Annotated in this window: 51 protein-coding genes (2 of these 51 running past the window's edge); 24 read left to right on the top strand and 27 right to left on the bottom strand. The window is 67.9% G+C overall.

Going from position 1 to position 57,336, the window contains the following annotated elements; translation table 11 throughout:
• Together RCO27_RS09845 and RCO27_RS09850 are read right to left on the bottom strand one after the other, a co-directional pair.
• Positions 1-133, bottom strand: the beginning of a protein-coding gene (locus RCO27_RS09845; RefSeq protein WP_309002502.1) for a protocatechuate 3,4-dioxygenase. It extends 896 nt beyond the left edge of the window; 133 of the gene's 1,029 nt are visible here — the first part of the coding sequence; it begins with the start codon at positions 131-133; its stop codon lies beyond the left edge, outside the window.
• A 12-nt stretch (positions 134-145) separates the two neighbouring features.
• Positions 146-1,153, bottom strand: a complete 1,008-nt coding sequence (locus tag RCO27_RS09850) for an amidohydrolase family protein (protein ID WP_309002503.1) — start codon at positions 1,151-1,153, stop codon at positions 146-148.
• 303 nt (positions 1,154-1,456) lie between these two features.
• Here RCO27_RS09850 and RCO27_RS09855 point away from each other — a divergent pair, with 303 nt between their 5' ends.
• The 4 genes from RCO27_RS09855 (at position 1,457) to RCO27_RS09870 (ending at position 4,916) form a co-directional block, all read left to right on the top strand.
• Entirely contained in the window at positions 1,457-2,131 is a 675-nt protein-coding gene (locus tag RCO27_RS09855; RefSeq protein ID WP_309003195.1) for a fumarylacetoacetate hydrolase family protein, read from the top strand.
• Between the two features lie 24 nt (positions 2,132-2,155).
• The gene (locus RCO27_RS09860) at positions 2,156-3,379 is read left to right on the top strand and encodes a flavin-dependent oxidoreductase (protein ID WP_309002504.1); all 1,224 of its coding nucleotides are present in this window, start codon (positions 2,156-2,158) and stop codon (positions 3,377-3,379) included.
• 207 nt (positions 3,380-3,586) lie between these two features.
• Positions 3,587-4,444, top strand: coding sequence for a hypothetical protein (locus RCO27_RS09865; protein WP_309002505.1), 858 nt, complete (start codon positions 3,587-3,589; stop codon positions 4,442-4,444).
• Positions 4,445-4,487: 43 nt separating this feature from the next.
• Positions 4,488-4,916 carry a MarR family transcriptional regulator gene (locus RCO27_RS09870; protein WP_309002506.1) on the top strand — a complete coding sequence of 143 codons (429 nt, stop codon included), beginning with the start codon at positions 4,488-4,490 and terminating at the stop codon, positions 4,914-4,916.
• Here RCO27_RS09870 and maiA read toward each other — a convergent pair.
• Complete coding sequence (gene maiA, locus RCO27_RS09875; protein ID WP_309002507.1) at positions 4,913-5,557, bottom strand: maleylacetoacetate isomerase; 645 nt, start codon at positions 5,555-5,557, stop codon at positions 4,913-4,915. The two genes, RCO27_RS09870 and maiA, sit on opposite strands and share 4 nt — an antisense overlap.
• 171 nt (positions 5,558-5,728) lie before the next feature.
• On the opposite strand from maiA, the gene RCO27_RS09880 reads away from it, so the two are divergent.
• From RCO27_RS09880 to RCO27_RS09890, 3 genes are read left to right on the top strand one after another with little or no spacing between them, the layout of a single operon-like run.
• The gene (locus RCO27_RS09880; protein ID WP_309002508.1) at positions 5,729-7,462 is read left to right on the top strand and encodes a thiamine pyrophosphate-requiring protein; all 1,734 of its coding nucleotides are present in this window, start codon (positions 5,729-5,731) and stop codon (positions 7,460-7,462) included.
• A gap of 22 nt (positions 7,463-7,484) precedes the next feature.
• Positions 7,485-8,741: an MFS transporter gene (locus RCO27_RS09885; protein WP_309002509.1), complete on the top strand. Its 1,257-nt coding sequence runs from the start codon at positions 7,485-7,487 to the stop codon at positions 8,739-8,741.
• Between the two features lie 22 nt (positions 8,742-8,763).
• A complete protein-coding gene (locus RCO27_RS09890) occupies positions 8,764-9,081 on the top strand; it encodes a 2Fe-2S iron-sulfur cluster-binding protein (protein WP_309002510.1) in 318 nt (105 codons plus the stop codon).
• Between the two features lie 375 nt (positions 9,082-9,456).
• On the opposite strand, the gene RCO27_RS09895 is transcribed toward RCO27_RS09890, so the two are convergent.
• The 4 genes from RCO27_RS09895 to RCO27_RS09910 form a co-directional block, all read right to left on the bottom strand.
• On the bottom strand, positions 9,457-12,354 hold the full coding sequence (locus tag RCO27_RS09895; RefSeq protein ID WP_309002511.1) for a TonB-dependent receptor domain-containing protein: 2,898 nt from the start codon (positions 12,352-12,354) through the stop codon (positions 9,457-9,459).
• Positions 12,355-12,811: 457 nt separating this feature from the next.
• Positions 12,812-13,435, bottom strand: coding sequence for a 3-isopropylmalate dehydratase small subunit (gene leuD / locus RCO27_RS09900; protein ID WP_309002512.1), 624 nt, complete (start codon positions 13,433-13,435; stop codon positions 12,812-12,814).
• Positions 13,435-14,838: a 3-isopropylmalate dehydratase large subunit gene (locus RCO27_RS09905; RefSeq protein ID WP_309002513.1), complete on the bottom strand. Its 1,404-nt coding sequence runs from the start codon at positions 14,836-14,838 to the stop codon at positions 13,435-13,437. Before RCO27_RS09905 ends, leuD begins: the two co-directional genes overlap by 1 nt.
• Positions 14,835-15,971 (bottom strand): CoA transferase, encoded by a 1,137-nt coding sequence (locus tag RCO27_RS09910; RefSeq protein ID WP_309002514.1) that lies wholly within the window; start codon positions 15,969-15,971, stop codon positions 14,835-14,837. Before RCO27_RS09910 ends, RCO27_RS09905 begins: the two co-directional genes overlap by 4 nt.
• Positions 15,972-16,078: 107 nt before the next feature.
• Here RCO27_RS09910 and RCO27_RS09915 point away from each other — a divergent pair, with 107 nt between their 5' ends.
• From RCO27_RS09915 to RCO27_RS09930, 4 genes are read left to right on the top strand one after another with little or no spacing between them, the layout of a single operon-like run.
• A complete protein-coding gene (locus RCO27_RS09915) occupies positions 16,079-17,032 on the top strand; it encodes a hydroxymethylglutaryl-CoA lyase (RefSeq protein WP_309002515.1) in 954 nt (317 codons plus the stop codon).
• Positions 17,032-17,709 carry an isochorismatase family protein gene (locus RCO27_RS09920; RefSeq protein ID WP_309002516.1) on the top strand — a complete coding sequence of 226 codons (678 nt, stop codon included), beginning with the start codon at positions 17,032-17,034 and terminating at the stop codon, positions 17,707-17,709. Before RCO27_RS09915 ends, RCO27_RS09920 begins: the two co-directional genes overlap by 1 nt.
• Complete coding sequence (locus tag RCO27_RS09925; RefSeq protein ID WP_309002517.1) at positions 17,709-18,635, top strand: polysaccharide deacetylase family protein; 927 nt, start codon at positions 17,709-17,711, stop codon at positions 18,633-18,635. Before RCO27_RS09920 ends, RCO27_RS09925 begins: the two co-directional genes overlap by 1 nt.
• Complete coding sequence (locus tag RCO27_RS09930; protein WP_309002518.1) at positions 18,632-19,558, top strand: polysaccharide deacetylase family protein; 927 nt, start codon at positions 18,632-18,634, stop codon at positions 19,556-19,558. Before RCO27_RS09925 ends, RCO27_RS09930 begins: the two co-directional genes overlap by 4 nt.
• A gap of 94 nt (positions 19,559-19,652) precedes the next feature.
• Here RCO27_RS09930 and RCO27_RS09935 read toward each other — a convergent pair whose 3' ends face one another.
• The 4 genes from RCO27_RS09935 to RCO27_RS09950 form a co-directional block, all read right to left on the bottom strand.
• Positions 19,653-19,967 carry a hypothetical protein gene (locus tag RCO27_RS09935; protein ID WP_309002519.1) on the bottom strand — a complete coding sequence of 105 codons (315 nt, stop codon included), beginning with the start codon at positions 19,965-19,967 and terminating at the stop codon, positions 19,653-19,655.
• Positions 19,964-21,088 (bottom strand): class I SAM-dependent methyltransferase, encoded by a 1,125-nt coding sequence (locus RCO27_RS09940; RefSeq protein WP_309002520.1) that lies wholly within the window; start codon positions 21,086-21,088, stop codon positions 19,964-19,966. Before RCO27_RS09940 ends, RCO27_RS09935 begins: the two co-directional genes overlap by 4 nt.
• 86 nt (positions 21,089-21,174) lie before the next feature.
• Positions 21,175-22,107, bottom strand: coding sequence for a hypothetical protein (locus tag RCO27_RS09945; RefSeq protein WP_309002521.1), 933 nt, complete (start codon positions 22,105-22,107; stop codon positions 21,175-21,177).
• An 82-nt stretch (positions 22,108-22,189) separates the two neighbouring features.
• On the bottom strand, positions 22,190-22,966 hold the full coding sequence (locus tag RCO27_RS09950) for a GntR family transcriptional regulator (protein ID WP_309002522.1): 777 nt from the start codon (positions 22,964-22,966) through the stop codon (positions 22,190-22,192).
• 99 nt (positions 22,967-23,065) lie between these two features.
• On the opposite strand from RCO27_RS09950, the gene RCO27_RS09955 reads away from it, so the two are divergent.
• Positions 23,066-23,473, top strand: a complete 408-nt coding sequence (locus tag RCO27_RS09955) for a heme-binding protein (RefSeq protein WP_309002523.1) — start codon at positions 23,066-23,068, stop codon at positions 23,471-23,473.
• An 8-nt stretch (positions 23,474-23,481) separates the two neighbouring features.
• Here RCO27_RS09955 and RCO27_RS09960 read toward each other — a convergent pair whose 3' ends face one another.
• The 8 genes from RCO27_RS09960 to RCO27_RS09995 all read right to left on the bottom strand — a co-directional run bounded on the left by RCO27_RS09960 (position 23,482) and on the right by RCO27_RS09995 (position 34,264).
• Positions 23,482-24,333, bottom strand: a complete 852-nt coding sequence (locus RCO27_RS09960) for an SDR family NAD(P)-dependent oxidoreductase (protein ID WP_309002524.1) — start codon at positions 24,331-24,333, stop codon at positions 23,482-23,484.
• Between the two features lie 17 nt (positions 24,334-24,350).
• Positions 24,351-26,330, bottom strand: coding sequence for an FAD-dependent oxidoreductase (locus tag RCO27_RS09965; protein ID WP_309002525.1), 1,980 nt, complete (start codon positions 26,328-26,330; stop codon positions 24,351-24,353).
• A gap of 2 nt (positions 26,331-26,332) precedes the next feature.
• Positions 26,333-26,629: a hypothetical protein gene (locus tag RCO27_RS09970; protein WP_309002526.1), complete on the bottom strand. Its 297-nt coding sequence runs from the start codon at positions 26,627-26,629 to the stop codon at positions 26,333-26,335.
• 67 nt (positions 26,630-26,696) lie between these two features.
• Positions 26,697-29,030: a TonB-dependent receptor domain-containing protein gene (locus RCO27_RS09975; RefSeq protein ID WP_309002527.1), complete on the bottom strand. Its 2,334-nt coding sequence runs from the start codon at positions 29,028-29,030 to the stop codon at positions 26,697-26,699.
• Positions 29,031-29,248: 218 nt separating this feature from the next.
• Complete coding sequence (locus RCO27_RS09980; protein WP_309002528.1) at positions 29,249-30,070, bottom strand: alpha/beta hydrolase; 822 nt, start codon at positions 30,068-30,070, stop codon at positions 29,249-29,251.
• Positions 30,067-31,518 (bottom strand): FAD-dependent oxidoreductase, encoded by a 1,452-nt coding sequence (locus tag RCO27_RS09985; RefSeq protein WP_309002529.1) that lies wholly within the window; start codon positions 31,516-31,518, stop codon positions 30,067-30,069. Before RCO27_RS09985 ends, RCO27_RS09980 begins: the two co-directional genes overlap by 4 nt.
• A 115-nt stretch (positions 31,519-31,633) precedes the next feature.
• Positions 31,634-32,986 (bottom strand): MFS transporter, encoded by a 1,353-nt coding sequence (locus RCO27_RS09990; protein ID WP_309002530.1) that lies wholly within the window; start codon positions 32,984-32,986, stop codon positions 31,634-31,636.
• Positions 32,987-33,052: 66 nt separating this feature from the next.
• On the bottom strand, positions 33,053-34,264 hold the full coding sequence (locus RCO27_RS09995; protein ID WP_309002531.1) for a class I SAM-dependent methyltransferase: 1,212 nt from the start codon (positions 34,262-34,264) through the stop codon (positions 33,053-33,055).
• Positions 34,265-34,396: 132 nt separating this feature from the next.
• On the opposite strand from RCO27_RS09995, the gene RCO27_RS10000 reads away from it, so the two are divergent.
• From RCO27_RS10000 to RCO27_RS10020, 5 genes are read left to right on the top strand one after another with little or no spacing between them, the layout of a single operon-like run.
• Entirely contained in the window at positions 34,397-35,593 is a 1,197-nt protein-coding gene (locus tag RCO27_RS10000) for an FAD-dependent monooxygenase (RefSeq protein WP_309002532.1), read from the top strand.
• Positions 35,590-36,345 (top strand): aspartate/glutamate racemase family protein, encoded by a 756-nt coding sequence (locus tag RCO27_RS10005; protein ID WP_309002533.1) that lies wholly within the window; start codon positions 35,590-35,592, stop codon positions 36,343-36,345. Before RCO27_RS10000 ends, RCO27_RS10005 begins: the two co-directional genes overlap by 4 nt.
• Entirely contained in the window at positions 36,342-37,817 is a 1,476-nt protein-coding gene (locus tag RCO27_RS10010) for an aldehyde dehydrogenase (RefSeq protein WP_309002534.1), read from the top strand. The genes RCO27_RS10005 and RCO27_RS10010 overlap by 4 nt, the downstream gene beginning before the upstream one ends.
• Positions 37,814-38,305: a nuclear transport factor 2 family protein gene (locus tag RCO27_RS10015; protein WP_309002535.1), complete on the top strand. Its 492-nt coding sequence runs from the start codon at positions 37,814-37,816 to the stop codon at positions 38,303-38,305. Before RCO27_RS10010 ends, RCO27_RS10015 begins: the two co-directional genes overlap by 4 nt.
• Positions 38,306-38,334: 29 nt before the next feature.
• Entirely contained in the window at positions 38,335-38,886 is a 552-nt protein-coding gene (locus tag RCO27_RS10020) for a glutathione peroxidase (protein ID WP_309002536.1), read from the top strand.
• On the opposite strand, the gene mutY is transcribed toward RCO27_RS10020, so the two are convergent.
• On the bottom strand, positions 38,887-39,894 hold the full coding sequence (mutY, locus tag RCO27_RS10025) for an A/G-specific adenine glycosylase (protein WP_309002537.1): 1,008 nt from the start codon (positions 39,892-39,894) through the stop codon (positions 38,887-38,889).
• Positions 39,895-39,920: 26 nt separating this feature from the next.
• Between mutY and RCO27_RS10030 the strand changes: the two genes are divergently transcribed.
• Genes RCO27_RS10030 through RCO27_RS10055 form a run of 6 tightly spaced genes read left to right on the top strand, consistent with a single transcriptional unit; the run spans position 39,921 to position 47,302 of the window.
• Positions 39,921-40,505 (top strand): DciA family protein, encoded by a 585-nt coding sequence (locus tag RCO27_RS10030; protein WP_309002538.1) that lies wholly within the window; start codon positions 39,921-39,923, stop codon positions 40,503-40,505.
• Positions 40,502-41,245, top strand: coding sequence for a thioredoxin domain-containing protein (locus tag RCO27_RS10035; protein ID WP_309002539.1), 744 nt, complete (start codon positions 40,502-40,504; stop codon positions 41,243-41,245). The genes RCO27_RS10030 and RCO27_RS10035 overlap by 4 nt, the downstream gene beginning before the upstream one ends.
• 1 nt (position 41,246) lies before the next feature.
• Positions 41,247-41,933, top strand: a complete 687-nt coding sequence (locus RCO27_RS10040; protein WP_309002540.1) for a thioredoxin domain-containing protein — start codon at positions 41,247-41,249, stop codon at positions 41,931-41,933.
• A 29-nt stretch (positions 41,934-41,962) separates the two neighbouring features.
• Entirely contained in the window at positions 41,963-45,403 is a 3,441-nt protein-coding gene (locus RCO27_RS10045) for an AAA family ATPase (protein ID WP_309002541.1), read from the top strand.
• Between the two features lie 20 nt (positions 45,404-45,423).
• Positions 45,424-45,960, top strand: coding sequence for a hypothetical protein (locus RCO27_RS10050; RefSeq protein ID WP_309002542.1), 537 nt, complete (start codon positions 45,424-45,426; stop codon positions 45,958-45,960).
• The gene (locus tag RCO27_RS10055; RefSeq protein ID WP_309002543.1) at positions 45,953-47,302 is read left to right on the top strand and encodes a cytochrome P450; all 1,350 of its coding nucleotides are present in this window, start codon (positions 45,953-45,955) and stop codon (positions 47,300-47,302) included. Before RCO27_RS10050 ends, RCO27_RS10055 begins: the two co-directional genes overlap by 8 nt.
• Here the strand turns inward: RCO27_RS10055 and RCO27_RS10060 are convergent.
• Complete coding sequence (locus tag RCO27_RS10060; protein ID WP_309002544.1) at positions 47,286-47,999, bottom strand: YafY family protein; 714 nt, start codon at positions 47,997-47,999, stop codon at positions 47,286-47,288. The two genes, RCO27_RS10055 and RCO27_RS10060, sit on opposite strands and share 17 nt — an antisense overlap.
• Before the next feature lie 90 nt (positions 48,000-48,089).
• On the opposite strand from RCO27_RS10060, the gene RCO27_RS10065 reads away from it, so the two are divergent.
• Positions 48,090-48,494 (top strand): GFA family protein, encoded by a 405-nt coding sequence (locus RCO27_RS10065; RefSeq protein ID WP_309002545.1) that lies wholly within the window; start codon positions 48,090-48,092, stop codon positions 48,492-48,494.
• 176 nt (positions 48,495-48,670) lie between these two features.
• Here the strand turns inward: RCO27_RS10065 and RCO27_RS10070 are convergent, their stop codons facing one another.
• The 6 genes from RCO27_RS10070 to RCO27_RS10095 form a co-directional block, all read right to left on the bottom strand.
• Complete coding sequence (locus tag RCO27_RS10070; protein ID WP_309002546.1) at positions 48,671-49,753, bottom strand: PepSY-associated TM helix domain-containing protein; 1,083 nt, start codon at positions 49,751-49,753, stop codon at positions 48,671-48,673.
• Positions 49,750-52,011 (bottom strand): TonB-dependent receptor domain-containing protein, encoded by a 2,262-nt coding sequence (locus RCO27_RS10075; protein ID WP_309002547.1) that lies wholly within the window; start codon positions 52,009-52,011, stop codon positions 49,750-49,752. The genes RCO27_RS10070 and RCO27_RS10075 overlap by 4 nt, the downstream gene beginning before the upstream one ends.
• A gap of 81 nt (positions 52,012-52,092) precedes the next feature.
• Positions 52,093-53,307, bottom strand: a complete 1,215-nt coding sequence (locus tag RCO27_RS10080; protein WP_309002548.1) for a PepSY-associated TM helix domain-containing protein — start codon at positions 53,305-53,307, stop codon at positions 52,093-52,095.
• Positions 53,308-53,407: 100 nt separating this feature from the next.
• Positions 53,408-54,091: a Fe2+-dependent dioxygenase gene (locus RCO27_RS10085; protein WP_309002549.1), complete on the bottom strand. Its 684-nt coding sequence runs from the start codon at positions 54,089-54,091 to the stop codon at positions 53,408-53,410.
• A 132-nt stretch (positions 54,092-54,223) separates the two neighbouring features.
• Complete coding sequence (locus tag RCO27_RS10090) at positions 54,224-56,566, bottom strand: TonB-dependent receptor domain-containing protein (protein ID WP_309002550.1); 2,343 nt, start codon at positions 56,564-56,566, stop codon at positions 54,224-54,226.
• A 393-nt stretch (positions 56,567-56,959) separates the two neighbouring features.
• A protein-coding gene (locus RCO27_RS10095) for a neutral zinc metallopeptidase (RefSeq protein ID WP_309002551.1) crosses the window boundary here: on the bottom strand, positions 56,960-57,336 show its final stretch. Its footprint extends 550 nt past the window's final position; only the last 377 of its 927 coding nucleotides appear in the window; its start codon lies beyond the right edge, outside the window — the gene reads right to left on this strand; its stop codon occupies positions 56,960-56,962.

The following is a 57,336-nucleotide window of genomic DNA, read 5'->3' on the forward strand; positions in this document are numbered from 1 at the left end:
AATCATACTTGCCGCCGCGGAACGGATGGTCCTTGCGGGCGTGATCGGCCGGGAGGCGCAACAGCCACTCCTCCGGCGTGGTCGACAGCGTGGGACCGTGGGTGGTCCACATGCCCAGGACGATCTCGGCCATCGGCGTGCCTCCTTACTGGTCCAGCCGGAACAGGCGGCGGGCATTGTCCTCGAAGATCATCTTCTTCTCCGCATCGCTCAGCCAGTCGAAGCCGGCGATGATCGGGGCGATGTCGTCCATCGTCCTGCCGTCGTCGCCGGCGACCTTGGAGCCGACGCCCGGGCATTCCGAGCCGAACAGGCAGCGATCCGCGCCCACTGTCTCAATGAGCAGACGCAGCGCCCCTTCCGTGTAGAGGACGGTGTCGAAATAGAGGTTGCGCAGCCCTTCCGAGAAGCGCCGCTTCGCGCCCGGGTGGATCGAGCCCGCCTCGAACCGGCCGAGCTGATAGGGAATCGCGCCGCCGCCATGGCTGACGACGATCTTGAGGTCCGGGAAGTCGTCGAACACCGACGAATTGACCAGATTGAAGACCGCGATCGTCTCCTCGTTGATGAAGTGGAGCGAATAAGGCGAGCGGTCGGTGCGCGATCCGGTGGCGTGGATATGCGCGGGCACGTCGAGTTCGCAGAGCTTCTCGTAGAGCGGGTACCAATAGCGGTCGCCGAGGCCCGGCTGGTCGGTGCGGGTGTTCTCGTAGGGATCGGGATTGAGCAGGCAGCCCTTGAAGCCGAGCCCGCCGACGCACCGGTCCAGCTCCGCGAAGGTGTTCTCGATCGGCTCGCCCGCCACCTGGGGCAGGCCGCAGACGCCGACGAACGTGTCCGGGAAGAGCTGCATCTGGCGGTGGATGATCGTGTTCGTCTCCTCGACGAACCAGTGGACCACGCGACCGGGTTCGAAGCTCGACATCATCTGGAACGGCCGCGGCGAGATCAGCTGCAAGTCGGTGCCGTGGCGGTGGAGCATGTCGAGATGCCCGCATGGCGCCATCTCGACCTTGTTGGCGGCGCGGCGGATGTCGTCGTCGCTGACCTTCACCCCGCCACGCCCGTGCGAGCCGCGGTGCGAAAGGATCGACGCCTTGTAGGCCCAGAGCTCGGCCGGCGCGCTCACATGCCCGTGACAGTCGATGATCAAGCCGGCTCTCCTTGCTGATCCGATCCGCGCGGATCGTTAATATACAGACGTCTGTATATTAGCCCGAACCCGGAATGCAAGAGGCCCGGTCCGGCAACATACCCTCAGAAATTCAGGCTGGATCGAACATGATTGACAATCCTTCTCAATGAAAGCCATAAACGCACAGACATCTGATTAACTGCGTACGAACCCGATGCAGATTGCCACGTCCCGCCCTGACGACTCAAGCGCCGACCCCCGCGGCGCGTGTCGCGAGCGGCAGGCGAATCGGGCCGCGACGCAAGGACGAGTGGAGTGACCATGATCGCGATTCCGGCCCCGACCACCGTGCCCGTCACGGGCGGCAACAGTTTCCCGGTCCGCCGCGTCTACTGCGTCGGGCGCAACTACCGCGCCCATGCGATCGAGATGGGTGCCGATCCGGACCGCGAGGCACCCTTCTTTTTCACCAAGCCGGCCGACGCGGTGGTGCCGAGCGGCACCACGATCGCCTATCCGCCGCGCACCGGCGACTATCAGCACGAGATCGAACTGGTGGTGGCGATCGGCCGGCGCGGCCGCGATATCCCGGTCGAGCGCGCGCACGAATTCGTCTTCGGCTATGCGGTCGGCCTCGACATGACTCGCCGCGACCTCCAGATCGAGGCGCGCAAGGCCGGCCGGCCGTGGGACATGGGCAAGGCATTCGACGAGTCCGCGCCCTGCGGCGAGATCAGCCCGGCCGCAACGACCGGCCCCCTGACTGGCGGCGCGATCAGCGTCACCGTCAACGGCGAGACCCGCCAGTCGAGCGATCTCTCGCTTCTCATCTGGAACGTCGCCGAGGTCATCGCGGACCTCTCCACCTATGTCGAGCTCGCGCCGGGCGACCTCATCTACACCGGCACGCCCGAGGGCGTCGGGCCGGTCCAGCCCGGCGACCGGCTGGTCGGCAGGATCGACGGCCTCGCCGACCTCGAAGTCACCATTCGCTGAGCGGCGCGCGTGGACGGGGCGGCCATGAACATCGGAATCGTCGGCGGGGGAATCGCCGGCCTGGCGCTCGCGCTCGGCCTGCACCGGCGCGGCATCGGCTGCACCGTCTACGAAGCCGCGCCCGACGTGCGCGAGATCGGCGTCGGCATCACCCTCCTCCCCCATGCGATGCGCGAAATCGCCGGGCTCGGCCTCGACGACGCGATCCTGGCGGCGGGAATCGAGAACGAGACGAGCGCCTTCTTCAACCGCTTCGGCCAGCGCATCTTCGCCGAGCCGCGCGGCAAGCATGCCGGCTACCCCCATCCCGAAATCGGCATCCATCGCGGCAAGCTGCATGGCATCCTCTATCGCGCGGCGCTGGAGCGGCTGGGGCCGGATCTTGTCCGCACCGATCATCAGCTCGTCGGACACGAACAGGGGGACGACGGCGTCACGCTCCAGTTCCGTCGCCTGTCGACCGGCGAGGCGCTGCCCGACGCCAGCGCCTCCGTCGTCATCGCCTGCGACGGCGTCAACTCGACCGTGCGCCGGGCCTATTATCCGGACGAGCAGGTCGCCTTCACCGGCATCAACACCTGGCGCGGCGTCACCCGCAGCGCGCCGATCCTGGGCGGACGCACCTATATCCGGGTCGGTTCGATCAAGACCGGCAAGATCGTCATCTACCCGATCGTCGACCATGACGACGGCACCCAGCTCATCAACTGGATCGCCGAGATCGAGCGGCCGGGCGAGGCCAAGAACGACTGGAACAAGCCGGGCCGGACCGAGGATTTCCTGCCGATCTACGAGAGCTTCCGCTTCGACTGGCTCGACGTCGGCCAGCTCATCCGCGACGCGGAGATGGTGCTCGAATATCCGATGGTCGACAAGGATCCGGTGGCGCGCTGGACGTTCGGCCGGGTGACGCTGGCGGGCGATGCCGCCCATCCCATGTATCCGCGCGGATCGAATGGATCGGCCCAGGCGCTGATCGACGCGCGCGTGCTCGCCGACCTCCTCGCCACATATGAGCCGCAGGCGGCGCTCGCGGCGTTCGAGGCGGAGCGGCTGCCCGCGACCTCGGCGGTCGTGCGCACCAACCGCACCAGCCCGCCCGACGTGATCAACCTCAAGGTCGAGGAGCTGGTCGGCGACCGCCCTTTCGCCAATCTCGACGACCATATCAGCCAGGACGAGCTCCGTGCCCTGTCCGACCGCTACAAGAGCGTCGCCGGCTTCTCGCAGAGCGAGATGAGCAAGTAGGGCGCCACGCCCTCGCCCAATCAAAAGCAATTCTTGTGTTCCCGCGAAAGCGGGAACACAGCCGCGCCGGGCCTGGGACTGGGCTCCCGCTTTCGCGGGAGCACATCATTGCCGCATGTCGTCATTGATTATGATCATAACTATGATAATAACTCATTCAACCGACCCCGAATCGGCGGGGCGGGCTGAACGATCGAGGATGAGGATATGTCGAAGTTCGTGATCCAGACGCACGGCCGCCTGCAGGAATGGGTGGCGCACGAAAAAGGCTTCTTCGCGGAAGCGGGCCTCACCGACTACGACCTGAGGACCATCGCCCTTCCGCCTGCCGATCCGAACAGGCCGGCCGGTGCCTATCAGAGCTACGAGGAAGGCCGCGAGGCGAGCGTCAGCTGCGCCTGCCACTGGACGGTGAACATGGCCGCCGCCAACGGGCACGGGAAGCTCTGGGCCGGCTGCTATTCGCTCTCGCCCGCCGGCATCTTCGTCGCCGACGAGTCGCCGGTCCGCAAGCTTGCCGATCTGGCCGACGTGCCGGTCGACGTCGGCTACCAGTCGGGCAGCCACTATGCGACCATCCAGGCGCTCGAGACCCGGGTCGAGCGTGATCGGATCAAGCTCGACTTCACCGGCCGCCCCAATGCCCGCCTCGAACGGCTGGTGAATGGCGAGACGCAAGCCGCGACCCTGTTCGGCTGCCAGCTCTATGTCGCCGAGCAGCTGGGCTTCCGCCGCGTCGCCGACACCACCTTCATGATCGCCGGCATGGTTCCCGAAGGCACCGATCCGGCCGACGTCGCGAGATATTACGAGGCGCTGCGCAAGGCGCAGATGGAGATCGACCTCGATCACCAGCGCTTCACCCATTATTTCCTGAACGACGTGCCGGAGGCTTATCGCGACCGCGTCGACACCGCCGCCTTCGGCCCGGGCGAGCGACTGGTGTTCGAGCCCTATTCGCCCGAGATCTTCGACAAGACGCAGGACTGGGTCGCCGAGCGCGACATCTTCACTGCCGACAAGCTCAACCAGCTCGGCTACGCGGAAGCGACCGTTCTCGCCTGATGCATACGTTGCCGGGCTTCGTGGGCGGAGCTAACGAAGCCCGGTGACAGACCAGACCGACAGTTCCGCCGAGCACGGCCTCCAGATCGGGCAGCTGCTGCGGCGGGCCTATGCCCATGCCAAGAAGCACAGCAGTGCCGAACTGGCCGGGATCGGCGACCTGACGCCGGTGCAGGCGAGCGCCCTCCTCGCTCTCGCCCGCCATTCGATGTCGCAGGCCGAGCTTGGCCGCTGGATCGACATGGAACCGGCCAACGTCCATTCCTTCGTCCGCCGCCTCGCCGCGGCGGGCCTTGCGAGCATCGAGCCCGACGGAAACCGCCGCTCGCGCGTGGTCCTGACCGCGGACGGCTGCCGGATCGCAGAGAAGGTGCGCGAGGGCGCCCGCCGATCGGCCGACACCGCCCTTGCGCGTCTTGATGCAGACGAGCGCGAAACCCTCGTCCGGTTGCTCGCTAAGCTCCTGTCCTAGACCGCGTCCGGCTGCCGCTCCGGCGCGGTCTCGGCGAAGGCCGGGAGCGCGGTAAGATGCGCGTCGATCGCCCGCAGCGTCGGATAGGGATTGAGATCGGCGCCGAACCGGCGGGCATTGTACATTTGCGGCACCAGGCAGATGTCGGCGATCGACACGCGATCGCCGTGGCAATGGCGACCGTTACCCTGGGCCCGCGCCAACGCCTCCAGCGCGTCGAAGCCCTGCTTCACCCAGTGGCGATACCAGGCGTTCACGCTGTCCTTGTCTTGTCCGAACTCGGTGCGCAGATACTGGAGCACCCGTAAATTGCCGATCGGGTGGATGTCGCAGGCGACGATCTGCGCCATGGCGCGGACCTGCGCCCGGCCGATCGGATCGTCCGGCAGAAGCGGCGGATCGACATGAATCTCGTCCAGATATTCGATGATCGCGAGCGACTGGCCAAATGGTACCCCGTCGGCGACGAGGGTCGGCACCAGCCCTTGCGGGTTCAGCGCGAGATGGTCCGGCGTGCGCTGTGCCTGTTCACGGAAATTCCGGTACACCGTGCTGTAGGACAGGCCTTTCAGCCGGAGCGCGATCCGCACCCGCCAGGCGGCGGAGCTGCGGAAGAAGGTGTTGAGGACAAGCTCGGTCATAGGAAATTACTCAGACGTCTTTCTATCTGGCCACGCGCTCGGAGAGCTCTATCGACCGGCTTGACCCGGATCGACGTTTTGATGGACGATGCTGATTGGACATGACTCTCCTATTGCCAATTATTCAGACGTCTGTCTATATTCCCGTCGAATGACAGAATGAGGATTCCGATGGCCCAGACTGCCGCGACCGCCGCCTCCCGGAACGCCCCGGCGACCGCCGAATCCGTCGCCGAGGCCTTCCTCGTGCAGATGAAGCAGAAGGGCATCGACTGTCTCTTCATCAACAGCGGCACCGATTCGGCGCCGATGGCGGAGGCCTATGCCCGCCAGCACCTCTCCGGCCTCGATTTCCCGCAGCCGGTGATCGGCACGCACGAGAATCTCGTCGTCGGCATGGCGCACGGCCATACGATGGTGACCGGCAAGCCGCAGGCGGTGATGGTCCATGTCAGCGTCGGCGCGGCCAATGCGGTGTGCGGCGTCATGAACGCGAAGCGGGACGAGGTGCCGATGCTGTTCATCGCCGGCCGCACCCCGCTCTACGAGAAGGGCCCGCTCGGCGCCCGTTCCGGCGCGATCCACTGGGCGCAGGAGATGTATGATCAGGGCGGCATGCTGCGCGAGCTGGTCAAGTGGGACTATGAGCTGCGCGGCGGCATCAATGCGGACGAGGTGCTCGACCGCGCGCTGGCGATCACCCAGGCGCCGCCGGCTGGCCCCGTCTATCTCACCCTGCCGCGCGAGGTGCTGGCCGAGCGCACCCTGCCGATGCCGGTCGACTCCGCCCCGGTCACCGTGCCGCTGCCGCCCGCGCCCGATCCGGCCGGCGTTGGCGCGCTGGCGGAGATGATCGCGGCCGCGCGCTGCCCGGTCCTCGTCACTTCGGCCAGCGGCCGCGATCCCGCTACCGTGCCGCCGCTCGAAGCCTTCTGCGAGCGCTTCGGGATCGGCATCGTCGAGGCGAAGTCGCGCTACGTCTGCGCACGCGCCGACCATCCCTGTCATCTCGGCCAGAACGTCCATCCGGTGCTGGGCGAGGCGGACCTCCTGATCTGCCTCGAAAGCGAAGTGCCCTGGCTGCCGGGCACGCGCGAGCCGGAGCCGGGCACGCGGATCGTCCATGTCGGCGTCGATCCCCTGTTCCAGGATTATCCGGTCCGCAGCTTCCGCAGCGACCTTTCGATCACTGCCTCCGCCGCCAGGCTGCTGCCTCCGCTCACCGAAGCCGTGACCCGCGTCGACACCACAGATGGCGCAGCGCGTCGCAAGGCGGCGGTGTCGGCCCTTGCCGCGGCGCGGCGGGCGCGGCGCGAGAAGCGCCTGGCGCCCCTGCTCGAAGCACCGCGCATGACCAAGGACTGGCTCAACCATTGCCTCAACGAGGCACTCGACGACCAGGTGATCCTCATTAACGAATATTGGGTCGACCGCGAGATCTACGACGCGCACCGTGCCGGCGGCTTCTTCATGCACTCGCCCGCCGCCGGGCTCGGCTGGGGCCTCCCCGCCGCGGTCGGCGCGGCGCTGGCGGCGCCCGACCGGGCGGTGGTCGCGGCGATGGGCGACGGCGCCTATCTCTTCTGCAATCCCGCCGCCTGCCACCAGGCCTCGGCGATGCACGACGCGCCGATCCTCACCATCATCTGCAACAACGCCCGCTGGGGCGCGGTCCAGCAGTCGACGATCGGCGTCTATCCGGACGGCCATGCGGCCCACGGTCCGAAGCCGGCGCCGCTCAGCGACCTGCGCCCGGTCCCGGACTTCGAGAAATATGTCGAAGCCTCGGGCGGCCATGGCGAGCGGGTCACCAACCCCGTCGAATTGCCGGACGCGATCCGGCGCGGCCTCGACATCGTCCGCCGCGAACGCCGGCAGGTGCTCCTCAACGTGATCTGCGAATGACCGGGACCGCGGGAGACGGCTCATGCTGAAGTTCGACGCCGCCTTCCGCTCGGAATTCCGCGACAACCGGGTGCCGCTCGCGCTCGCGACGATCTGCATGATCTTCGCCTTCTCGGCGCCGTCCTTCTCGCTGCCCTTCCTGTTCCCGGAAGTGATCAAGGAGTTCGGCTGGACCCGCGAGCAGGCGACGTTGCTCGCTTCCGCCAAGTACGCGACCGGCGCGGTCGCCGCGATCGTCATCGGCCGGTTCATCGACAGCATCGGCCCGATGGTCGCGCTCGCCATCGCCTCGGCGGTGGGCGGCGTCGCGATGGTCGGCTTTCTCTGGGTGAGCTCGCTGACCGGCTATTACGTGCTCGGCATGATGCTCGGCGTCGCCGGCCCGGGCACGATCATCGCGGTCAAGGTGCTGGTCTCGCAGCGCTTCCACCGGACGCAGGGCACCGCCATGGGCGTCGCCTTGCTCGGCGCCAGCGTCGGCTCGATGCTGGTGCCGGTGATCATCGCCGCATTGATCGCCGGGTTCGGCTGGCGCGGCGGCTTCGCTTTGCTCTCGCTCGGCGTCTGGCTGATCGCGCTGCCCGCTCTGGTCCTCGCCGCCTTCGTCCTCAGGAAATCGAACGCGTCGGCGCCGGCCGCGCCCGCCGTCGCCGATCTGCCGCCCGGAACGCTGAAGGCGGTGATGAAGCGGCCGGTGTTCTGGATCTTCGCGCTCGCCGTCTTCCTCGGCGGGATGGTCGATCAGGCCTTCATCCAGCATCAGGTGCTGATCTTCAACGATCTGTCGCTGTCGCGCGAGGTGGTCGCGCTCGGCATCAGTGCGATGGGGGTGATCGGCTTCTTCGCCCGCGTGCTGGTCGGCACCCTGTTCGACCGCACCTCGACCAGGGGCGCGGCGGCGATGTACGTGCTGCTCGGCTTCGGCAGCCTGCTCGCCATCATCCTCGGCCACCCGCTCGTCTTCGCGCTGTTCATCGTCGCGCGCGCCGTCGCCCATTCCGGCATGCTGCTCGAGACCACGGTCATCACCAAGCACGTGTTCGGCACCGAGCGGCTCGGCACCCTGCTCGGCATCTACACCGCCTTCGTCACGATGGGCTTCGCGACTGGCCCCTGGCTGATGGGCCGCCTGTTCGACATGTCCGGCAGCTACACGCCGGCCTTCCTCATCTTCTTCGGCCTGGCGATCGTCGCGGCGTTCCTGATGAGCCTGATCGAGCCGACCTACTGGCGCGCGCTGAAGGCCGCCGACGCGGCCCGCCCGGCCACCGCCTCATGAGCCGCCAGAACGGACCGATTTCATGCCCACCATCCACGTGACCACCCGCGAAGGGGAGCAGCGCGCCGTCGAGGCCAGGACCGGTCATTCAGTGATGGAGACGCTGCGCGACGGCGGCGTCGACGAGATCCTCGCCTTGTGCGGCGGCTGCTGCTCCTGCGCCACCTGTCATGTCCATGTCGGCGCCGAGTGGATCGACCGCGTCGGCCCGCCGGGCGCCGACGAGGACGACCTGCTCGACACGTCGGATTACCGGACCGCGACGAGCCGTCTTGCCTGCCAGATCCACATGGACGACGCGCTCGACGGCCTCGCCGTCACGATTGCGCCGGAGAGCTGAGCCGCGAAGTTCGGGGATTCCACGAAAAAACCGGAAAATCCCGGCCCCTTTCCGACCGAAAATCCCGGAATTCCGCCGATTCGGCCGGTTCGGGGTGGTTCGGGCCTAGAGCAGGGCTTGTCCAGTCGACGCCGTGGCGCGGAACCTCGACGCCACCTCGCGACCGGAACGGTCATATGCACCTTGCAAAGAGCCAAAAGGCTTCTGCCTTCAAGGGCTTGGCATAACATATCGCCAGTGCTGTAGGAAAATGGCCGCACGCTTCCTGATCGTGCCCGTACCCTGACCGACCCCGCTCCTGCCGGTGGCCCCACGCAAAGCGGGCCGCCAAGCCGGGAAGGCGTGGCGGCCCGAGTTGGCAGGCTCAGGGAACGATCAGAACTGGAAGCGCGCGCCCATGCGGAAGGTGCGCCCCGCCTTGTCGTAGAGGCCGACCAGGGCGGTGTAGGGGAAGGGCGGCTGTTCGTTGAACAGATTGTCGACCACGCCGTAGACCTCGACATTGTCGTTGACGCGATAGTTGAGCGCGACGTTGGTGTAGAAGCGCCCGGATACCGTATTGTCGCCGATCGAGATCGGCGAGGCCGGATTATAGTCTGGATCGTCGGGGCCGACGAGGCCGGCATCGATCAGGCCGCCGTCGACGTAGCGGCCCTGGATCGTCGCGGTCCAGTTGGCGATCCGGTAGCTGAGGCTGGCATTGAGGGTCCAGTGCGGCGCGTTGGTCGCGCCGGTGTTGAAGCCGCTGTTCGCGCCGCCGACCTGGCCGGCCCGGTCGATCACGCTGCCCACGGTCTGGAGCACGCCCGCGGCGTTGTAGGTCCGCGGGACGCCGAGGCCGTCGTCGAAGATCAGGTCGTCGGTATAGGTGCCGAACAGGCGGGCGTTCATCGTCCCGGCGCCGAGATTGAAGCGGTAGGAGGCCTCGAAATCGACGCCGCGGGCGCGGAAGCCGGCGATGTTAAGCAGCGGCGCACGCACCTCGTCGACATTGGTGCCGGTCCGATCGACGAAGCCGCAGAAGAAGCCGGGCGCGCCCGCGTTCACCTCATTGGCGCAATTGTCGAGCACCGTCTGCGCATTGTAGGACGAGATCGCACCGTCGATCTTGATGTCCCAATAGTCGACCGAGAGCCTCAGGCCCGGAATGAAGGTCGGGCTGATCACCACGCCGAGCGTCAGCGTATCGGCCTCTTCGGGTCGAAGGTCGGGATTGCCGCCCAGCTGGACCCGGACCTGGCCGCTGGCGCCGGTGAACGGGTTGCGCAGCGTCGCGATCTGGTTGAGCTCGGCGAACAGATCGCTGTTGTTGGGCGCACGGATGTCGCGCGAGCGGGTGGCGCGCAGCGTCAGGAAATCGCTGACCTCCCAGGTCGCGCCGAGCTTCCAGGTCCAGACGCCGCCGCTGGTGCTGTAATCCGCGTAGCGGACCGCGCCGTTGAGATCGAGGCGGCGGGCGAACGGCAGATCGCGCGCAAGCGGCACGACCGCCTCGAAATAGCCTTCGTTGACGGTGTAGGAACCTTCATAGGCCTTGGGGTTGCCGTACTGGAAGGTGTCCGCCTGCGACAGCGGGTCGGAGAGCGCTTCGGAGCGCTCGTTGCGATGCTCGACGCCGGCCGCGATGGAGACCGGCCCGGCCCAGGTCGAGAAAGGCTCGCCCTGGATGTTCGCCGCGGCGACCTGCTGGGTGGAATCGACGGTATAGATGGCCGTCCCGGTCACATAGTCGATCGCCGCCGCGCCGGGCGAACCTTCGCCGAACAGGTTGATCGGCACGCAACCGGCGGCACGCGCAGCGGCATCGCGGCAGACGATATTGCCGCTGCCGTCGCGGATCGCGTCGGCCGCGAAGCGCAGGTTCGGGATGAGCTTCAGGTTCGCCTGGGTCGAGCGGAACTCGTTGCGGCCATAGGCATAATAGGCATCCCATGTCCAACCGCCGCCGAGCGAGCCGGACCCGCCGAGCACCGCGCGCACCGTGGTGTTGAAATTGCGCGTCTCGATCGGGCCGAAATCGCGATACTCGCGGCCGAGCGAGAAGGACGTGATGTTGTTCGCCAGCATGATATCGCGGACATTGGTCGGCAGATAGGCATTGTCGCGCTGGATCACGATTGCGCCCGGTGCCTGATCGCGCGGATAGGCGGTGGTGAAATCGGAGCCGCTGCGCCCGTAATTGACCTCGCCGAACAGGCGGAGCGCGTCGCTGATCTCGTAATTGACGTGGAACAGGCCGGTGGTGCGCTCGACCGGCAGGATGAGATAGTGGCCCGAGCGGATCGAGAAGCCCGGCTCGCCGCCGGTATTGTTGATCGCGGACGTGCCGACCGCGGTGCCGTAGTTGAACGGCTGGGTGGCGCCGCCGGGGCCGAACTGGATGCCGCGCAGGGGCTGGCCCGGCCCGGTGTTCGGACCGATGATGAGGCCGCCACGCGTCATGTTGATTGGTCCGACGCCGCTTGCATAGAAGCGTGACGGCGCGTCGGCCGGACGGACGCCGGAATAGGACACCTGCTCCTGCCGGTCTCGCCCGAACGGCCGCTCGAGATGGCTGTCGACGCCGGCGCTGTTCACATATTCGCCGCCGACGACGAAATGGCCGCGCCCGTCGGCGAAATCGGATCCGTAGGCGAGCGAGGCGCGATACTCCTCATTGTCGCCATAGGTGGTGATGCCGAACGAGAAGTCGCTGCGGAAGCCGTCGAGCCGGGTGTTGAGGATGATGTTCACGACGCCGGCGACCGCGTCCGAGCCCCATTGCGCCGATGCGCCGCCGGTCACGACGTCGATCCGGTCAACGAGAACCGTGGGGATCATGTTGAGATCGACCTGACCCTCGGGCGAGCTCGGCGTGAAGCGGCGCCCATCGACCAGAACGAGGGTGCGCACGTTGCCGAGGCCGCGCAGGTCCGCGAAGTACTGGCCGGCGCCGCGCGAGGATTGCGGATTGGACTGCGGCGAAGTGCTGGCCCGGAAGGCGGGGACTTCGGTCAGGAAGGCGCCGATCTGGGTGGTGCCGCGCAGCTGCAGCTCGTCGGACGACAGCACCGTGGTCGGGGTCGGCGCATCGAAGCCGTCGCGCACGACACGGCTGCCGGTGATGACGATTGCGCCCGAGTCGCTGTCGTCCGCAGCCTGGCTTGTCGCACCTGCCGAATCGTCGGCCGGCGCCGAGGCAGCATCCTGCGATTGCGCGAGGGCCGGCGCAGCAACCGCCGACAAAAGGATCCAGGTGGCAACGCCCTGACAGAGGCTGCGACGGCTCGACATAGTTTCTCCCCTCCGGCCGCGGATGGCGTCTCGTTGATCGGCCCAGCCGCAATCGGCGCGACTGGCGGCCATTCCGCCTATGGCTCCAACACACCGGAAAACATGTCGCCTGTCAACAACAATCAGACGTCTGCTGTTTTTGCCTCATATGACACCCCTGTCATCTGGAGGCAGGAAGCCGTGTTGAAGCCTTTGCGAAAAAAGCGAGATTCGGACGCGCTTTCCTCTGTGAAAACAGTCGATCGGCTTGTCGGCGTGCACACCCAGCAGGATGACCGCGGCCATGGAACCGGCGTGTCTGGCGCGACGAACAGCGTTCCGGGTGGAATATAAGCAGACGTCTCCACATGCATATCGTCATCAGCATGACGGCCGCGCGAGCGAGGGCGCCCCGGCCATTGGCAGGGTCGCAACCGGGACGATAATCGCGGTTCGCGCGCGTCCTTGAGACCCGCGACTATCCTTTGGGATAGGCCCAGCTTCGGGTCTTCCTGTCGACGTCGATGAAGGCGCGGATGTCCCGGATCAGGCGCAGGGTCTGGTCGATCGGATCGGCGCCGGCGAGAAGGGCGTCGCGGGACTCGGGATCGATCTGAAACCTGTGGCTTTCCTGCGCGGGGCCGTCGATTCTCTGGGCGACAAGGTCGACGGTGAGCGTGCGGCCTGGTCCGGCGGCAAGGCCTGCGGCCATCTTCTCGACGAGCGAACCGGGCAGGACCGCGGGCACCACGCCATTTGCGACGCAATTGCCCCGGAAGATCGGGTTGAACGACGGCGCGATGATCGCGCGGAAGCCATATTCGGCGAGCGCCCAGACGGCATGCTCGCGGCTCGAGCCGCAGCCGAAATTGGCGCCGGTGACGAGGATCTGCGCGCCGGCATAAGCCGGGTCGTTGAGGACGAAATCCGGATCGGGATCGCGGCTGCCGATCGCTGCGTAGCGCCAGCCGGAGAACAGGCCGGCGGCCAGGCCCTTCTTGGACACGGTGCGCATCTCGCGCGAGGGGATGATCGCGTCGGTGTCGATATTGTCGCGCAGCAGCGGCGCCGCGACCGCGGTGAGGGTGGTGAACGGCTCCATCAGCGCACGGCCTCACGCGGATCTGCGATGACGCCGGCAACGGCCGAAGCGGCGACGGTTTCCGGCGACGCAATGTGGGTGCGCGTCCCCGGGCCTTGCCGGCTCTCGAAGTTGCGGTTGGTCGAGGAGATCACGCGCTCGTGCGCCCCGAAGCTCTCGCCGCCGGCGAAGAAGCACATCGAGCAGCCGGATTCGCGCCATTCGAAGCCGGCCTCGAGGAAGACCTCGTGCAGCCCTTCGGCTTCCGCCTGGCGCTTCACCCGGGTCGAGCCGGGGACGCAGATCGCCTTCACGCCCGGCGCCACCTTGCGGCCTTCAAGAATCGCGGCGGCACGGCGCAGGTCGGAAAGGCGGCTGTTGGTGCAGGAGCCGATGAAGGCCGCATCGACCGGCAGCCCCGCCAGCTTCGTGCCCGGTGCAAGATCCATATAGGCGAGCGCGCGGGTGCGGCTTTCGATCGAGCCCGGTCCCGGATCGGTCGGGTCCGGCACCGCGCCGTCGATCGGCACGACGAGCTGCGGGCTGGTCCCCCAGCTCACCATCGGCGCGACCCCGGCGGCGTCGAACGCCAATTCGGTGTCGAATGCCGCATCCTCGTCGCTGGAAAGCTCCCGCCACGCCCGGACGGCCGCGCCCCAGCACGCGCCCGACGGGGCGAACGGACGGCCTTCGAGATAGGCGAAAATGGCCTCGTCCGGCGCGATGATCGCGCTGAACGCGCCGAACTCGGTCGCCATGTTGCACAGGGTGAGCCGGCCCTCGATATCGAGCGCCTCCACCGCGCTCCCGGCATATTCGACGACATGGCCCGCCCCGCCGCCAACGCCGAAGCGGCCGAGCAAAGCGAGCGCGAGGTCCTTGGCGGTGACGCCGGACGCCAGCCGCCCGTCGATGCGCACCCGCATCGTCTTCGGCCGGTTGACCCGGAGCGTCGAGGTCGCCAGCGCATGCTCCGCCTCGGTCGAGCCGATGCCCCAGGCGAGCGCGCCGAGCGCGCCCTGCGAGCAGGTGTGGCTGTCCGGACAGATGAGCGTGGTGCCGGGCAGGACGATGCCGAGCTCGGGCGAGATCACATGGACGATGCCCTGGGCCGGATCGTCGAGATCGAACAGCCGGATGCCGGTGATGCGCGCCGCCTCGCGCGTGGCGCGGATGAAATCGGTGCCGGTCGGCATCGTCGTCCGATCGGTGCGGCCAGGGAAGGTGTCGACGATATGGTCCATGACGGCGAAGGCGCGCTCGGGCGCCAGCACCGCACGGCCGCGCTCGATCAAGCTCTTCAGCGCGACCCCGCCGGTCCGCTCGTGGAGCAGGACGCGGTCGATGAGGATCAGGTCGGCGCCGCCCGGCATCTGCTTGATGCGGTGCTGATCCCAGATCTTGTCGAAGATGGTTCGGCTCAAGCGCGCTCCGCCTCTTCCAGCACGTCCGCATCATGCGCACCCGCACGGGGCAGGTCGAGGCGCACGCCCGCCTTCTGCCCGTCGATCTCGATCGGCAGGGTCGGCAACATGGCCGGGGTGCCGTCTTCCAGCGTTACCTCGGCGAGGCCGCCGCCGGTCAGAAGATGTTCGTCCCGGAACAGATCTTCCGGTCTGGTGATCGGCGCGAACGGCAGGCCGATCGCCTCCAGCCGCGCGACCAGTTGCTCACGGGTCATCGTGGCAAACAGGGTCCGCAACGTCGGCAGGATGCGCTCGCGCCGGAGCACCCGGGCATTGTTGGTCGCGAGCTCCGGATCGCGACCCAATTCGCCGAGATCGAGCGCGTCGCAGAAGGCCACCCATTGCGGATCGCTGACCACGCCGACGAACAGTTGCTCGTCCGGCCGCGCGGTCTCGAACACGTCGTAGACCGCCCAGGCGGAGACGCGCGCCGGCATCGGCGCCGCAGCGGTGCCGGTCACCGCCTTCTGCGCCATATGCTGGCCGACGAGGAAAGCGGTGGTCTCGAACAGCGAGCATTTGACATGCCCGCCCTTGCCGGTGCGGTGCCGGCGCTCGAGCGCGGCGAGGATGCCGATCACGCCGAACATGCCGCCGGCGATGTCGATCACCGAGGCGCCGGCACGCAGCGGCCGTCCCGGCGGGCCGGTCATGTAGGCGAGGCCGCCCATCATCTGCGCGACCTCGTCGAGCGCAGTGCGGTCCTCATAGGGGCCGGTCAGGAACCCCTTGGCGCTGCAGTAGATGAGATTGGGGTTGCTGTCCGCGAACGCCTCCGGGCCGAGCCCGATCTTCGCCAGCGCGCCGGGGCGGAAATTCTCGATCATCACGTCGGCCTCGTCGACGAGGCGCCGCGCCGCCGCCTTGCCCTCCGCGCTCTTGAGATCGAGGCAGATGCTGCGCTTGTTGCGGTTGAACATCGGGAAATAGCCGGCGCCCGAGCCGAGCAGGCGGCGGGTGTGGTCGCCGCCGGGCGGCTCGACCTTGACGACGTCCGCGCCGAGATCGCCCAGGATGAGCCCGATGGACGGGCCCATTACCATGTGGGTAAACTCGACGACCTTCAGCCCCGCAAGCGGCAATGGATCCATAGCCCCCGACTCTCCACGTTACGCGCGCCGCCGGCTCATTCTTCACCGGCTCGACAACCTGAGCTGATTTGATATAGATATATGACAATAAAGCAAGCAGAGGTTTGATGCAGACCGATATTCTGGTGAGCGAAGTGGGACCGCGTGACGGCCTGCAGAGCATCAAGACGGTGATGCCCACCGAGGCCAAGAAGGCCTGGATCGCCGCCGAAGCGGCGGCCGGCGTCCGCGAGATCGAGGTCGGCAGCTTCGTGCCCGCCAAGCTCCTGCCGCAGCTCGCCGACACGGCCGAGATCGTCGCCTTCGCCAAGACGATCCCGGGCCTCACCGTCGCGGTGCTGGTGCCAAACCTGAAGGGTGCCGAGGCGGCGCTCGCAGCCGGCGCCGACAAGATCACCCTGCCGCTTTCGGTTTCCGAATCGCACAGTCGTGCGAACCTGCGCCGCAGCCACGACCAGGTGATCGAGGAGGCGCAGGCGATCGCTGCGGCAATCCGCGCGCTGCCGGTGGAGCGGCGCCCGCATTTCGAAGGCAGCCTCTCCACCGTGTTCGGCTGCACGATCGAGGGGGCGATTCCCTTGCGCCAGATCCTGGCCCTCGCCGAGCGGCTGATGGCGGCCGGCTGCGACGAGGTCGGCCTCTCCGACACGACCGGCTATGCCGATCCCAAGGCGGTCCGGGAGATGGTGACGGCAGTGCGCGGCGTGGTCGGTGACAAGGCGCTGACCGGCATCCACCTCCACAACACCCGCGGCCTCGGCCTTGCCAACGTGCTGGCGGCGCTGGAAATGGGCCTCGACATGGTCGACAGCTCGCTGGGCGGCATCGGCGGCTGCCCGTTCGCACCCGGCGCGAGCGGCAATATCGTGACCGAGGATCTGGTGTTCATGCTGCAGGCGATGGACCTCAGGACCGGCATCGACCTCAAGAAGCTGCTCAAGGTCCGCAAGGTCCTCGCCGAAGCGCTGCCGGGTGAGCCGCTCTACGGCTTCACGCCCGATGCCGGCCTGCCGCTCGGCTTCGTTCCCGAACAATCGACCCGAAAGCTGGAGACTGCCTGATGACCCTCGGCACCAAGATGATCCGGGAGGACAAGACGGCGCGCGAGCTGTTCGAGGCGGTGATGGCCAATCCGGCGCGCAACAAGTTCGGCTTCGGCGAGAAGCTCGCCATCGTGAACGTCGACGTCCAGCAGGCCTATACAAGACTCGACCTGTTCAAGACCGCCTATGAAACCGACCCCCGCCAGATCGAGCATATCAACACCATCTCCCGCCTCGCCCGCGCCAAGGGGATGCCGGTCATCTGGTCGCGCGTCGCCTACAAGAACGATGCCGGCGACGCCGGCGTCTGGGGCACGCGCACCGACACGCCCGATTCCCTCCAGAACATCAAATATGGCAGCGCGCGCCACGCCTACGATCCGCGCTGCGAGATCGACGCGAACGACCTCACCTACACCAAGCGCATGCCCTCGGCCTTCTTCGAGACGCCGCTCGCCTCCTATCTGCGCTGGCACAAGGTCGACACCGTGGTGGTGACGGGCGGCAGCACGTCGGGCTGCGTGCGCGCGACCGCGGTGGATTCCCTCTCCTACGGCTTCCGCACGATCGTCCCGATCGAGACCTGCGCCGACAAGCATGAGAGCTACCATTTCGCGAACCTCACCGACCTCCAACTCAAATATGCCGATGTCGAGCCGGTCCAGGCCGTGATCGACTGGCTGGAGGCGCGCTGATGCGGGACGGCAAGACGGATCCGGGCCTCTACGATTTCCGGCCCTATCGCGACCGGGCGAAGATCGAATGGCCAGAGGGCAAGACGGTCGCGGTCTGGGTGTCGCCGAACCTCGAATTCTACGAGATCGATCCGCCCGCCAATCCGCAGCGCAAGAGCTGGCCGAAACCCCATCCGGACGTCGTCGGCTACGGCCACCGCGACTATGCCAACCGCGTCGGCCACTGGCGCCTCGCCGAAGTCATGGAGCGGCACGGCTTCAAGGGCTCGGTCTCCCTCTCCGTCGCGCTCTGCCAGCATCATCCCGACGTGGTGGCGAACGCCAACGATCTCGGCTGGGAGTTCTTCAGCCACGGCATTTACAACACCCGCTACAGCTACGGCATGGACGAGGCGCAGGAGCGCGCGATCATCGAGGATTCGATCCGCACCGTGCGCGAGGCGACCGGCCAGACGATCAGGGGCTGGCTTGCCCCCGCCCTCACCCACACACCGCGCACGCTCGATCTCATCGCCGAATATGGCATGACCTATACGTGCGATCTCTACCATGACGACCAGCCAGGGCCGGTCCATGTCGCGAGCGGGCGGCTGATCTCGATGCCCTACAGCATCGAGGTGAACGACCATTACGGCTTCTTCGTCTACAACATGAGCCCGCGCGAATATGCCGAGACACTGATCCGCCAGTACGAACGACTGGCGGCGGAGGGTGCCGAGTCCGGCACCGTGATGTGCATCCCGCTCCACTCCTATCTGATCGGCCAGCCGCATCGGATCGGCCCGTTCGAGGAGGTGCTGCGGCATATCGCCGCCGACGGGCGCGCCTGGATCACCCGCTCCGGCGACATCGCCGACCATTTCCTCGCGCACGGCTATGACGACGCCGTCGCGGATGCCGCCCGCTACGCAAAGGCCGACGCATGAGCCTCGATCCCGCCTATCTCGACTATCCCAAGCGCCGCGCAGGGATGGATCACGACCTCTATACGGCGTCCAACCTGTTCACCCGTCCGCCGGTCGCCTGGCCGGACGGCAAGAGCGTCGCAGTCGCGATCCTGGTCAATCTAGAATGGTTTCCGATTCTCCCCTCGGACACGCCATTCCGCGCGCCCGGGCACATGCAGACCCCCTATCCCGACTATCGCCATTATACGGCGCGCGAATATGGCACGCGGGTCGGCTCCTATCGGCTGCTCGACGCCTTCGCGAAGGCCGGAGTGAAGGCGACGGTCGCCGCCAATGCCGCGATCGCCGAACGCTATCCCTCGATCATCGCCGACCTCCTCGCCGGCGGACATGAGATCATCGCCCACTCGACCGACATGAACGGCACGATCGCGACCGATCTGCCGGAGGATGAGGAACGCGCGCTGATCCTGAAGGCCCGCGACACGTTCACCCAGGCGATCGGCACGGCGCCCCGCGGCTGGCAGTCGATCGCCCGGTCGCAGAGCTGGAACACGCCGCGGCTGCTGGTCGAGGCGGGTTTCGACTATATGTGCGACTGGGTGAACGACGATCTGCCCTATGTCGCGACGACGAGCGCAGGCACGATCGTCAGCCTGTCCTTCAACCACGAGTTGTCGGACCGGCAGCTGATTGCGGTCCAGCAGCAGTCGATGGACAGCGTCGCGCAGCAGGTCGAGGACGCGTTCGACTGGCTGAAGGATGAGGCGATCCGTTTCGGCGGCCGCATCCTGCCGCTGACGCTGACGCCCTACATCACCGGCCTGCCCTACCGGATGGACGCGTTCGAAGCGCTGCTGGATGGCCTCGCCGCGCGGCCGGAAGCGTGGTTCGCGACGGCGGGGGAGATCGTCGACAGCTGGCAGGGTCAAGCCAGGTAAATCCGTCATTCCAGCGAAAGCTGGAATCTCTTTGCCTTTCCAGAATCAGCAAAGTGAAGTGAGATTCCAGCTTTCGCTGGAATGACGAAGATGTTCAGCCGCCGGCCTGCGCCCTCGGATCGAGCATGATCCGGAGCGCCCGGGTGAGGAGTGCGTCGGTCGCAGCCTGCCGCTCCAGCGCGACCTCGCCGTCGTAGCGGATGTCGCGCAGGTCCTCGACGCTACGGCCGCTCACCTCCGCCACCAATCGCTCCACCCGGTCTATCCGGTCGTTCGCCACGGCGAGTTCGACCAGCACCGCCAGCGTGATGTTCAGCACTTCCTCCGCTTCGCGCGAAGCCAGGCTCTGCGGCCGCGCGCCACGGGCAGTCGCGACCAGGGCGCTCAGCGCCTCCACCTGGGTGGTCATGCGGGCTTCGTCGCGCTGATCGCGTACCAGCGGTTGGCGCCGTGGATCGCCGGCAGATCGTGCTCGACGATCTCGGCCTCCGTGAATCCGGCCGCCGTCATGTCGGCGACGAGATCGGCATTCTGGTAGGTGTTCCAGTGCGCCTCGCCGTTGAAATGCGTGTCCCAGTCGCGCTCGACCTGCTGGACCAGGGTCGGCAGGCCGCGGATCGCGATGTCCTGGTGGATGACGATGCCGCCCGGCCGGACGACCCGGCGCGCCTCGCGCAGCATCGCACGGCGCTTCTCCGCGCCGATCTCGTGCATCAGATTGTGCGAGACGACGAGATCGAAGCTGTCATCCTCGAAGGTTAGGGCCGAAGCGTCCATCTGATGGAAATGGACGCCGACGCCGAGCGACTCCGCCCGGGCATGGGCATAGCGCAACATCCCCGCGCCGATGTCGATCGCATGGACCTCGGCCTCCGGATCATTCGCAGCATAGGCCGCCGAGGCCGCGCCGGCCGAACAGCCGATGTCGAGGATGCGCTTCGGCCGGACGCCGCCGAAATGCTCGTCCAGCAGCCGCAGCACGACGCCTGCCTTGCTGTCGCCCCGCCCGATCCCCTGGCCGAAGGAGAAGACATTGCCGCCGAGCTCATAGAGTGCGCCGGCGACGATGTCGTTGTCGCCCCGGTCCATCGCATAGCCGCCGGGCTGGAGGTGGATGTCGACACCGGCCACCTCGGGCGAGGGATCGTAAGTGGGATCGAGCGCCAGGCTGCCGAGCTTGCCGGGCGTCGCCGCAAGATCGCGCGCCGCCTCCGTCATCCGGTCGAGATCGCGGTAGATCGGCTCGCCGACCGAAACCCAGATCATCTCCTGCGCCGCCCGGTTGGTCGCGCTCCACAGGCGGTAGCTCGGGGACATGAGGAATGCCTGCTGGATCTCGGTCGGCGACTGGGGCTGGCGGCCATGCGCCGCCGCGAAGGCGGGCGCCGCCTCGGTGTCGAACACCGCGACGTTGCGCGGCCGGACATGGCGGTTGAGGAAACGGCGGAGCGCCACCACGGCACCCTGCCGACTCTGCTCCTCGGCGCTGCTCCGCGGCAGCACCGCATGCTGAAGATCGCGCACCTTCATCGCCGGCTCTCCTTACGCTTCTCGCTCGGCACAGGAAAGCAGAGCCACGCACGAAGTGCAACAATTATGTTCTAATACTATAACAATTAGAGCATTTCGACGAGTTCGATGAGCTCCCCGGCCGGCCCCAGCAAAGTGCAGGCATGGCGACCGCCATAGGCCGATTCCGGCCTCGGCCGGGGCGGTATGATCGCCATCGCCGCGAAGGGCGTGAGATCGGCCACCTCGAAGCTCACCATCGCATTGCCGGGCGGCAGATGGCCCGGCGCGCGCGGCCGTGGCCCGGCGATGCGGTCCGGCCCGACCGGATAGCCGTCGAGCTCGATCAGGTTGCCATGCTGCTTCATCCCGATCGCGCTCAGCGAGACGGTCTCATCGGGCCCAAGGCCCTGCGCATCCTGCAGCACCTTCACCTTGCTCTGCCGCACGGGACGCTCGCGCAGCCGGAAATGATCGACATACCAGCGCAGCATCCTATCGAAATCAGGCCCGCCGGCGACGACGATGAAGGTGCGGCCGACGAAGCCGGACGGCCGGGGCAGGATCGACGTCTCCCGGTCGCCGCTCTCCATCGTGAAATAGAGGCATTCGCCGGCCGGCCCGACGACCTGCATGGCGACGATCGACGGCATGAACTGGAGCGGGCGCGGCGCACCGATCACCTCGAACGGCGCCGAGCGGATCTCCTCGGCAAGCCTGGGGACATCGTCGACGATGATCTCGAACGCGTTCCAGCCGAAGGTGGTGAGGGCGCGATAGCCCGGCACCGCCGGCGTCTCGACCAGCCGGACGAACACGTCCGACTCGCCCCGCGGCACCATCGTGCAGAAGCGCGCACCCGCGGCCGCCGGCGTGCCCCAGCTGCGCGCCAGCGAGGGATCGACCCAGCCGCGCTCGATCGTCCGGTAGCCGAGCCATTCGGCATAGCAGCGCTCCGTCGCCCCCAGGTCCGGCGTCGCCGTCGTCGTCGCCAGGATCCTGAGCAGGGCGGGATCGGAGGAAGTCGTCCAGTCACTCATTCGCAGCATGCTCCCGGTGCGGGGTGACGCGAGGCGTACCCGAGATATTGTTCTACTTCTATATCAAATATAGAAAGAACACCTAAAGCAGCTCCGGCCCCACCTTGGAGGAACTGAGATCGAGACGGATCTGGTAGCGATCGGGACGGAACTGGCCGAGAATGTGCTGGACCGGCCGGCCGCTCACGTCGAGCACGGTGCGGCTGACCCGGAGGATCGGCGAACCGATGTCGATGTGCAGGCTCGTCGAAAGCCCCGCGTCGGCCAGGGTGGCCGAGATTGTCTGGGTGGCCGAGCCGATCTGCACCCCCGCCTCCTCGATCAGGGTCAGCATCGGCGTCGACTTGAGCTTGGCGCGGGTCATCTTGGCGCCGACATCCTCAGGGATATAGCTGACGAAATGGGCAAGCGGCTGTCCGTCGAGCCAGCGCACGCGCACCACGCGCAGCACCGTCGCCCCCTCCTCGAGCTCCAGCGCCTCGTCGATCGGCGGGCGCGCCGGCACCTTGCCGACGTCAAGCAGCTTCACCTGCGTCGCCCGGCCGAAATTCAGCAGCGATTCGAGCGCTTTCTCGATATTCCCCTGCAACGGCTTGGCCGGCGAACGGTAGGTGACATGCGTCCCCACCCGCCGCTTGCGTTCGACCAGATGATTCTCGGCCAATTCGTCCAGCGCACGCCGGGCCGTGATGCGCGAGACGCCGAACTGGGCCGACAATTCCTGTTCGGTGGGCAGACGCGATCCGAATGCGCGCTCGCCGCTGGTGATCTCCTCGCGGAGCTGAAGGAAAATCTGATGATAAAGCGGAACGGCCTGCATGCGATCGATGGCCACCGCCTCTTCGTTTCTGTCCGACAAGAACGCGTTCCTCCTGTTGTTCAGCGGCTATATCAAAGAAGCTGAAAAGCGCGCCCCCTTTTCGGTCCTTCGGCCGCGTTAAACTGAAAAGGATCATCGATGACTCAATACAAGCCTGTGCTGACCGCTGAGAATGCCCGGCAGATGCTGGATCGGGCGCTCGAGGCGGCGTGTGATGCGGGCCTCGCGATGTCGATCGCGGTGGTCGACGAGGGCGGCTATCCGCTTGCGTTGCAGCGGATGGACGGGGCCGGGCTGATGACAGCGAAGGTCGCGATGGAGAAGGCGCGAACGGCGGCGCTGATCCGGGCACCCAGCGGACGCCTCGCCGACCGGCTGACGGCCGAGCCGGCGCTGCTGCGGTTGACCGACTATCTGCCGATGGCGGGCGGCTTGCCGGTGACCATGGAGGGGCGTTGTGTGGGCGCCATCGGGGTGTCGGGCGGCACGCCGGCGCAGGACGAGCAGATCGGCGCGACGGGACTGGAAGCGCTGACGGGGTCATAGCCCGCCGCTCAGTGCATTTCTTCGCCGCCGGAGACATTCATCGCCTCGCCGGTGATGTAGCGGGCCTGGCTCGAGCAGAGGAAGGCGCAGGCATTGGCGGTGTCCTCGACCTCGCCGACCCGGCCGAGCGGGATGCGGCCGCGCATCGCGGCGAGATACTCATCCACCGTCTGCCCGCGCGCCCTGGCCATATACTCGTTCTGCCAGGCGCCGAGCCCGGTGGTGACATGGTTCGGGCAGACCGCATTGACGGTGATCTGCTCCGGCCCCAGCTCGATCGCGGCCGAGCGGGTCAGGCCGACCAGCCCGTGCTTCGAGGCGATGTAGGAGGAGGTCAGCGCCGACCCCGATTTGGAGCCGCGGCTGCCGATCGAGACGATCCGGCCGCGCCCCCACCCCTCCTGCACCGGCTGGGTCAGCATCTGACGGACGGCATATTTGGTCGCAAAGAAGGCGCCGCGCAGGTTCACGTTGAGCACCGTGTCCCACATTTCCTGCGTCGCCTCGACGAGCGGCCCGAACAGATAGCCGACGCCGGCATTGTTGACGAGAATGTCGAGCCGGCCGAACTGCTCCACGGCATGGGCGACGAGCGCTGCCACCTGAGCCTCGTCGCGCATATCGGCCTGGAAGGTGCTCACCTCCGGGTGGATCGTCGCGATGTCGTCGGCGATCCCGGCCAGTTCGGCGGAGGCGCCCACACCATGGGCGGGGGCGAGGCTGCCCTCCACCTTGCCGAGATCGTGCAGGACGAGCCGAACCCCGTCCTCGGCGAGCTTGCGCGCGATCGCCTCGCCGAGGCCCTTGCGGCGCCCCGCGCCGGTGACGATCGCCACCTTGCCGTCGAGATCGGGATACATGGGCGGAGCTCCTCTCGTCAGATGTCCATGGCGACGCGATAGCCCTCGGCCGTCGCGCTCAGCGGAATGCGGGGCGCCCGGCAGTCGCCGATCAGCCGCACGTCGAGGCCCGCGGCGCGCAGCGGTGCGGCGAGCGCGTCGTTCGGCACGCGCGGCGTCGCATAGGTGAGGAAGGCGACATCGCGCAGCACCGTCTCATCGCCATTGTAGATATTGGCATAGGCCAGCTCGCCCTCCTCCAGTCGCGAGCCGGCAATCGGCCGGACCGAGGTCAGGATGATCGCACCCTTGCGATAGAGCCGCTGGTAGACGCTCTGCCGCACGACGGTCGATTCGTCGCTCGCCAGCCGCTCGCGCGGAGTCAGGACCGCGACCCGGTCGAAGCGCTCGAGCAGGAATTCGGCGGCGTCATAGGTGAAGGCGCTCTGGTCCTCATCGTAGATGACCGCGGTTCCGGTGTTGTGGCCGCGATGCGCGTCGAACAGACGGACGGCCTCGCGGATGTCCGGCACGAGTCCTTCGTCCAGCCATCCGGCCGGCACGAAATCCGGACGCGACGGCGTAGAACCGGTGGCGAGGATGACGACATCGGGATCGACTGCGCGAATGGCGTCGACACCGGCAGCACTGCCGAGATGGAAGCGCACGCCGTGACGGCGAGCGGCGAGTTGCTGATAATCGTAGATGCTGCTGAGGCCCTCGCCACCGGGCAGGATTGCGTGCAGCCGAGTCATGCCGCCCACCTCCTCTGACGCGCCGAAGACATGGACGTCATGCCCGCGCGCCGCGGCCACCCACGCGGCCTCCACCCCGGCGATCCCCGCACCGACGACGACGACGCGCTTGCGGGTTTCGGCAGGCGCCGGGTGCCAGTCCGCCTCGTCCGGCGCGCCGACGCGCGGGTTGTTGTCGCACAGAAGGCCGCGGCCGGTGGTGATCATGTGCCAGCAGGTGTTGCAGGATACGCAATAGCGGATCTCCGCTTCCCGCCCTTCGCGCGCCTTCACCGGCCAGGCCGGATCGGTCACCAGCGGCCGGGCCAGCATGACCAGATCGGCGAGGCCGTCGCGGACGATCCGCTCGCCCTCGTTGGGATCGGTGATGAGGCCGAGCGCGCCGAGCGGCACGTCCGGCGCGGCGGCGCGGCCGAGGCGGTGGATCGTCTCGACATAGGGCATGCGCGGGCCGCGATTGTCGGGGAGATGGGCGTGAAGCGTCTCCGAATGGCTGCCCCAACAGTAGGTGAGGTAGTCCATCGCACCCTCGCGCCTGAGCAGCGCGGTGATCTGCTCCGCCTGCTCAAGGTCGATCCCGCCGTTCATCCCGTCCTCGGCCGGCAGCTTGGCCCCGATCAGGAAGTCCGCGCCGCACCGTTGGCGAATGCCCTGCATCAGCAGCACCAGCAGCCGCGCACGCCCTGCGAGGTCGCCGCCAAACTCGTCCTCGCGCCGGTTCGAGCGGGTGGAGAGGAACTGGTGGAAGAGGTGACCGTGGCCGGCGGAAATCTCGACGCCGGCGAAGCCGGCCTGCGCCAGCAGCTCGCAGGAGGTGACGAACTCCTCGATCATGCGGTGGATCTCGCCGGTCTCCAGCACCCGCGGCACCGTCCAGCTCAAGTCGTCCGGCAGCGCCGAAGCGCCGCGAGCCTCCAGGTTGCGAAAGCCTGCGCGGAAGCCCCGCCCATTGTCCTGCACCTGGCCGAGCATCAGCCCGCCCTCGCGCGCCACCGCCTCGGCCCAGCGCGGCAGCAGATCGGCGTTGAGGCCTGACAGCACATGCGGCCGGGTTGGCAGCGTCTGCCAGTGGAGCATGCCCATCGGCTCACTGACCAGCATCGCCGCCCCGCCCTTCGCGCGGTTGGCGTAGTAGGCGATCAGCCGGTCGGTGACCCGCCCGCGATCGGCATAGTGGGTCGAGGTCGAGGCGTGGACGATGCGGTTGGAAAGCTCCCGCGTCCCGACACGCACCGGCGAGAAGAGATGCGGATAGGCGGTCACGATCAGCGGGGATCGTGGAAGCGCATCACCCTGCGGATGAAGGCCTGGTTCCAGGCCGAGCGCTCCGCCTCGCCCGCCGCGTCGGGGCGGTAGTTCTCGATGTCGGCGCGGCTGATGCTGCCCTTCGCGTCGAGCAGGCGCTCGATCGTGTCGACCCGTTCGCGCAGGGAGGAGGTCTCCGCCATCAGCTCGAGCAGGAAGGTCATCACCTGGTCGATCGCGGGATCGTCGAAGAAGCGCGGCCTTTTGCCCTTGCTCACCCGCGGGAGCTTCACGCCGCTCTTGCCTGCCTCAGCCATGCCTCACCTTAGTCGAAAGAAAAGCGGGAGGCACGCGGGGCCTCCCGCTTCCGTCGCTCTCCCCGCTTCAGAAGTCGTAGCGCAGGCGCACCATCCAGCTTCCCGGCGCATTCAGATAGGGGTAGATCAGGAAGGAGGTGATGTAGGTGTCGTCGAAGCAGTTGTTGCACTCGACCGCCAGCGACCAACGGTCCGGCGAACGCAGGGTGATGCCGCCGTTGACGATGCTGTGCGCCTTCTGGAAGCCGCGCGGATCGTTGGAGGTCGCGACCCATGTGTCGCTGATATAGTTCCAGTTGACCGCCGGCTGCAGCGTATAGCCGCCGCCGAGCTGCAGCTCGTAATTGACGCCCACCGTCGAGGTAAAGGATGGCGCGCGGGTCGGCTCGGCGATCTCGCCGGTCGGCGTGATGATGCCGGCGTTGCAATTGTTGGCGACGATGCCGGCGAGGCAGCGAGCCTGCTGGTCGAGCGTGATCTGGTTGATGTTGCGGTAGGACGCGTTCTGCAGGCCGACCGACCAGTAGAGGTTGAGTCCGCGCACCGGCCGCGCGGAGATTTCCGCCTCGAGCCCGTAGTTCCTGAGATCGGCGACGTTGCGGGTCAGGTAGGTGATCGTGCCGGTCACCGGATCGAGCCCGCCGCCCGGAAGCTGCGTATCCTGATCGTTGAAGTAGAAGCCGGTCAGGTTCACGCGCAGCCGCCGGTCGAAGAATTCGGAGCGGACGCCGCCCTCGAACGACCAGAGCGTCTCGCGGGTGAAGGCCGCGGCCCCTTCCGGGAAGTAGGCGCGCGAGTTCCAGCCGCCCGACTTGAAGCCGCGCGTCGCCGAGGCGAAGAACATGAGGTCGGGGTTCGCCTGATACTGGATCGCAAAACGCGGCGTCCAGACACGCGACCTCAGCTCCACCGGAATGCCGGCGTCGATCACGTCCTGCGTGTCGAACGGCTGGTTGCGCGGCGCGGCGCGCGGCAACGGGTTCGGATTGGGCGAGAAGGCGATGTCCTTGCGCTCATCCGTGTAGCGGATGCCGGCGGTGAGGGTCAGGCGATCGGTGAGGTGGAAGTCGCCCTGGAAATAGCCCGCGAACGCCTCGGTGTCGTTCGACATCAGGCGGTCGCCGTTGACCGTCGGCTGACCGACCAAGGGAATCGCGATGTTGGCGAAGTTCGTGTCGTTGGTCTCGTTGATATAGTAGAAGCCGGCGACATAGGTCAGGACGTCGTTGAACGCCTCGCCGGTGACCTTGATCTCCTGGCTGAACTGGCGGTGCCGGCTGTCGTTGACCAGCGGCGTCGCGGTGCCGCGATTGCCGCCCAGGAAGTCGACGCCGTCGAACCGCGCGCTCGCGCTGCTGATGCCGCCGAAGCTCTCCGTCATATATTCCTGGCGGAGGTTCCGGTAGCCGGTGATGAAGTTGATCGTCGCCGATCCGGCCTCGACCTCGAGGTTGGAGCTGACCGACCAGCTGTTGGCGGTGTTGCCCAGCGGGATATCGGCAAGGCCCTCCGAGACGAGCCCGGTGCCGAGCGATTGATCGGTCCGGAGCGGCGTGAAGCTGATCCGCCGGCCGGTCTCGGGATCGTAGAAATTGGGCAGGTTGGCGGCCGAACTGGAGACATAGTCGGCCGAGACGTCCCAACGGACGCTGTCCGACAGGAAGGCGCGCACGGCGCCGCGCAGGCCCCAATTTTCCTCGCCGTTCAGCCGCTCGCCGGTGACGAGATTGTCCACATAGCCGTCGGCGCGGATGTAATAGCCCGAGATCTTGGTGAGCAGCCGGTCGGTGACGACGGGCACGTCGACCGAGCCGCGCAGCTGCACGCGGTCGAAGCGGCCGTAGCCGACATCGAGATAGCCGCCGAAATCGTTGCCGGGCTTGCGCATGATGACGTTGATCGCGCCGCCGGTGGTGTTGCGGCCGAACAGGGTCCCCTGCGGCCCGCGCAGCACCTCGATCCGCTCGACGTCGAACAGCGCGAAATTGTTCGCGCCCTGGCGCGAGATGTAGATGTCGTCGACATAGGTGCCGATCGGCGGATCGAAGGTCGAGATCGACTCGGTGTTGGCGAGGCCACGCATCGAATAGGTGTTGGCGGTGCCGAGCGCGGTGTTGTTGTGGCCGATCAGATTGGGGACATAGTTGATCAGATCGAGCGTGTTGTTGATCTGCCTATTGGCGATGTCCTCGTCGGTGAAGGCGCTGACCGCGATCGGCACGTTCTGCAGCCGCTCGGTGCGGCGCTGCGCGGTGATCACGACCTCCTGCATGGACTCGTCGTTGCCCACCTGGTTCTGGGCCGACGCCCCCGCGTCTCCGCCATCCTGGGCGAACGCGTGAGTGGTCGACAGGAGCGAAGCCCCGACGAGCAGCGCGAACTTGTATTTCCGACACGTCATTTCTGCAGCCCCTTCCCCACTCATCCTGCGTGATGGTTTCCGTCAGGTTTCTTTTGCCGGGCAACGTGCCGCCGGGCTCGTCCTGTAATTGTCATATTCCTATATCAAATAGAGCGACTGTCCACCGGTTTTTACGGTATCGGCACGATCGGCCATGACCCGGTTCTTTCGTGCGACGAATCGAGGCTTCCATGCGGGTCGTGATCGGGCGGCCGGGATCATGGGTCGACCAGCCGCTTCAGGAACGGCGCGACCAGCGCGCACCATTCGTCGGGGCGATCGAGGACCATGCCCGGACCGCCGGGCAGTTCCGAATATTCCCAATCAGGACGGCAGTTTACGAGCCGCGCACCGGACTCGAAGACCGGGTCGGTGCGGCTGGCAACCACCAGCGTCGGCGCCCCGATCCGGCGTAGGTCGGCCGCGAAATCATAGTGCGGGATGGCCGAATGGCCATGCTCCTTCCAGGGTCCGTGGGTGAAGTAGGTAATGACCGAAACGTGGACGGTCTCATCGCTCCAGTCGGGATCGCCGACCTTGCGGACCCAGGCCCAGCGGTCGGTCAAATGACTGCCATCGGATGCAATATCCTGCCGATCGCCGAATCGGCCGATTCGCACCGCCCGCTCGTCGGCGGTGAAATAGGGGGCGTTGTCGAGGATCAGTCCGCGAATGAACTCCGGCCCTTCGGCCGCGAGCCGCCCTGCTGCCAATCCACCGCCGCGATGGCCGAGCACAATCGCCGGACCGGCGGCGAGTGCGACGAGCAGCGCGGCGAGGCTCTCCGCATAGGCCTCGATGCTCGGCTCCCGCGGCGGATCGGACATGCCATGACCGGGCAGGTCGATCGCGATCGCACGAAAGCCGGCGGCCGCGATGCGCGGCAGGACGTGGCGATACTGGATGGACGCCCAGGGCGCCTGATGGACGAGCAGCACCGCCGGCCCATCCCCGTGGCTGCGATAGTGGAGCTGCCCGTCGCGACCATCGACATAGCCGCGCCGCTCACCCGGCAAGGCAGTCAGGATCGGCAGGGTCATGGCTTCGTGTCCAGCGGGATCAGGCGGTCGCCCAGCAGACGACCGAAGGTCATCGCCGGCGTCACCATCATGCCGCCGCACGCCGCCTGCCCCATCGTCTGGCTGGATCCCAGTATCTCGCCGGCGGCATAGAGATTGAGGATCGGCGAGCCGTCGCGGCGGATGACGCGAAGGCCATCGTCCACAGCAAGGCCGATCGCGCTCGAAATCGCGCTCGCCTGCATGCGGATGGCATGGAACGGCGCCTCGGCGATCGGCAGCGGCTTGTGCCGGCGACCGAAGAAGTCGTGCCCGGTCCCGACGCCGTAATTGTACCCGGCGATGGTCTTGGCGAGTCCGGCCGCGTCGATCCCGGCCTTGTGCGCCAATCCTGCAACGGTCTCGGCGCTCAGGAACGCCGGCCCAGCCCGCTCGAAGGCCGCGAGCATGTCCTCGTGCGTCCAGCCGATCACGATTGGCGGCGCCTCCTCGAGGATGCGGTGGTCGAAGACGATCCAGTAGCGGTGGTCCGGCTGGTGGAGCAGCGCCATCTCGCGCGCGTCCACGCTCTCCACATCCTCGCGCACGAAGCGCGCGCCCAACGCGTTGACGTAGATTTCCCAGGGCGGTCGCCGCTCCGGGAAGTGCTCGATCCGCCCGGCTGCCGTCGCGGGAAAGTCGTCGGTGTCGAACAGGGTGCCGAAATTGACGTAGACGTTCTCGGCGCCCCGCGCATAGCCACCGGCCGCCTCGCCGAGGCGCAGGCCGTCGCCGCGCGACCAGGGCCAGGGCGCGGCATTGTATTGCGGATAGCCGTTCAGTTCGGCGAACATCTCGGGATTGCCGGCATAGCCGCCGCAGGCGAGGAGCACCGCATTTGCCGAGAAGCTGCGCTCGACTTCCTCGGCATCGCGGGCTTTCACACCGGTTACGGCACCTTCGGTATCCTGGATCAGTTCCGTCACCGAACAGGAGAGCCGCACATCGATGGCCCCCTCCGCCGCCAGCGCCTCGATGATCGGCACGAGCACATGCTTGATGCTGAGCGCGCCCTCGGCGCCCCAATAGTAGCGCGGCACGCGATAGGGCTCGTGGCCGAAGCCGGTGATCGGATGTTCGGGCAACGGCGCAAGCCCCTCGGCGACCAGCCAATCGAACGTCTCCGCCGCATGATCGACGGCGAGACGGACGAGGCCGGGATTGGCGGTGCCGCGGCTGATCCGCATGACGTCCCCGAAATGAAGGTCGGGCGAATCTTCGATGCCGCGATCGCGCTGGAGCTGCGTGCCGGCCGCGCTCATCTGGCCGGTCGCCACCCAGAGCGAACCACCAAGGATGTCGGCATGTTCGAGCAACAGAACCCGTGCCCCACGCCGCGCCGCGAAGATCGCCGCCGGGAGCCCCGCCGAACCGCCGCCGACGACGATCAGGTCCCAGTGCCTGCGTTTCTCGTGCTTGGCCTCCGCCATGTCGGCCTCCATAATGTTCTGTATTTATACCAAATCAGCATGAGGGCGCACGCGATGATGCTCCGATCACGCGCAGTGGGCAGAGGTTGCCGCCGCGTGCGTCGACGAAAACCGACTAGGCGGTCGCCGGTGTCGCGCCCACTGAGGCAGCCTCGTCCTTGGCGCGGGAGACCGCCGCCATCTCGTCGGCCGCGGCGCGATAGTGCCCCAGCCCGAAGGTGACGATGAGCAGGGTGGGCAGGCCGATCAGGAAGACGAAGCCGGAGAGCGCCATGCCGATGGTCGTCGGGTCTCCCGACCAGTCGACCGCGGCGCCGATCAGCGGCGGCCCGAGCAGCGGGCCGACCACGGTGATGATCGTGTTGAAGATCGCCACCGCGCGGCTGCGCATCTCGCCCGGCGTGATGAGCTGGAGCGCCGCCGGGCCGCCCGCGGTTGCCGCCGACTTGCCGATGAAGGCGATGAACATCAGCACGACCGCAAGCTCCGCCGTCGGCATGATCGGATAGAGCACGCTCGCCGGGATGCCGATGAACAGGCCGAGGATCAGGGTGCGCATCGCGCCGTCCTCGCGGCCCCTGCCCAACGCCTTGTTCGCCCACAGCGCCAAAGCGGTCCCCAACGGGCCGGCGGTGAAGTAGAAAATGCCGGTGACCGCGCCGATGGTGGCAATGTCCCAACCGTAGACGCGCTGGAACAGCGGCACGTTCCAGAAGGTGAGCGTGCTGAGCGCGAAATTGCAGGTCGCTCCGGCGATGATCACGCCGAAGCCACGCCAGCGGGCGAGCATGTACTGGAACGCGCTGATGCCGCTCTCGCCCTCGGGCGCGTCGGTGATCTTCTCGGTGCGCTTCGGCTCCCTCACGGTCAGCATCAGGAAGGCGAAGATCAGCCCCGGGGCGCCGACCAGCAGGAAGGTCGCCTGCCAGGGCTCGAACGGCCCCATACCGAGAATGGTCATCGGCCCGACCTCATGCAGGTGCGAGACCAGATAGCCGCCGACCAGGAAAGCGAGCCCGGCGCCAAGATAGGGTCCGGCCATATAGAGACTGATCGCCCGCGCCCGGCCCTCGCGCTTGAAATAGTCGCTGATGATCGAGACCGAGCAGGGGCTGACCACGGCCTCGCCCAGGCCAAGCCCGAAGCGGAACAAGAGGAGCGGCAGGAAGGCCATGGCGAAGCCGCTCATCGTCGTCATCGTACACCAGAAGACGATGCCGGCGATCAGCAGCCATTTGCGGCTGGAGCGGTCGGCGTACCAGCCGAGCGGGATCGACACCATCATATGGAAGACCGAGAAGGCCGGTCCGAGCAGCAGGCCCATCTGGAAGTCGCTGAGCCCCATCGACTCCTTGATCGGATCGACGAGCAGCGAGAGGATGAACCGGTCGAAATAGGACAGGATGAAGACGAGCAGCAGCAGGACGACGACATACCAGCGATAGGCCGTGCTCGTTTGGTCGTTCACCTGCAAATTCCCCTCTCGCGGGGCCGAAGCGCCCCTGCCCTTTTCAAACTCTGATGATGCCGCGCCCTAGTCGGCCAGGCTGCTCCCGAAGACGTACCAGCCGCCCTTGCCGTGCCGCGGGCGGCCCGGCTCGTCCCAGCCGAAGGCGCCATGGCGGTCCGGATAGGCGTTCACGTCCGGCAGGATCTGCGCGAAGCAGCGATCTCGGTCGAACCCGGCCTCGACGCAGAGCGCGATCGGGTCCTCCGCCCGGAAGGCGGTGTAGAAGGGCTCGTTGTTGTTGTCGGTGTCCCAGTTCCAGAAATAGTCTTCCCAGGCATCGACCAGACCGGTCGCGGGCAGCTCCTGATGGACCATCATCCCGCCTGGCTGGAGCAGGCGGCGGCATTCCTTGAGAACGCGCCGCGTCGCTTTCACCGGAATCTCGTGGAAGAAGAAGCTGGAAACGATCAGATCGAAATGCCCGTCCGGGAAATCGAGCGTCTCGGCATTCTGCTGGCTGAAATGGATCGGCACGCCCTCATGCTCGGCGAGCGCATGGCCGTAGCGCAGCAGCGGCGCGGCGACATCGACACCATACGCCTCTGCGCCCGGAAAAGCCTCGACATAGGGAAGCAGATTCTTGCCCGAAGAGGTGCCCAGGTCGAGGATGCGCAGGGGCCGGAAATCGGGCCGGGCATGCTTCACCCAGCGGCTGATCACCTTGGCGACGCCGCCCCAGCTGCGATGGTTCATGCTCGCGGTGAACACCCGCGCGCCAAGGCTCACCACCGCGCCCTGCGCGACGTCGTCGTCCGCATATTCGGAATGGAAGCAGCCCGGTGTCAGATGGACGTCGAGCGCGGTCACGTAGCGCGGCACTTCGAGCGCGGGATCGAGCCGAAGCGTCCCGCCCGCCGGGCTGCGCTCTGCCGCGTCACGCGCAACCTCGATCATCTCGGGCAGCGCACGCTCGACCGGCTCCTGCACCGACAGGAAGCACATCTCCTGCGCGTTGTAGCGCAGCACGCTGTAGAAACGGTACGAATCCTCGCCCGCCAGCGCCGCATCGATCGCGCGCGCCGTATCGAGCCGTTCGCCTTTCGCCTCGCGCGCCGGCTTCACCCGCTCTTCGAAATCTTGCTGGAGGCGCTCCGGCATGTCCTGGATGGCGAAGCGGCGCAGCGCGCTGCAGAAACGCTGCCGGCCGCGCTCGTCGAGCGTCGGCGTCGCCAGCGCTTCGATGTCCGGAACGGCCGAATTGCTGCGGTCCGTCACCGTGTCTGCGGGCGTTGCCATCCTGCATCTCCTTCGGTTGCGCCGGAACGGTCTTCGCCATCCTTGTAGCGCCACGCATCTCTCGCGACAGCGGCATTTACGCCGGCTGATTAGTCTTATATCTAATACAAATCAGAAAACAAGGGAAGCGGGATGGAGCAGGCGAATCGGGTGATCATCGTGGGGGCGGGACCGGTCGGCCTGACCGCGGCGCTGCTGCTCCAGCGGCGCGGGATTCCCTTCGTCGTGCTGGAGGCGAATGCCGATCTCCCCGACGACCTGCGCGCCTCGACCTTCCATCCGCCGACCCTCGATATGCTCGCAACGCTCGGCGTCGCCGCGCCTTTGATCGCCGAGGGCCTGGTCAGCCCGACCTGGCAGATCCGCCTGCACGCGACCGGCGAACGGGCGCTGTTCGACCTCGCCGTCATCGCCGATTCGACCGACCATCCTTATCGCCTGCAGTGCGAGCAATCGAAGCTCTGCCGGATTCTGCTGGATCGGATCGTCACCGACGGCGGCGACGTCCGCATGGGCTTCGCCGCCGAAGCCGTCGAGCAAGACACCGACAGGGTCACCGTTACGGCGCGCAGTGCCGGCGGCGAGCCGGAGCGCTTTGCCGGCACCTTCCTGATCGGCGCCGACGGGTCGCGCAGTGCGATCCGCCGTGCGCTCGGCTTCGCCTTCGAAGGCAAGACCTATCCCGAGACGACGATTCTCGCGACGACCCATTTCCCGTTCGAGGAGCACCTGCCCGGCCTTTCCAACGTCAACTATGTCTGGAAGGAAGGCGGAACCTTCAGCCTGCTGCGGCTTCCGAGCGTCTGGCGCTGCAGCCTCTATCCCGACGGCGAGGAGACGATCGAGCAGGCGTTGGAGCCGACCAGCATCGCCCGCAAGCTCCAGGAGATCGCGCCCTCGCCCGACGGTCACAAGGTGGAGGAGGTTCGCCCTTATCGTATCCACATGCGGATCGTGGACGATTATCGCGCCGGCCGCGTGCTGCTCGCCGGCGATGCCGCCCATGTGAATTCGCCGTCGGGCGGCATGGGCATGAACGGCGGCATCCACGACGCGTTCGAGCTGGTCGCGACCCTGACCGAGGTGCTGGACGGCGCCCCGCTCGACCTGCTCGACCGCTACACCCGCCGCCGCCGCCCGATCGCCGAGGCCGAGATCCTGACCCAGGCCGACCGCAACCGCGCGCGTATGCAGGAACGCGATCCGGCGCGGCGGCGGGAGATGTTGACCACGCTCCAGCGCACCGCCGACGATCCGGTGGCGGCGCGCGAGCATCTTTTGCGCAGCTCTATGATCGCCGGCCTGCGCCGCGCCGCGGCGATCGCATGAGCGGCTACGACTATGGGCGCGCCGGCACCCTCGGCATTGGCACGCCGCAGGCCAATCCCACGGTCGAGGCCGAGATGCGCATCCTGCTGCCGCCGCCGGTCGCGATGGCGGTCGTGCGCCTCACCAGCACGTCGCAGAACCCGCTCTTCCGCCTGCGTCTCTATCTGGAGGGCCTCGAGGAGACATTAGCGCAATATGACGCGCTCCGCCCCGACGCCTTCGGCTTCGCCTGCACCGGCTCCTCCTATCTCGTCGGCGCTCAGCGGGAGGCGGAGATCGTGGCGGAGGTCGAGAACAGATTCGGCTATCCGATCGTCACCGCGACGGCCGCCATCGCCTGGCAGCTCGAGCGACTGGGCGCCCAACGGATCGCGCTGGTCTCCCCTTACCCCGCCGCCCTCGCCGATGCGGCCGAAGCCTATTGGCGCGCGGCCGGTTTCGACGTCGCTGAGGTCCGCCGGATCGAGACCGGCAGCGCCGACACGCGCAGCATCTATGCGCTCGGCAGTGAAGACGCGCGCCCGGCCGCCGAGGCGCTGCGCCGCACCGGCGTCGATGCGGTGCTGTTGAGCGGCACCGGCATGCCCTCGCTCGCGCTGATCGCGGACGCGGAGGACGGGCCACCGGTGATCTCCTCGAACCTCTGCCTCGCGCTGCGTCTCTGCGACCTGCTCGGCGCGCCGGCGCCCGATCCCGCCGACTGGCGCCCCCGCCTCGCCCAGGCCCTCACTCTCCCGGAAGGACCAAGATGACCAATTCCGTCACCGCCATCATCGACGGCGAAAGCCTGACTGGCACCGGTGCGCCGTTCACCGTCGTCGATCCGTCGAGCGAGGAGGTGATCGCCGCCGTGCCCGAAGCCGACGGGGCGCTGGTCGACCGCGCCGTCGCCTCGGCCCGCGCGGCCTTCGAGCGGGGCGACTGGCGAGGTGCCAGCGTCGAAGAGCGGCAGGCGGTGCTGCGCCGCTGCGCCGACGCGATCGACGCGGCCGCCGACGAGATCGCCGACATCGAATGCGGCAATACCGGCATTCCCTATGCGCAGGTCCGCAATGGCCAGGTCGTCCGCGCTGCCGGCAACCTGCGCTTCTTCGCCGACTATATCGGCCAGATGGCGGCCGAGCTCTACGAGCAGGAGCCCAACTACCTCACCTATGTCCGGCGCGAGCCGGTCGGCGTCGCGGCGCTCATCTCGCCGTGGAACTCGCCGCTGGCGCTGGGCTCGATGAAGGTCGCCTCGGCGATCGCCTTCGGCAACAGCTGCGTGCTGAAGCCCGCCGAGCAGGACCCGCTCGGCCTCACCCGTCTCGTCGAGGTCATGCAGGGCGCCGGCCTGCCGCCGGGCGTGGTGAACTTGGTCAACGGCGGCGGCGCCACTGTCGGCGACCGGCTGGTCCGTCACGCTGAGGTCGATTGCGTCTCCTTCACCGGCGGCACCCGCACGGGCAAGATCATCATGTCCGCCGCCGGCGCCAACCTGAAGCCGTCGGTGATGGAGCTGGGTGGCAAGTCCGCCAACATCGTCTTCGACGATGCCGATTTCGAGCAGGCGCTGGACGGCGCGCTGATCGGCATCTTCTCGAACAACGGCCAGCAATGCCTCGCGGGCTCGCGCGTGCTCGTCCAGCGCGGCATTTACGACCGCTTCGTCGAAGCCTTTGTCGCGCGCACCAAGCAGGTCCGCGTCGGCCACCCGCGTGATGCCGCGACCGAGATCGGCCCGCTCGCCACGCGGGCGCATTACGACCACGTGATGAGCTTCGTGCCGTTGGCTCAAGACAGCGGCGCGCGCATCCTCGCCGGCGGGCGCCGGGCGCCGGGCTTCGAGCGCGGCTTCTATTTCCAGCCGACCATCGTCGAGGTCGACTCCAACGCGCATCGCCTTTGCCAGGAGGAGATTTTCGGGCCGTTCGCCGCGCTGATGCCGTTCGACACGGACGAGGACGCCTACGCCATCGCCAACGACTCGCGCTTCGGCCTGGTCGGCTATGCCTGGTCGTGCGACATCGGCCGGATCATGACGGCGCAGGAGCGCATCTCGGCCGGCACGATCTGGTGCAACACGCCGATGATCCGCGACCTGCGCGCGCCCTTCGGCGGCTATCGCGACTCCGGCGTCGGTGCCGAGGGTGGCCGCGCCGCCGAGGCATTCTACACGCGGCAGAAGGCGGTCAGCATCCCGCGCCGTCCGCTAAACTTGCGCAAGCTGGGAACGACTGCATGACCACCGATCTCCGTCGCGAGCTGACCGATTTCCTCGACGCCTATTTCGACGCTTGGAACGTCTACGATCAGGCCCGGATGCGTGGGCTCTGGGATACGGACGAGGCCGACGTTCTCTATCTCGCCGAGGAGTGCGAGCCGCATATCGGCTGGGCGGCGATCGACGCCTACTGGGGCGTGGATCGAACGAAGGCCGAGCGCCTGCTGACCTGGCACGATCTCCATGCCGTCCAGGCCGGCGCCGACGTCGCGATCGCCTTCTTCCACTGCAACTGGAGCACCTATCTCCCCGGCAACCGGCTCTATCCCAAGCCGTTCGGCGGGCCGGTCCGGATCAGCATGGTGCTGCGCCGCAAGGAGGCCGGCTGGAAAGCGATTCACTATGTCGAGGCGCCGCTCGCGTCGCTGATCCAGATCCGCCGCGCCCACGAGGATGCGGTCGATCCGCGGCTGCATGAACGGCTCGCCGCCAGGGGCATCACCTACTAACCTGAATCAAACCGCAGAGAGGATTCGTCATGACCGCCATCCAGACCATTCCGCTCAGGACCACCGACGGCAGGGACAGCTCGCTCGGCGACTATGCCGGCTCGGTGCTGCTCGTGGTCAATACGGCCTCGAAGTGCGGCCTGACCCCGCAATATGAGGGGCTGGAGAAGCTCTACCGCGCTTACAACGACCGCGGCCTCGTCGTCCTCGGCTTCCCGGCGAACAACTTCCTCCAGCAGGAGCCGGGCACCGACGTGGAGATCGCGACCTTCTGCTCGACCACCTACGACGTCACCTTCCCGATGTTCGCGAAGATCAGCGTCGCCGGCGCCGATCGTCACCCGCTCTATGCGGCGCTCACCGCCGCCGAACCCAGGGCCGAAAGCCCGAACGGCAATGCAATGCGCGAGCGCCTCGCGAGCAGGAACATCCCGATCCATCCGGAGCCGGAAGTTTTGTGGAACTTCGAGAAGTTTCTGATCAATCGCCACGGCGAAATCACTGGCCGCTTCAGCCCCGATACGCCGCCCGACGACCCGGCCCTGATCGCGTCGATCGAGCGGGCGCTCGGCGATCGCTGATTACGCGGCGCGGCGGAGGCTGCGCCATGAGAGGCCGCGCATCGCCAGCTTGGCGAACAGGGTCGGCAGGCCTGCCTCATCCAGCTGTCCGGCGGGCCACCAGATGCCCTCGACGTCCTGGCTTGTCTCGGCACAGAGCAAGGTCATCGTCAGCGCGAAATGGGTGAAGACATGGTCGACAGACCCGGCCGCCTGCCAATCCGCGGTCAACGGCGGCGAGTCTGGTAGCGCCAGCATTCCGCCGAGCAGGCCCCTGGCCGGCCGACGCACCAGCAGCACCTTCCCGTCACGTTCCAGCCAGTAGGCGGTCCCGACGCGATGGGGCTTCGCCGCTTTCGGCGCCTTCACCGGATAGCGGGCCGGATCGCCTTCGGCATGGGCGGCGCAATAACCGGTCAGGGGGCAGTGCCCGCAATCCGGGTTGCGCGGGGTGCAGATCGCCGAGCCCAGGTCCATCATTGCCTGGGCGAAGTCGCCCGCGCCTTCCTCCGGAACGAGCGTGTCGGTCAGCTCGCGGATTCTCCCACGGGCGCCCGGCAGCATCTCCTTCACCGCGAACAGCCGCGAGACGACCCGCTCGACATTGCCGTCCACCGCCACGGCACGCCTGCCGAATGCGATCGCCGCAATCGCTGCGGCCGTATAGGGTCCGATCCCCGGCAGTTTGCGCAGTGTGGCCTCATCGTCGGGAAAGCGCCCGGCGTGCTCGGCAACCACCGCCCGGGCGCAGGCGAGGAGGTTGCGCGCCCGGGCATAATAGCCGAGCCCCGCCCAGGCCCGCATCACCTCGCCGTCTTCGGCCGCGGCGAGCGCCGTCACCGTCGGCCAAGTCGCCGTGAACTTCTCGAAATAGGGCTTCACCGCCGCGACCGTGGTTTGCTGCAGCATGATCTCCGACAGCCACACCCGATAGGGGTCCGGTGTCTCACCGCCCTCGGCGCGCCAGGGAAGCCGTCGCTTATCCACAGCATACCAACACAAAAGCGCGCTCGAGGCATCGACGGGCATGGGCCGCCTATGCCATCATCCCGGCCATGACGGAACTGGTGGGGACGAAGCCGCGCAGCGCGCGCCGCAAGCCGGCGGCGGAGCCTGTCCGCTCGCGACGGATGCGCGCCGTCTCCGATCTCCTGCCCGAGGTCGGCGGCGCGGCCTTCCGCCGCTTCGGTTTCGTCCAGTCGTCGATCGTCAGCCGCTGGGGCGAGATCGTCGGCGCCCGCTATGCCGCCGTGTCCGCGCCCGAATCGATCCGCTTCCCGCCGGGCCGGAAGAGCGGCGGCACGCTCACCCTCGTCGTCGAGGGCGCCCATGCGCCGATGATGCAGCATGTCGCGCCGACGATCGTCGAGCGGGTCAACCGCTTCTTCGGCTACGAGGCGGTGGCGCGGGTCAGCTTCCGCCAGGGCATCGTCCGCGCGGAGGCCGTGAAGCCGCGCAAGGCGCCGCCCTCGCTCCGTCCGCTTCCTGCCGATCTCGGCGCTTCGCTCCGCGAGGTCGCCGATCCGGAGCTGCGCGCATGTCTGGAATCGCTTGCGCGCGGCCTCTCCTCCGGCGATGGAACGCCGGTGGTGACGACGATCCCGGTCGTCGGCCGAATTGGTGGAGAGAAAAAGCGATGAAGATCCTGACCGGCGCCAGCACGATCGCCCTGGCCCTCCTCCTCGCCGGCTGTGGCGACGGGGGCAGCGGCGACCTCAACGCCTTGGCCGCCAACAGCTCGGCGCCGCTGAAGCAGATCGCCGCGCCGAACAATGGCGACTGGAGCGAGACGGTCAGCCAGACGCCTGAGGGCGGGTTCCTGATGGGCAACCCCGACGCGCCGGTGAAGCTGGTCGAATATGCCTCGCTCACCTGCCCGCACTGCGCGGCCTTCTCGAACGAGGCGACCAACGGGCTGCGCAACACCTATATCCGCTCGGGCCAGGTCAGCTGGGAGTTCCGCAACTTCATCCTCAATGCGCCGGACATGGCGATGTCCGCGCTCGCCCGCTGTCAGCAGCCCGCGGCCTTCTTCCGAACCGTCGAGCAGATCTTCGCCCAGCAGACCGAGATCCTCGGCCGGATCGACGAGCAGGAATCGCAGCGGCTCCAGTCGCTCCAGCCCGACCAGCTGATCCCGCCGCTCGCCCGGGCGATGGAGCTCGACACCTTCTTCGCCCGCCGCGGCATGCCCGAGGCGCGCTTCAACGAGTGCCTGTCCGACGCGCAGGCCGTCCAGCAGCTCACCGACATGACCAACCGCGCGATGACCGAGCAGCAGGTGACCGGAACGCCGACCTTCTTCATCAACGGCGAGCGCCAGGACGTCGCCGAATGGTCGGCGCTGGAGCCGCGGCTGCGCGCGGCAATCGGCGGCTGACATGATCCGCCGGCTCGCCGCCGCGCTCATCCTCGGCGTCGCCGCGCTGGCGGCGCCGGCCGTGCCGGCCGCCGCCCAGGCCCAGCGCGACTGGACGCAGGTGGTCAGCCAGACGCCCGAGGGCGGCTTTCGCATGGGCAATCCCGATGCACCGATCAAGGTCGTCGAGTTCATGTCGATGACCTGCCCCCATTGCGCCGCCTTCTCGGCGGAAGGCGGGCCGCGGCTGGCCACCTATGTCCGTTCGGGCCGGGTGAGCTGGGAATATCGCAACTTCGTGCTCAACGGCCTCGATCTGGCCGCGGCGCTCGTCAGCCGCTGCGCGGCGCCGCAGAACTATTTCGCGCTGAACAGCGAGATTTTCGCGCGCCAGCAGGAATGGATGAACCGGATGCAGGAGATTCCGGCCGAGCAGCGCCAGCAGATGGAGGGCCTGTCGCCGCTCGAGACCATGCAGCGGGTGGTTTCGGTGGCCGGCCTCGAGGCGATCGCGGCGCGCCACGGCGTGAACGCGGCTCAGGCGCGCACGTGCCTGTCGAACCAGGCCGGACTCGACCGACTCGTCCAGATGCAGCAGTCCGGCGCCAATTTCGGCGTGCAGGGCACGCCGACCTTCGCGATCAACGGCCGCATCGCCGGCACGGTACGCGACTGGGCGACGCTCGAGCCGCTGCTCGGCGGCCGCTAGGGTGAGATGAGGGGGGCCGAAACCGTCCGGTGCAGGTAAAGCGTCTCAAGCTTTCTGGGTTCAAGAGCTTCGTCGAGCCGGCGGAGCTGGTGATCGAGCCCGGCCTCACCGGGGTGGTCGGCCCGAACGGCTGCGGCAAATCCAACGTCCTCGAGGCGATCCGATGGGTGATGGGCGAAAGCTCTCCCAAGTCGATGCGCGGCGCCGGCATGGACGACGTGATCTTCGCCGGCACCGCGCTGCGCCCGCCGCGCGATTTCGCCGAGGTGGCGCTGCTGGTCGAGCGACAGGATGCGGATGTCGGCGGCGATGCCGGCTTCGCGCCGGCCGGCGAGGTCGAGATCACCCGCCGGATCGAGCGCGGCACCGGCTCCGCCTACCGCGTCAACGGCCGCGACGTGCGCCAGAAGGACGTCGCGTTGCTGTTCGCCGACGCCGCCACCGGCGCCCACAGCCCCGCCCTCGTCAGCCAGGGCAAGATCAGCGCCGTCATCGCCGCCAAGCCGACCGAACGCCGGCTGATGCTCGAGGAGGCGGCGGGGATTTCCGGGCTGCACGTCCGCCGCAAGGATGCCGAGCAGAAATTGCGCGCGACCGAGGCCAATCTCGTCCGGCTCGACGAGGTGCTCGCCGACATGGAGCTGCGCGCGTCGGCGCTCAAGCGCCAGGCCCGCGCCGCCGAACGCTACCGCAAACTCTCGGATCAGATAAAGGTCGCCGAAGGGCGCCTCATCTTCGCCCGCTGGCGCGAGGCCGCCGCCGCCGCAGAAGCCGCGAAGAAGGAGGCCGAGACGGCCGAGGCCGCCGTCGCCGTCGCGGCCGAGGCCCAGCGCGGTGCTGCCGCCTGGCAGACCCAGGCCGCGACCGAGCTTGCCGACAAGCGGCGTGCCGCCGAGGCGGCGCGCGAGCGCGCCTCGGAGCTCGGCCACAGGCTCGCCGCGCTGCGCGCGGAGCGGGACGGCGTCCGACGCCGCATCGACGAGCTGGCCGAACGCCGGCGCACCCTCGCCGCCGACCGCACGCGCGAGGAGGCGCTCCGCGATGACGCCGCCGCGGCGCTCGCGCGGCTGGAGCAGGAGCTGTCGGAGATCGCCGCCCGCCTCGCCGACGCGGAGGCACGTCGCGGCACGATCGACATCCGCACCGTCGAGCATGAGGACGCCGCCCGCGCCGCCGAGACCGCGCTCGGCCAGGCGCGTGCCGTCCAGGCCGGCGAGCAGGCCGAGGCGCGGGTCGCCCAGGCCGCGCTCGACGCCGCCCGCCAGAAACTGGCCCGCGCCGAAGCCGAGGCGCAGCGCCTCAAGGACCAGATGGCAGGGCTCGGCGATCTCGCCCCGCTCCAGGCTGCGCTGGACGAAGCGCGCACGAACCGCGAGGCGGCCGAGGCCCGGCTCGCCGAAGCGGGTCGGGCGATCGCCGCCGCCGACGCCGAACGCCAGCAGGCGGCCGAAACGCGCGATGCTGCCGAGAGCGAAGCCGCTGCCGCGCGTGCCGCGCTCGCTGCGCTGCAATCCGAAGCGAAAGCACTGATCAAGGCCGTCGAGACCTCGGGCGGCGACCGCGCGATCAACCATGTCCGTGCCGACGCGGGCTATGAACGCGCCCTCGCGGCCGCGCTCGGCGAAGATCTCGACGCCAGCCTCGCCGACGACGGCCCGCGTCGCTGGGCCGGTGCCGATCCGTTGCCGGGCGATCCGCCGCTTCCCGAGGGTTGCACCAGCCTCGCCGACCATGTCGATGCGCCCGCGGCGCTGCTGCGCCGGCTCCGCCAGATCGGCGTGGTCGAGAGCGACGACGGCGCCATCGCCCTCGCCGTCGGCCAGCGCCTCGTCACCACCGATGGACGCCTGCGCCGCTGGGATGGCTATGTCGCGAGCGGTCTCGGCGCCGCGGCGGCCGAACGGCTGATCCGGGTCAACCGCCTCGCCGAGATCGAAACCGCCCTCCCCGCCGCCTCCGCCGCGGTCGAAGCTGCCGAGGCGCGGTCCGCCGGAGCGCGCTCGGCGATGGACGCTGCCCGTGCCGCCACCGAGGCGGGGCGCCGCGCCGAGGCCGAATCGACCGCCGCGATCCGCGACGCCGGCCGGGCCGAGGACAGCGCCGCGGTCGAGATCGAGCGGTTGGAACTGCGCCGCACCGGCCTCACCGAACGGGCCGACGCCGCGGAGGCCGACCTGCGTGATGCAGCCAAGGCGCGCGATGACGCGGAAGCTCAGTGGGCCACCCTGCCCGATGCCGCCGCCACCGAGGCGAAGGTCGCCGAGCTTCGCGTCGCCGCGGAGACGGCCCAGGCGGCGCTGGCGGAGATTCGGGCCGAGGCGGCAACGCAGGCGCGTGCCGTTGCCGCCGACCGCCAGCGCGCCGAGGCGGCGAAGAAGGAGCAGGCCGACTGGCGGGCGCGCTCGGCCGAAGCCGACAAGCGCAATGCCGAGTTCGCCCGTCGCATCGCCGAAGCCGAGGCGCAGGGTGAGGAGCTGGCCGCGGCCCCCGGCGACTACGAGCGGCGCATCGGCGCGCTCACCGACGAGTCGATCGCCGCCTCCGAAGCCGCGCAGGCCGCCGCCGCCCATGAGCGCGCCGGCGAGGACGCGTTGCGCGCCACCGAGGCGAAACTCGCCGAGGCCGGCGAGGCGCTCGCCGCCTGCCGCGAAGCGCGGGCCGGCGCCGCCGCGCGCGCCGAGGCGCAGGATGCCCGGCGGATCGAGATGGGTCGCATCTCCGGCGAGAAGTTCGAATGTCCACCGCCGCTCCTGCCCGAACGGGTCGGCTTCGAGGAGGAGTCGATCGAGGCCGTCGCGTCCGAATCCAGCCGCCTGGAGCGCGCCACCCAGGAGCGCGAGCGGATCGGTCCGGTCAACCTCGTCGCCGAAAGCGAGCTCAACGAGCTGGAGGAAAGCCGCCTCGCCAGCCAGTCCGAGCGCGAGGAACTGGGCGTCGCGATCCACCGGCTGCGCGGTTCGATCGGCAGCCTCAACCGCGAGGGCCGCGCCCGGCTGCTCGCCGCCTTCCAGGACGTCGACCGCCATTTCCGCAGCCTCTTCACCACCCTCTTCGAAGGTGGCCAGGCGCATCTCGAGCTGGTCGAATCGGACGATCCGCTGGAGGCGGGCCTCGAAATCATGGCCCAGCCTCCAGGCAAGCGCCTCGCGACCCTCACCCTGCTCTCCGGCGGCGAGCAGGCGCTGACCGCCATCGCGCTGATCTTCGCCCTCTTCCTCACCAACCCGGCGCCGATCTGCGTGCTCGACGAGGTCGATGCGCCCCTGGACGACGCCAATATCGAGCGCTTCTGCGACCTGCTCGACCGCATGACCGGCGAGACCGACACCCGCTATCTGATCGTCACCCATAATGCCGTGACGATGAGCCGGATGCACCGCCTGTTCGGCGTCACCATGATCGAGAAAGGTATCAGCCGCCTGGTCAGCGTCGATCTCGGCGGCGCCGAGCGGCTGCTGGCGGCGGAGTAGGCAGGGAGAGGATCGGGCGCATGCGCAACCTGATCCTCGTCGCCGCCTTTCTGATATCCGGCTGCTGGACTGGAGACATGTTCTATGCCGCAACCGAGTTGCGCGCCCCTGTCGCGCCCGGTGACTATCGGCTTCTGAGCCCGGATGGCCAGAGCGACGACGCGCGCGTTTCGATCCTCCCGGATGGTCTTACGCGCTTCACCCCGCGCGATGATCGGGAACCCGTCGGCGTCGGTTTCGCGACGCTGGATGCGGACCGTGGCATCTTCGTCGCCTGGGTGGCGACGATAGGCGAGGAAGCGGCGCCGTCCGACACGACCGTTTATGGCCTGCTGGAAGCGCGGCCGGATGGAGAGTACGCAATCCTGATGCCGTCCTGCCTGGAGATGGAAACCCTTGCCACATCCGCAGGCGCCACCATTGTTCCCGATTCCAAGGTCCGAAGCTGCCGCTTCCCGGACCGGGCCAGTCTCGAAACCGCACTCCGGCAGCTAGTCCCGCGTCTCCCTACGGAGGGTGCGAGACTGGTTGCACTCCGTGACGCCGGACGTGACTGAACGCTTCATCCCGCCCCATCCACCACGCTCGGCCGGGCCGGTGCCGGTGTGGCGGGGCTTCGTCGGGGAGCGGGCGCGGACCGCCGTCTACGGCTGGTCGGAGCGGGCGTTCGAGCTGCCCTATTTCGGCCGCAAGGTGTTCGGCTACAACGTCCACATTCCGCTGACGCCCGACGCGGTGCAGCGCGTGCTGCTCGACAATGCGGCGAACTACGTGAAGCCGGACATCGTCAAGACGCTGCTCGACCCGACGATCGGCCGCGGCCTGCTGAGCTCGGACGGCCAGCTCTGGCGCGATCAGCGCAAGATCGTCGCCGCCAATTTCGCCCCCGCCGCGATCGACGCCCTCATCCCGGTCTTCGCGCGCACGGCCCGCAACGCTTCCGAGGCGTGGAGGGCCGCGGACAGGCTGGACATGGCCGAAGCGGCGACCGCGACGACGATGCGGATCATCGCCGACGCCCTTTTCGCCGGCGACCCGCGGCTCGCCACAGACGCCGCCATGGCCCATATCGCCGCTGCGCTGGAGGGGGTGAGCGAAGCGCGCCTGCAAGCCCTGCTCGGCCTGCCGCTCTTCCCGTGGAGCCGGCGCGGCCGGCGTGCGCTCAGGGGCCGGACCTATTTGCGCCAGACGCTGACCGAGGTGGTGAAGGACCGGTTGCCCGATGGCGGGCCCGATGATTTCCTCGGCCGCCTGATCCGCGCCCTGTACGACAAGTTCGAGTCCGCCGAAGCGCTGGCGCTCGCCGTCGACAATGCCGCGACCTTCTATCTCGCCGGCCACGAGACGACCGCGAACACGATCACCTGGACGCTCTTCCTCCTCTCCGAGCAGCCCGATCTACAGACCCAGGCGGCAGACGAAGCGCGGGCGGCGCTCGCCGCCGGCGCGGACGATCCCGCCCTTCCCGACCGGCTGCCGCTGCTGCGCCGCATCGTCGAGGAATCGATGCGCCTCTACCCGCCCGTGCCCCGCTTCGATCGCCAGGCGGTCGCGGCCGACCAGCTTGGCGAGGCGCTGGTCTCGCCCGGCGACATCGTCTCGATCTGGCCTTGGCTGCTCCATCGCCACCGCAAGCTCTGGGACGATCCCGACGCGTTCGATGCCGACCGCTTCGCGCCGGGGCGGGAGCGGCACCGCTTCCAGTACATTCCGTTCGGCGGCGGCCCGCGCGTCTGCGTCGGCAGCCGCTTCGCCACCGCCGAGGCGCTGACCGTGCTGGCCCACTGGCTCGCCCGCTGGAGCTTCGCGCCGGAGCCGGGACGCGAGGTGCGCCCCTCGGGCATGGTGACGCTGCGCCCGGCTGGCGGCCTGCCGCTCCGCCTTACGGCTCGTCCCTAGCTGCATCGTCGTCATAGCGATCACGAAGCTGCCTCAGCCAGCGCGCCCGGAGCGCCGCAGGGCGATCGGGATAGCGTTCGTCGAGAAACTCGGCCGCCGTCACGCGATCAGCGCGGAAATCGCGGAAATCCCGCCGTAGCTCGCACCAGCCGACCAGCACACGCCGCGCCTCCATATAGCCGATCGCGACCGGCCAGATCGTCCGCCGGCTCTCCCGCCCCTCGCCGTCGCGATAGTCGAGGACGATCTTGCGACCCGCCCGAATCCACGCCCGCGCCATCGCGACGTCGAAGCCGTCCGGCGGGATCTTCCAGCCCGGCGCGGTGCGCGCGCCGGCGCTCTCGACCAACGGCCGCAAATCCTCCGGCAACACCGCCGCGATCTTGGCGATGAGATCGCGCGCCGCCCGCGCCAGCGCCGGATCGCCATGGCCCGCCACCCATTGCGCGCCGAGCACCGCCGCCTCGGTCTCGTCCTCGGTCAGCATCAGCGGCGGCAGATCGAACCCGCCTTCCAGCACATAACCGATCCCGGCCTCGCCCCGCACCGGCACGCGCTGGCCGATCAGCGCTGCAATGTCGCGGTAGACCGATCGTTTCGACGTCTCCAGTTCCGCGGCCATCGTCTCCGCCGTCACCGGCTTCGAGGAGCGGCGGAGGATCTGGACGATCTGGAACAGACGTTCGGCGCGGCGCATTTGCAAACCCTACTGCCATGCTGCTGACAACATGCTGGCAGCAGCATGGCGCTATGTCGAGCCGGCAACAGCGAAAGAGGGACGCACGAGATGCTCAAGACCTATCAGGGAAGCTGCCATTGCGGCGCCGTCCGTTTCGAGGCCGACATCGATCTCGCCGCCGGCACCGGCAAGTGCAATTGTTCGATCTGCACCAAGCGCCGCGCCTGGGGCGTGCTGCTGAAGCCCGAGCAGTTCCGGCTGCTCACCGACGAAGGCGCGCTCACCGACTATCAGTTCGGCACGATGCAGGGCCACAGCCTGTTCTGCTCGACCTGCGGCTGCGCGGCGTTCAGCCGCGGCCATGTCGAGGAGATCGGCGGCGACTTCGTCTCGGTCCAGCTCGGCAGCCTCGACGATGCGACACCCGAGGAACTGGCCGAGGCCCCGGTCAGCTACGGCAATGGCCGCGACAACAAATGGTGGGAACCGCCCGCCGAGACGCGGCACCTCTAGTTTCATGACCTTTCCGACCACAAAACCGTTCGGGCTGAGCCTGTCGAAGCCCTGTCCTTCTCTTCTGCCTCAAGAAAGAACAGCCCCCTTCGACTGCCTTGCAGGCGCTCAGGACAGGCTTCGACAAGCTCAGGGCGAACGGGAGTGTTTGCGAAAGAAGGCTCGCCGTTACCCGGTCACTCCGCCGGCTGGAGCGCAGGCGGTGCTGTCCGTTTGGGCCTGGGCCGGCGGAACCAGAAGGTCCAGACGGTGAGCGTGCCGAGCAGGGTCAGCGTCAGGCCCGCGAACGTCAGCGCGAGATGCCAGAGGAACCCGCCGACCTTGCCGGCATGGACCGGGTAGAATTTCTCGGTGATGGCGCTCGCCGTATCGCTGGTCGCGGGGTCCTCGACGGCCAGGACCTCGGCCGTGGCCGGATCGAGATAGACATAGGTGCGGCCGTTCGGCGTCCATTCGAAAGCCTGCCGCAGGCGCAGGACGACGGGCGCGCCGGGGCGCGTCGGCAGCATGATGCGGCGCGGCAAGGCCTCGGGGAAGGCCGCCTGAGCGCTCACCATGAGCCGCCGCCAGTCCGTCTGCGGCGTCACGGCACCCGCTCCGGTCGGCGGGGCTGGAGCGGCTTTCGCCGGGTCAGCCCAGGGCGCCAGCAGCGCGTCGGCCATGGGGGGAAAGACCATCAACGAGCCGGTCAATGCGGCGAGGATCAGCAGCGGCGAGGCGACGACGCCGATGTCGCGGTGCTGGCGCACGATCGCGCTGCGGCTCATCCGTTTCGGCCACAGGCGGAATTTGAAGGTCTTGCGCGTCTGCCACCACAGGATCAGGCCGGTGATCGAGAAAGCGAGGAGCAGCAGGCCGAGCACGCCCGTCGTGTATTTTCCGGGTTCGCCGAGAAGCAGATAGTGGTGGAGATCGAACAGCCAGAGCTCGGGCCGGCCCCACAGGCTGCCCCAACGGTCGACCACTTCGCCGGCCTGCGTGAGATAGGCCCCGCCGCCATCGGCATAAATGGCCTGGTGGAGCCCCATGTCATGATCGGCGAAGGTGATGCGGCTGAGCGCGGGATCGATTGCGATCGCCGCCTCCACCGCCGCGCCGGTCGCCGCTGCATCCACTTGCAGAGGATCATCGGCGCCGGGGAGGCCGATCCACGCCTCCTCCCACACCAGCAATGTGCCGCTGAGGCCGATGACCGCCAGCAGCAGGCCGACAACGCCGCCCGTCCAGCGGTGGAGCAGATCAAGCCAGCGCAGGATCAAAAGCGATAGTCCCAGCCCAAAGTGAAGGTCCGCCCGCGCCCGGCGAAAAAGGCGAGATTGTCGGTCGGCAGCCGGGTGTCGCTGCTATAGTCGATATATTGCTCGTTGAGCAGGTTCTGGACGCCGAGGCTGAGCCCGCCGAAGCCGGTATCGTAGCGGACATAGGAATCGACCACCGCATAGCCGCCGAAATTGTTGCGCGGATCGGGCCGCGGCTTGCCGGCATCGGCGCCGAAGCTGCGCGACAGGAAGAATTGCGCCTGCAGCAAGGCGGTGAGGCGGCCGCGATTGAAGGCTGCCGACAGGTTGAGGCGGTCCGGCGAGATGTTGACGCCGTCGAGGTCGGTATCGACGATGCCGTCCGGCGCGTTGCGGTTCGCGTCGCTGTCGAAGCGGCCGTTGATATGGGCATAGCCGACGCCGAGCGTCAGCCCCTCGAGCGGCGTCCGCACGCGCAGGTTCACCTCGAGCCCGTCAATCTCGACGCGCAGGCGCTGGACGTCGAAATTGCGGTCGATGCCCGGAACCAGCAACTGGCCCTTGTCGCTCGACGACCAGAAATAGGTGACGCTGGCCTCCAGCGGCCCGCGGTTCACCTCGACGCCGATCTCGCGATTGTTCGAGACGATCGGGGCGATGTCGAGGAAGGTGTCGATATCGACGTTCGGCGTCCCGATCGCGCGGGTGATGCGGCCGACGTCGGGCACGGTGAAGCCCTCGGCATAGCTCGCATAGGCGCGGATGCCCGGCAGCGGCTCGATGATGATGCCGCCGTTGATCAGCACGTCGTCGAACTTCGGCGACCCGCCCGCGACATCGACGCCGCCATAGGTCGAGGGGCCGCACGGCGTGCCTACCGGCAGGGTCGGCGCGCAGGCGACGAAGGTGGTCGAGGCGATCGAGCGATAGTCGCCGATCTTGATCTGGATATTCTCCCAGCGCGCGCCGCCGGCGAGGCGGAGCAGGCCATCGAACAGGCGCAGGTTGAGCTGACCGAACGGCGCGAGGCTGCGGAAATCGGTCGGCGGCACATAGGTGCGGTCGGTCGCGATCAGCCTTTGCTCGGTCCGGTCGAACAAAGCGTCGAAGCCGATCGTCGCGGTGAGGTCCTCGAAGCCGGGAATCACGCGCTCATAGCTGAACCGGGCGCCGATCTTGCGCGAGCTGTTCTCGGTCTGGTCGAACAGGGTGCCGATCGGCGCGATCGCCGGATCCTGCTGGGAGATTTGCGGGGTGACGTCGGCGCCGAACGTGTCGCGGGTGCGGCTGACGAAGAGCTGGCTGACGAAATTGCCGCCCCACAAATTGGTGTCGGTGAGCGACAGTGCGGCGCTCTCGGCGAGGTTGGCGGCGGGCATGAGCGGCGGATCGCCGCGGCGCTGGCTGGTCGGAAGGCCGGTCGCCCGGCTGCCCGCCACCGGCACGTAGCGGCCATTGCCGCCGAGGTCGAAGCGGGAGAGGATGAGATCGAGCCGTGCGCTCGACGACAGCGCGTAGCCGAATCGCCCGAACAGCGAGACCGCCTCGGAATCCATCGTCTCGCCCTGGGTGAGGTTGATGCCGACCGGGCGCCCGTCCGCGTCGTAGAAGATTCCGCGCGTCTCATAGGCGGCGCCCACCGAGGCGTCGAAGCGGCCGGCGCGATACTGGAGCAGCCCGGCGATCTTGCCGCCCAGGCCATCGCTGTTGAAATCATTGTCCGCCGTGCCCTGGACGAGCGCGCGGCCGGACCAGCCCTCCTGGCGCGGCGCGCCGGCCGTCACCTGGTTGACGATGCCGCCGGTGCCGCCGATCCCCTGCAGGGCATTCGAGCCGTAGATGAGCTCGACCCGATCGACGAAGAAGCCGTCGATGGTGAAGCCGTCGCGGCTGCCGTCGCGCAAGGGTGTCGATTGCGGGATGCCGTTGATCGCGTAGAGCGGCGAGCGGCCGCGCAGCGTCTCGCCGGCGCCGGACAGCTTCTGCCGGGTCGGCGAGAAGGACGGGGTGAGGGTCGCGACGGCGTCGGTGACCGACCCCGAGATCGCGAGCTGCTGGTTCAGCGTCTCATTGTCGATGACATCGACTGTCAGCGGCAGCGCCGAAGGTGGCAGGATGGTGCGCGCCGCGGTGATGATGATGTCGTCGCGGTTCTCGTCGCCGGCGACCTGCGTGTCGGCACCGACATCCTCGCTCTCCGGCGCCACTCCTTGCGCCAACGCCGGCATCGCCCAAGCGAGAGCGACGGCCGACAAACCCAGACCCAGGAACGTGCGCATGAAATCCCCCCGTACGGCGAACGCCGTGCGGCTAGCGTCTCGCCATCTCTCTTGCAAGTTATTATCAATAGCGGACGGGACTCACTCCGCCGGCTGCGGCACCGCCTGTCCGGCTTTCGCTCTGGCCTTGCGCTTCTTGGCGAGCTCGGCCTTCCAGCCGCGGCTGCGCCACCACATGACGAGGCCGGTGATCGACAGCAGAGCCGGTATGATTCCGCCGATGAAGATCACGATCTGCCAAACCACGCCCATGCCGGTGCCGTCATGCCAGCGCCGCATCAGCCGCGCGTTCGTCTCGGGCCGCGGCGGGCGCGGCGGCGTGACTTCGCCCGAGGCGTCGGCGACGGAGATCTCGGCCGGGCCGCCGGCGCGCGCGAAGCTCACCTTCCAGCTCTCTTCCTGGTCGGTCGGCCAGGTGACGAGGACGAGCGGCCCGGTCGCATGCGGTTGCGCGGCGGCGAGCGCTGCTTCCGGGGTCAGCGCGGTCCGCTCCAGCGGCTGGGCGCGCATCGCCCGCATCCGGTCCGGCGCGCCGCCTTTTTCGGCCCCCTTGCCGCGGCCCTCGCGGCCCTCGCGGCCGCCACCCTTCGCCTTGCCCTCCGCGCGCGGTTGGCTTGATTCGAAGACGCCGAACACGCTCGGGAAGGAGATCCAGAAGCCGGTGAAGCTCAGCATCGCCAGCGGCACAAGGATCCAGAAGCCCATCTGGTGGTGGAGATTGGCATTGAGGGAGTTCTGCCGCTTCCAGCGGAAGCCGCGCTTCACGCTGCCGGTGATCGGCCACCACAGCCAGATGCCGGTGAGGCAGGAGACGAACATGAAGATGCCGACCCAGCCGACGATCGGCCGCCCCCAACCGCCGGGAATCATCATGCTGCCGTGAAGGACGTGGAGAACCCGCACCGCGCCCGCGTTGCTGCCGGCCGTGTCGAGCACCCGCCCGTCGGCCGGATCGAGCCAGACGTTGGTGCGCACCGGCCGGCCGCCGGCGCCGGGCTGCGGCGGACGCGCCGCCTGGACCAGCACCGCGCCCTCGCCCTCCGGATAGCGCACCGACATCACCCGCTCGCCGGGCGCCAGCGCCGTGCGCGCCGCATCGGCATAGGCGGACGGCGTCAGTGCCGGCGTCCCGGTCACCACCCGCTGCGGATTGAGCGTCTCGTCGAGCCAGTCATGCCAGACCAGGGCGGATCCGGTCACCGAGATCGGAATGATCAGCACCGCGAGCAGGATGCCGATCCATTTATGGACCCATAGCCACCAGCCCCTGAGGCGCAACGTCGTCGATTGGGCCACGATCATCCCCCGATAGCGTTCGGGCTCTCCTTAAAAGCTATTGAGAATGGATTGCAACGTTAAGGTTGTATCAGACCCCGCGGCAGCGTGGCCTGCGCCTTCAGGTGCTCGCCCAGCGCCGCAGCAGATTGTGATAAATGCCGGTCAGCCGCACCACCTCGGCGTCGCCCTGGCCCTGCCGTGCGGCGATCGCCTGGATCGACCGGTCGAGGTCGAACAGGAGGGTGCGCGCGGCATCGTCGCGGACCATCGATTCGATCCAGAAGAAGCTCGCCACCCGCGCGCCTGTCGTCACCGGCTCGACCCGGTGCAGGCTCGATGCGGGATAGAGCAGCAGATGGCCGGCCGGCAGCTTGGTGGCATGGACGCCGAGATTGTCCTCGACCACCAGCTCGCCGCCTTCATAGGCCTCCGGTTCCTCGAGGAAGAGCGTCGCCGAAAGGTCGCTGCGCACCCGGAATTCGCTGCCGCGCAGGATGCGGATCGCATTGTCGACATGGGTGCCGAACGCCTCGCCGCCCTGGTAGCGGTTGAACATCGGCGGGAAGATCTTGAGCGGCAGCGCCGCCGCGATGAACACAGGCGAGCGCCCGATCGCGTCGAGCACCAGCTGGCCCGCCTCGCGCGCCGCCGCGCTGGCTTCGGGGAGCTGCTGGTTCTTCTTGGCGAGGGCCGACTGGTGGCCCGAGGTCACGTTGCCGTCCACCCACTCGCCCGCATCGACGATCGCCCGGACGCGCGCCACCGCCGCCTTGTCGAGGAGATCGGGAATGGCGAGCATCATGGCGTGGGATCCCCCGGCGGGTGCATGTCTCACCGTCACTCCCGCAAAAGCGCGAGTCCAGCTTTCTTTATGCGGCCGCGGGCCAGAACGCCTCCCCGCCCCGGGGGTTCGAGGGCGGGGAGGCTCCCCCTGTCAGAAGCTGTAGAACAGGCTGAACACGGCCGAGCGGTCCTCGCCCGGCACCGCCCAGCCGTTGTTGCGGATGCCGGTGAAGTAGCGCTCGTTGAACGCATTCTGGACATTGACCTGCGCGGTCAGCCCGTTGGCGAATGCATAGGCCGCATAGAAACGATGTGTCATGTAGCTGTCCGCCCGGAACTGCTGCGGCGCGGCGAGCGTGCTCTGGTTGAGCGCGATGCTGCCCTGATAGGTGAGGCCGTAGCCGACCTGCAGCCCGAACGGGAAGCTGTAGGTGGTGAACAGGCTCCCCGAATGTTTCGGGGTCTGCTGCAGGATGTTGCCGCGCTGCGGATCGGGATTGGCGACGCTGTTGCCGCAGCCGGCCGCGCCCGGATTGGCCAGGCAGAAATCGGAAATCGCCTGGAGCACGTCGCCGTCCAGATAGGTGTAGTTGGCGAAGATCGACCAGTTCTCGGTGATGTTGCCGGTGGCGCCGAGCGCGATGCCGTCGACCCGCGAGCGGCCGTCCAGCACCTGCGGATCTGGCACGCCCGGCTCGTTGGAGGCGACGCGGAAATTGGTGCGCTCGTTGCGGAACAGCGCCGCGGTGAGCTGCAGGCGGCGGTCGAACAGGTCGATCTTGCCGCCGATCTCGATGTTGCGCGCCGTTTCCGGCGCCACCCCGCAGAAATCGACGAGCGTCGCCCCGGAGCCGCTGGTGCAGCCGGCCCGGACGGTGTTCGAGCTCGGCGTCTTCGAATTGGCGTAGGCGACGTAGAGGCTCGCCGTCGGGATCGGATGGAAGACGAGACCGGCCCGGTAGGAGAAGAGCGATTCGTCGCTGACCTGGTCCGTGCCGCGGGTATAGGCGCCGCCGCTCGCCGGCGTGGCATAGGTGTCGGCGCGGAAGATGTTGCGGACATTCTCCCAGCGGACGCCGCCGTTGATCTCGAACAACGGGCCGATCTCGAGCGTGTCGAACGCATAGACGGCGGCGTTGCGGCTCTCGCCATAGGAGATGCCGGTCAACACGAAGTTGACCGGGCCCGTCCAGGTCGTGTCGGGGTTGGAGAGCGGGATCGGCGGCAGCACCGGATTGGGCGTCGCCCCGCCCGGGTTGCGCAACAGCTGCGCATTGGTGAGCTGATAGTCTTCCCGCGCGAAGGAGGCGCCGACGACCAGGGTGTTGCGCAGCCGCCCCGCCTCGCCGCTCGCCCAGCGCAGGTCGGTCTGGTTGTAGAGGAGCTGGTTCTCCTGGTCGCGCACCAGTCCGCGCGGGCCGCTCGGATAGTAGAAGCCCGGCGCGTTCTGGCCGGCCGGGCAGGCGACGCCGAGCGGCGTGAGACCGGTCGGCAGGCACCAGGTGCCCTGCGGCGCCGAAGTCTGGCTGTATTGCGCGACGCGCTGCCAGCGGGTCAGGTTGCGGATCGAGAGGGCGTCGCTGAACTCGTGGTTGAAAGTCGCGGTCAGCCGGTCGACGGTGATCTCCTGCTCGTCGAGATTGACGATGCCGAAATAGTCCGAATCGTCGACATAGGGGTCGAGCGGGCCGCCGAACGCGGCGTAGTAGGGCACGCCGAAGACCGGAACATTGTCGTCGCGCTGGTGGACGTAGGCGAGGGTCAGGCTGGTCGGCGATCCGATCCCGAAGGTGATCGACGGCGCGACGCCCCAGCGCTCGTTCTCCTCGACGTCGCGGCCGGGAATGTCGTTGCGATGGTACATGGCGTTGAGCCGCACCGCGATCAGATCGGTGACGCGCTGGTTGGTGTCGATCGTCGCGCGATAATAGTTGTCGGTGCCGATCGCGGCCTGGAGGATCGTCAGGTCCTCGGCCTGCGGCACCTTGGAGACGAGGTTGATCGTGCCGCCGACGCTGCCCGACCCGTTGAACACGGAATTGGCGCCGTTGTAGACCTCGATCTGCTGCAGGTTGAAGGGGTCGGTGCGGCTGTACTGGGCGCTGTCGCGCACGCCGTCCACCGTGATGTCGTTGTTGGCGGAATAGCCGCGCAGGTTGATCGAGTCGCCGTAGCCGCCGCCGCCTTCGCCGGCGCCGAAGGTGATGCCGGGCACGGTGCTGAGCGCGTCGCGCAGGCTGAGCAGGTTCTGCCGTCTCAGTGTCTGGTCGCTGATCACGGTCACCGTCTGCGGCGTGTCGAGCAGCGGCGCCGTCGCCTTGGGCGACTCGAGCTCGCGCATCTGCTCGCCGGTGACGATGATCTCGTCGGTGTCGGACGAGCGCACGTCGCTCTGGCCGGCATCATCGGCATAGGCCGGCGAGGAAATGAAGCCGACGCAGCTCAGCGCCAGGAACAGGGAGGCGGCGCCGCGCGCGCCCGTCGACTCGTGCATGGAAATAGCCCCTTTCGCATGCCGGTTTTCCGGCTTGCGGGCGCTATTGATAGTCATTCTCAACATTGTCAACAGATGTGTCGACGAACGTCAGGCGTGTTATCTGTCATTTCGCGCGAGCGAAGCCACCAAGCTAACCGGCCAAGGCCATGCCGGGCTGCGTCGCCATATCGCAATGACGGGTTGAACCGTGTGAAAAACCCTATTGCAACTCATTCTCAATAGGGCTAGAGACATTTCAACGAGGCCGCCGCAGCGTATCCGCGGCCCTCTGACCAGGTGGACGACTCTCCCCATTTGCTCGTCCATCCGCGCCGGCGTGGAAGCAGCCTCCACGCCGGCGCTTTTGGTTTTCAGAAGCCGGGAGATCGCTCCCCCGGCCCTCCGTCTTGGCTAGACTCCCTGCATATAGGTGTCGCAGGCGGCCGGATTGCCGCCATTGAAGCCGCGCATCAGCGCTTCCTGGCGCTGCGCCGAGGTGCCGTGGGTGAAGGTCTCCGGCACCACCGTGCCCTGGGCGGCGCGCTGCAGCGTGTCGTCGCCGATCGCCGCCGCCGCGGTCATGCCTTCCTCCATGTCGCCGGGCTCCAGCGCGACGCGCTCGCGCGCCGCCCAGACGCCGGCATAGCAATCCGCCTGCAGCTCCATGCGCACCTGCAGCGCGTTGCCTCGGGCCTGACTCACCGCCTGCTGGGCCTGGCGGATGCGCCCGGCGGTGCCGGTGATCGTCTGGATGTGATGGCCGACCTCGTGGGCGATCACATAGGCCT

Origin of the sequence: Sphingosinicella sp. LHD-64 (genome assembly GCF_031157375.1) — a bacterium.
GTDB lineage: Bacteria > Pseudomonadota > Alphaproteobacteria > Sphingomonadales > Sphingomonadaceae > Allosphingosinicella.

Bases quoted from the DNA above. Each gene is read 5' to 3' on its own strand.
- RCO27_RS10000 (WP_309002532.1), top strand. From the start codon at position 34,397: ATGGAGCAGGCGAATCGGGTGATCATCGTGGGGGCGGGACCGGTCGGC.
- RCO27_RS09940 (WP_309002520.1), bottom strand. From the start codon at position 21,088: ATGAAGGTGCGCGATCTTCAGCATGCGGTGCTGCCGCGGAGCAGCGCC.
- RCO27_RS09895 (WP_309002511.1), bottom strand. From the start codon at position 12,354: ATGTCGAGCCGTCGCAGCCTCTGTCAGGGCGTTGCCACCTGGATCCTT.
- RCO27_RS09995 (WP_309002531.1), bottom strand. From the start codon at position 34,264: ATGGCAACGCCCGCAGACACGGTGACGGACCGCAGCAATTCGGCCGTT.
- RCO27_RS10085 (WP_309002549.1), bottom strand. From the start codon at position 54,091: ATGATGCTCGCCATTCCCGATCTCCTCGACAAGGCGGCGGTGGCGCGC.
- RCO27_RS10065 (WP_309002545.1), top strand. From the start codon at position 48,090: ATGCTCAAGACCTATCAGGGAAGCTGCCATTGCGGCGCCGTCCGTTTC.
- RCO27_RS09885 (WP_309002509.1), top strand. From the start codon at position 7,485: ATGCTGAAGTTCGACGCCGCCTTCCGCTCGGAATTCCGCGACAACCGG.
- leuD (WP_309002512.1), bottom strand. From the start codon at position 13,435: ATGGAGCCGTTCACCACCCTCACCGCGGTCGCGGCGCCGCTGCTGCGC.
- RCO27_RS09930 (WP_309002518.1), top strand. From the start codon at position 18,632: ATGAGCCTCGATCCCGCCTATCTCGACTATCCCAAGCGCCGCGCAGGG.
- RCO27_RS09860 (WP_309002504.1), top strand. From the start codon at position 2,156: ATGAACATCGGAATCGTCGGCGGGGGAATCGCCGGCCTGGCGCTCGCG.
- RCO27_RS09980 (WP_309002528.1), bottom strand. From the start codon at position 30,070: ATGACCCTGCCGATCCTGACTGCCTTGCCGGGTGAGCGGCGCGGCTAT.
- RCO27_RS10005 (WP_309002533.1), top strand. From the start codon at position 35,590: ATGAGCGGCTACGACTATGGGCGCGCCGGCACCCTCGGCATTGGCACG.
- RCO27_RS09970 (WP_309002526.1), bottom strand. From the start codon at position 26,629: ATGGCTGAGGCAGGCAAGAGCGGCGTGAAGCTCCCGCGGGTGAGCAAG.
- RCO27_RS10060 (WP_309002544.1), bottom strand. From the start codon at position 47,999: ATGCGCCGCGCCGAACGTCTGTTCCAGATCGTCCAGATCCTCCGCCGC.
- mutY (WP_309002537.1), bottom strand. From the start codon at position 39,894: ATGCCCGTCGATGCCTCGAGCGCGCTTTTGTGTTGGTATGCTGTGGAT.
- RCO27_RS10035 (WP_309002539.1), top strand. From the start codon at position 40,502: ATGAAGATCCTGACCGGCGCCAGCACGATCGCCCTGGCCCTCCTCCTC.
- RCO27_RS09855 (WP_309003195.1), top strand. From the start codon at position 1,457: ATGATCGCGATTCCGGCCCCGACCACCGTGCCCGTCACGGGCGGCAAC.
- RCO27_RS09955 (WP_309002523.1), top strand. From the start codon at position 23,066: ATGACTCAATACAAGCCTGTGCTGACCGCTGAGAATGCCCGGCAGATG.
- RCO27_RS10090 (WP_309002550.1), bottom strand. From the start codon at position 56,566: ATGCACGAGTCGACGGGCGCGCGCGGCGCCGCCTCCCTGTTCCTGGCG.
- RCO27_RS09925 (WP_309002517.1), top strand. From the start codon at position 17,709: ATGCGGGACGGCAAGACGGATCCGGGCCTCTACGATTTCCGGCCCTAT.
- RCO27_RS10030 (WP_309002538.1), top strand. From the start codon at position 39,921: ATGACGGAACTGGTGGGGACGAAGCCGCGCAGCGCGCGCCGCAAGCCG.
- RCO27_RS09920 (WP_309002516.1), top strand. From the start codon at position 17,032: ATGACCCTCGGCACCAAGATGATCCGGGAGGACAAGACGGCGCGCGAG.
- RCO27_RS09935 (WP_309002519.1), bottom strand. From the start codon at position 19,967: ATGACCACCCAGGTGGAGGCGCTGAGCGCCCTGGTCGCGACTGCCCGT.
- RCO27_RS09890 (WP_309002510.1), top strand. From the start codon at position 8,764: ATGCCCACCATCCACGTGACCACCCGCGAAGGGGAGCAGCGCGCCGTC.
- RCO27_RS09865 (WP_309002505.1), top strand. From the start codon at position 3,587: ATGTCGAAGTTCGTGATCCAGACGCACGGCCGCCTGCAGGAATGGGTG.
- RCO27_RS10040 (WP_309002540.1), top strand. From the start codon at position 41,247: ATGATCCGCCGGCTCGCCGCCGCGCTCATCCTCGGCGTCGCCGCGCTG.
- RCO27_RS09985 (WP_309002529.1), bottom strand. From the start codon at position 31,518: ATGGCGGAGGCCAAGCACGAGAAACGCAGGCACTGGGACCTGATCGTC.
- RCO27_RS10075 (WP_309002547.1), bottom strand. From the start codon at position 52,011: ATGCGCACGTTCCTGGGTCTGGGTTTGTCGGCCGTCGCTCTCGCTTGG.
- RCO27_RS09915 (WP_309002515.1), top strand. From the start codon at position 16,079: ATGCAGACCGATATTCTGGTGAGCGAAGTGGGACCGCGTGACGGCCTG.
- RCO27_RS09880 (WP_309002508.1), top strand. From the start codon at position 5,729: ATGGCCCAGACTGCCGCGACCGCCGCCTCCCGGAACGCCCCGGCGACC.
- RCO27_RS10050 (WP_309002542.1), top strand. From the start codon at position 45,424: ATGCGCAACCTGATCCTCGTCGCCGCCTTTCTGATATCCGGCTGCTGG.
- RCO27_RS10015 (WP_309002535.1), top strand. From the start codon at position 37,814: ATGACCACCGATCTCCGTCGCGAGCTGACCGATTTCCTCGACGCCTAT.
- RCO27_RS09910 (WP_309002514.1), bottom strand. From the start codon at position 15,971: ATGGATCCATTGCCGCTTGCGGGGCTGAAGGTCGTCGAGTTTACCCAC.
- RCO27_RS09960 (WP_309002524.1), bottom strand. From the start codon at position 24,333: ATGTATCCCGATCTCGACGGCAAGGTGGCGATCGTCACCGGCGCGGGG.
- RCO27_RS10020 (WP_309002536.1), top strand. From the start codon at position 38,335: ATGACCGCCATCCAGACCATTCCGCTCAGGACCACCGACGGCAGGGAC.
- RCO27_RS09945 (WP_309002521.1), bottom strand. From the start codon at position 22,107: ATGAGTGACTGGACGACTTCCTCCGATCCCGCCCTGCTCAGGATCCTG.
- RCO27_RS10010 (WP_309002534.1), top strand. From the start codon at position 36,342: ATGACCAATTCCGTCACCGCCATCATCGACGGCGAAAGCCTGACTGGC.
- RCO27_RS09975 (WP_309002527.1), bottom strand. From the start codon at position 29,030: ATGACGTGTCGGAAATACAAGTTCGCGCTGCTCGTCGGGGCTTCGCTC.
- maiA (WP_309002507.1), bottom strand. From the start codon at position 5,557: ATGACCGAGCTTGTCCTCAACACCTTCTTCCGCAGCTCCGCCGCCTGG.